52 protein-coding genes and 1 pseudogene (2 of these 53 only partly in view) are annotated in these 57,671 nt (G+C 40.1%); 13 read left to right on the top strand and 40 right to left on the bottom strand.

The genetic code is table 11. The features are described 5' to 3' along the window. Nucleotides 1-371, top strand: partial view of a YfcC family protein gene (locus tag ACYP5M_RS02140; protein WP_434169417.1) — the 3' portion only. The gene continues 1,051 nt to the left of window position 1, outside the view; 371 of the gene's 1,422 nt are visible here — the last part of the coding sequence; the start codon falls outside the window, past its left edge; the stop codon is at nt 369-371. A 35-nt stretch (nt 372-406) separates the two neighbouring features. Then, complete coding sequence (gene iadA, locus ACYP5M_RS02135; RefSeq protein ID WP_459734582.1) at nt 407-1,579, top strand: beta-aspartyl-peptidase; 1,173 nt, start codon at nt 407-409, stop codon at nt 1,577-1,579. 337 nt (nt 1,580-1,916) lie between these two features. Here iadA and ACYP5M_RS02130 read toward each other — a convergent pair whose 3' ends face one another. From ACYP5M_RS02130 to ACYP5M_RS02110, 5 genes are all read right to left on the bottom strand, one after another. Next, the gene (locus ACYP5M_RS02130; protein WP_260357467.1) at nt 1,917-2,909 is read right to left on the bottom strand and encodes an NAD(P)/FAD-dependent oxidoreductase; all 993 of its coding nucleotides are present in this window, start codon (nt 2,907-2,909) and stop codon (nt 1,917-1,919) included. Nucleotides 2,910-3,126: 217 nt separating this feature from the next. Then, a complete protein-coding gene (locus ACYP5M_RS02125) occupies nt 3,127-3,375 on the bottom strand; it encodes a ferredoxin (RefSeq protein ID WP_101221842.1) in 249 nt (82 codons plus the stop codon). 69 nt (nt 3,376-3,444) lie between these two features. Continuing rightward, nucleotides 3,445-4,239: an alpha/beta fold hydrolase gene (locus ACYP5M_RS02120; RefSeq protein WP_434169414.1), complete on the bottom strand. Its 795-nt coding sequence runs from the start codon at nt 4,237-4,239 to the stop codon at nt 3,445-3,447. Nucleotides 4,240-4,456: 217 nt separating this feature from the next. Then, nucleotides 4,457-5,245 carry an SDR family NAD(P)-dependent oxidoreductase gene (locus tag ACYP5M_RS02115; protein ID WP_452445411.1) on the bottom strand — a complete coding sequence of 263 codons (789 nt, stop codon included), beginning with the start codon at nt 5,243-5,245 and terminating at the stop codon, nt 4,457-4,459. Between the two features lie 328 nt (nt 5,246-5,573). Beyond that, entirely contained in the window at nt 5,574-6,854 is a 1,281-nt protein-coding gene (locus tag ACYP5M_RS02110; protein ID WP_137018415.1) for an MFS transporter, read from the bottom strand. A 661-nt stretch (nt 6,855-7,515) separates the two neighbouring features. Here ACYP5M_RS02110 and ACYP5M_RS02105 point away from each other — a divergent pair. Then, nucleotides 7,516-8,538: an NAD(P)H-dependent amine dehydrogenase family protein gene (locus ACYP5M_RS02105; RefSeq protein WP_459734581.1), complete on the top strand. Its 1,023-nt coding sequence runs from the start codon at nt 7,516-7,518 to the stop codon at nt 8,536-8,538. Between the two features lie 224 nt (nt 8,539-8,762). Here ACYP5M_RS02105 and ACYP5M_RS02100 read toward each other — a convergent pair whose 3' ends face one another. The 12 genes from ACYP5M_RS02100 to ACYP5M_RS02045 all read right to left on the bottom strand — a co-directional run bounded on the left by ACYP5M_RS02100 (nt 8,763) and on the right by ACYP5M_RS02045 (nt 20,180). Then, entirely contained in the window at nt 8,763-9,521 is a 759-nt protein-coding gene (locus ACYP5M_RS02100; RefSeq protein WP_101221839.1) for an IclR family transcriptional regulator, read from the bottom strand. A 259-nt stretch (nt 9,522-9,780) separates the two neighbouring features. After that, on the bottom strand, nt 9,781-11,508 hold the full coding sequence (locus ACYP5M_RS02095) for a sensor histidine kinase (protein ID WP_459734580.1): 1,728 nt from the start codon (nt 11,506-11,508) through the stop codon (nt 9,781-9,783). 21 nt (nt 11,509-11,529) lie between these two features. Beyond that, on the bottom strand, nt 11,530-11,991 hold the full coding sequence (locus ACYP5M_RS02090) for a GAF domain-containing protein (protein WP_459734579.1): 462 nt from the start codon (nt 11,989-11,991) through the stop codon (nt 11,530-11,532). Then, nucleotides 11,981-12,634 carry a response regulator transcription factor gene (locus ACYP5M_RS02085; protein WP_452445412.1) on the bottom strand — a complete coding sequence of 218 codons (654 nt, stop codon included), beginning with the start codon at nt 12,632-12,634 and terminating at the stop codon, nt 11,981-11,983. The genes ACYP5M_RS02090 and ACYP5M_RS02085 overlap by 11 nt, the downstream gene beginning before the upstream one ends. Nucleotides 12,635-12,723: 89 nt before the next feature. After that, nucleotides 12,724-13,374: a sensor histidine kinase gene (locus ACYP5M_RS02080; RefSeq protein WP_434169407.1), complete on the bottom strand. Its 651-nt coding sequence runs from the start codon at nt 13,372-13,374 to the stop codon at nt 12,724-12,726. A 198-nt stretch (nt 13,375-13,572) separates the two neighbouring features. Then, nucleotides 13,573-15,078 carry a nitrate/nitrite transporter gene (locus ACYP5M_RS02075; protein WP_106026545.1) on the bottom strand — a complete coding sequence of 502 codons (1,506 nt, stop codon included), beginning with the start codon at nt 15,076-15,078 and terminating at the stop codon, nt 13,573-13,575. Further along, entirely contained in the window at nt 15,071-15,358 is a 288-nt protein-coding gene (locus tag ACYP5M_RS02070; protein ID WP_434169406.1) for a hypothetical protein, read from the bottom strand. Before ACYP5M_RS02070 ends, ACYP5M_RS02075 begins: the two co-directional genes overlap by 8 nt. Then, on the bottom strand, nt 15,345-15,656 hold the full coding sequence (locus ACYP5M_RS02065; protein ID WP_434169405.1) for a hypothetical protein: 312 nt from the start codon (nt 15,654-15,656) through the stop codon (nt 15,345-15,347). The genes ACYP5M_RS02070 and ACYP5M_RS02065 overlap by 14 nt, the downstream gene beginning before the upstream one ends. A gap of 186 nt (nt 15,657-15,842) precedes the next feature. Then, nucleotides 15,843-16,370: a Rieske (2Fe-2S) protein gene (locus ACYP5M_RS02060; RefSeq protein ID WP_434169404.1), complete on the bottom strand. Its 528-nt coding sequence runs from the start codon at nt 16,368-16,370 to the stop codon at nt 15,843-15,845. Between the two features lie 11 nt (nt 16,371-16,381). Further along, complete coding sequence (locus tag ACYP5M_RS02055; RefSeq protein ID WP_096338634.1) at nt 16,382-16,942, bottom strand: 4Fe-4S dicluster domain-containing protein; 561 nt, start codon at nt 16,940-16,942, stop codon at nt 16,382-16,384. Beyond that, nucleotides 16,943-19,111 carry a molybdopterin oxidoreductase family protein gene (locus tag ACYP5M_RS02050; RefSeq protein ID WP_434169403.1) on the bottom strand — a complete coding sequence of 723 codons (2,169 nt, stop codon included), beginning with the start codon at nt 19,109-19,111 and terminating at the stop codon, nt 16,943-16,945. Beyond that, entirely contained in the window at nt 19,098-20,180 is a 1,083-nt protein-coding gene (locus ACYP5M_RS02045) for a hypothetical protein (protein ID WP_434169402.1), read from the bottom strand. The genes ACYP5M_RS02050 and ACYP5M_RS02045 overlap by 14 nt, the downstream gene beginning before the upstream one ends. A 382-nt stretch (nt 20,181-20,562) precedes the next feature. On the opposite strand from ACYP5M_RS02045, the pseudogene ACYP5M_RS02040 reads away from it, so the two are divergent. Continuing rightward, nucleotides 20,563-20,710: pseudogene (locus ACYP5M_RS02040) on the top strand (IS5/IS1182 family transposase); the annotation flags it as partial. Between the two features lie 89 nt (nt 20,711-20,799). Here the strand turns inward: ACYP5M_RS02040 and ACYP5M_RS02035 are convergent. The 13 genes from ACYP5M_RS02035 to ACYP5M_RS01975 all read right to left on the bottom strand — a co-directional run bounded on the left by ACYP5M_RS02035 (nt 20,800) and on the right by ACYP5M_RS01975 (nt 36,866). After that, nucleotides 20,800-21,795, bottom strand: a complete 996-nt coding sequence (locus ACYP5M_RS02035) for a 5-oxoprolinase subunit C family protein (RefSeq protein ID WP_452445414.1) — start codon at nt 21,793-21,795, stop codon at nt 20,800-20,802. After that, complete coding sequence (pxpB, locus tag ACYP5M_RS02030) at nt 21,792-22,550, bottom strand: 5-oxoprolinase subunit PxpB (protein WP_402942336.1); 759 nt, start codon at nt 22,548-22,550, stop codon at nt 21,792-21,794. Before pxpB ends, ACYP5M_RS02035 begins: the two co-directional genes overlap by 4 nt. A 22-nt stretch (nt 22,551-22,572) precedes the next feature. Continuing rightward, on the bottom strand, nt 22,573-23,364 hold the full coding sequence (locus ACYP5M_RS02025) for a putative hydro-lyase (protein WP_402942334.1): 792 nt from the start codon (nt 23,362-23,364) through the stop codon (nt 22,573-22,575). A gap of 90 nt (nt 23,365-23,454) precedes the next feature. Next, entirely contained in the window at nt 23,455-24,594 is a 1,140-nt protein-coding gene (locus ACYP5M_RS02020) for an NRAMP family divalent metal transporter (protein ID WP_402942974.1), read from the bottom strand. A gap of 120 nt (nt 24,595-24,714) precedes the next feature. Further along, a complete protein-coding gene (gene pxpA / locus ACYP5M_RS02015) occupies nt 24,715-25,473 on the bottom strand; it encodes a 5-oxoprolinase subunit PxpA (RefSeq protein WP_459734578.1) in 759 nt (252 codons plus the stop codon). Nucleotides 25,474-25,737: 264 nt separating this feature from the next. Beyond that, a complete protein-coding gene (gene solA / locus ACYP5M_RS02010) occupies nt 25,738-26,877 on the bottom strand; it encodes an N-methyl-L-tryptophan oxidase (RefSeq protein ID WP_452445416.1) in 1,140 nt (379 codons plus the stop codon). 94 nt (nt 26,878-26,971) lie between these two features. Further along, entirely contained in the window at nt 26,972-28,531 is a 1,560-nt protein-coding gene (gene hutH / locus ACYP5M_RS02005) for a histidine ammonia-lyase (protein ID WP_459734577.1), read from the bottom strand. An 83-nt stretch (nt 28,532-28,614) separates the two neighbouring features. Further along, entirely contained in the window at nt 28,615-30,000 is a 1,386-nt protein-coding gene (locus tag ACYP5M_RS02000; protein ID WP_101221824.1) for an MFS transporter, read from the bottom strand. Nucleotides 30,001-30,214: 214 nt separating this feature from the next. Beyond that, complete coding sequence (locus tag ACYP5M_RS01995; protein ID WP_202190547.1) at nt 30,215-30,367, bottom strand: hypothetical protein; 153 nt, start codon at nt 30,365-30,367, stop codon at nt 30,215-30,217. A 227-nt stretch (nt 30,368-30,594) separates the two neighbouring features. After that, nucleotides 30,595-31,893: an imidazolonepropionase gene (gene hutI, locus ACYP5M_RS01990; protein ID WP_459734576.1), complete on the bottom strand. Its 1,299-nt coding sequence runs from the start codon at nt 31,891-31,893 to the stop codon at nt 30,595-30,597. Beyond that, nucleotides 31,890-33,566, bottom strand: a complete 1,677-nt coding sequence (gene hutU, locus ACYP5M_RS01985) for a urocanate hydratase (RefSeq protein ID WP_101221822.1) — start codon at nt 33,564-33,566, stop codon at nt 31,890-31,892. Before hutU ends, hutI begins: the two co-directional genes overlap by 4 nt. A 194-nt stretch (nt 33,567-33,760) precedes the next feature. Then, on the bottom strand, nt 33,761-35,230 hold the full coding sequence (locus ACYP5M_RS01980; RefSeq protein WP_230176448.1) for a helix-turn-helix transcriptional regulator: 1,470 nt from the start codon (nt 35,228-35,230) through the stop codon (nt 33,761-33,763). A gap of 319 nt (nt 35,231-35,549) precedes the next feature. Further along, on the bottom strand, nt 35,550-36,866 hold the full coding sequence (locus tag ACYP5M_RS01975; RefSeq protein ID WP_459734575.1) for an MFS transporter: 1,317 nt from the start codon (nt 36,864-36,866) through the stop codon (nt 35,550-35,552). A 482-nt stretch (nt 36,867-37,348) separates the two neighbouring features. Here ACYP5M_RS01975 and ACYP5M_RS01970 point away from each other — a divergent pair, with 482 nt between their 5' ends. From ACYP5M_RS01970 to ACYP5M_RS01960, 3 genes are all read left to right on the top strand, one after another. Then, complete coding sequence (locus ACYP5M_RS01970) at nt 37,349-37,954, top strand: TetR/AcrR family transcriptional regulator (protein ID WP_459734574.1); 606 nt, start codon at nt 37,349-37,351, stop codon at nt 37,952-37,954. A 159-nt stretch (nt 37,955-38,113) separates the two neighbouring features. Next, nucleotides 38,114-39,544, top strand: a complete 1,431-nt coding sequence (locus ACYP5M_RS01965) for an FAD-binding protein (protein WP_459734573.1) — start codon at nt 38,114-38,116, stop codon at nt 39,542-39,544. After that, the gene (locus ACYP5M_RS01960) at nt 39,541-40,110 is read left to right on the top strand and encodes an MFS transporter (RefSeq protein WP_459734572.1); all 570 of its coding nucleotides are present in this window, start codon (nt 39,541-39,543) and stop codon (nt 40,108-40,110) included. Before ACYP5M_RS01965 ends, ACYP5M_RS01960 begins: the two co-directional genes overlap by 4 nt. 244 nt (nt 40,111-40,354) lie before the next feature. Here ACYP5M_RS01960 and ACYP5M_RS01955 read toward each other — a convergent pair whose 3' ends face one another. Together ACYP5M_RS01955 and ACYP5M_RS01950 are read right to left on the bottom strand one after the other, a co-directional pair. Further along, nucleotides 40,355-41,239, bottom strand: a complete 885-nt coding sequence (locus ACYP5M_RS01955) for a DMT family transporter (RefSeq protein ID WP_459734571.1) — start codon at nt 41,237-41,239, stop codon at nt 40,355-40,357. Beyond that, nucleotides 41,240-42,196: a DMT family transporter gene (locus tag ACYP5M_RS01950; RefSeq protein WP_063233451.1), complete on the bottom strand. Its 957-nt coding sequence runs from the start codon at nt 42,194-42,196 to the stop codon at nt 41,240-41,242. A gap of 117 nt (nt 42,197-42,313) precedes the next feature. On the opposite strand from ACYP5M_RS01950, the gene ACYP5M_RS01945 reads away from it, so the two are divergent. Next, nucleotides 42,314-43,657 carry an aminotransferase-like domain-containing protein gene (locus tag ACYP5M_RS01945; protein ID WP_459734570.1) on the top strand — a complete coding sequence of 448 codons (1,344 nt, stop codon included), beginning with the start codon at nt 42,314-42,316 and terminating at the stop codon, nt 43,655-43,657. 99 nt (nt 43,658-43,756) lie between these two features. Here the strand turns inward: ACYP5M_RS01945 and ACYP5M_RS01940 are convergent, their stop codons facing one another. The 5 genes from ACYP5M_RS01940 to ACYP5M_RS01920 all read right to left on the bottom strand — a co-directional run bounded on the left by ACYP5M_RS01940 (nt 43,757) and on the right by ACYP5M_RS01920 (nt 49,180). Then, nucleotides 43,757-44,356 (bottom strand): nitroreductase family protein, encoded by a 600-nt coding sequence (locus ACYP5M_RS01940; RefSeq protein WP_252269654.1) that lies wholly within the window; start codon nt 44,354-44,356, stop codon nt 43,757-43,759. A gap of 111 nt (nt 44,357-44,467) precedes the next feature. Further along, on the bottom strand, nt 44,468-45,445 hold the full coding sequence (locus ACYP5M_RS01935) for a ring-cleaving dioxygenase (RefSeq protein ID WP_459734569.1): 978 nt from the start codon (nt 45,443-45,445) through the stop codon (nt 44,468-44,470). A 433-nt stretch (nt 45,446-45,878) separates the two neighbouring features. Continuing rightward, the gene (locus tag ACYP5M_RS01930; protein WP_459734568.1) at nt 45,879-46,802 is read right to left on the bottom strand and encodes a DMT family transporter; all 924 of its coding nucleotides are present in this window, start codon (nt 46,800-46,802) and stop codon (nt 45,879-45,881) included. Nucleotides 46,803-47,188: 386 nt separating this feature from the next. After that, nucleotides 47,189-48,172, bottom strand: coding sequence for an alpha-ketoacid dehydrogenase subunit beta (locus ACYP5M_RS01925; protein WP_459734567.1), 984 nt, complete (start codon nt 48,170-48,172; stop codon nt 47,189-47,191). A gap of 12 nt (nt 48,173-48,184) precedes the next feature. After that, on the bottom strand, nt 48,185-49,180 hold the full coding sequence (locus tag ACYP5M_RS01920; protein WP_101221809.1) for a thiamine pyrophosphate-dependent dehydrogenase E1 component subunit alpha: 996 nt from the start codon (nt 49,178-49,180) through the stop codon (nt 48,185-48,187). A gap of 473 nt (nt 49,181-49,653) precedes the next feature. Between ACYP5M_RS01920 and ACYP5M_RS01915 the strand changes: the two genes are divergently transcribed. Genes ACYP5M_RS01915 through ACYP5M_RS01905 form a run of 3 tightly spaced genes read left to right on the top strand, consistent with a single transcriptional unit; the run spans nt 49,654 to nt 53,710 of the window. Beyond that, complete coding sequence (locus tag ACYP5M_RS01915) at nt 49,654-50,133, top strand: MarR family winged helix-turn-helix transcriptional regulator (RefSeq protein WP_459734566.1); 480 nt, start codon at nt 49,654-49,656, stop codon at nt 50,131-50,133. Beyond that, nucleotides 50,130-51,854: an ABC transporter ATP-binding protein gene (locus ACYP5M_RS01910; protein WP_260357446.1), complete on the top strand. Its 1,725-nt coding sequence runs from the start codon at nt 50,130-50,132 to the stop codon at nt 51,852-51,854. The genes ACYP5M_RS01915 and ACYP5M_RS01910 overlap by 4 nt, the downstream gene beginning before the upstream one ends. After that, entirely contained in the window at nt 51,851-53,710 is a 1,860-nt protein-coding gene (locus tag ACYP5M_RS01905; RefSeq protein WP_459734565.1) for an ABC transporter ATP-binding protein, read from the top strand. Before ACYP5M_RS01910 ends, ACYP5M_RS01905 begins: the two co-directional genes overlap by 4 nt. A gap of 101 nt (nt 53,711-53,811) precedes the next feature. Here ACYP5M_RS01905 and ACYP5M_RS01900 read toward each other — a convergent pair whose 3' ends face one another. Beyond that, nucleotides 53,812-54,264: a MarR family winged helix-turn-helix transcriptional regulator gene (locus tag ACYP5M_RS01900; protein ID WP_063233436.1), complete on the bottom strand. Its 453-nt coding sequence runs from the start codon at nt 54,262-54,264 to the stop codon at nt 53,812-53,814. A gap of 123 nt (nt 54,265-54,387) precedes the next feature. Here ACYP5M_RS01900 and ACYP5M_RS01895 point away from each other — a divergent pair, with 123 nt between their 5' ends. Then, nucleotides 54,388-54,825: a GNAT family N-acetyltransferase gene (locus tag ACYP5M_RS01895; protein WP_101221805.1), complete on the top strand. Its 438-nt coding sequence runs from the start codon at nt 54,388-54,390 to the stop codon at nt 54,823-54,825. A gap of 638 nt (nt 54,826-55,463) precedes the next feature. Here ACYP5M_RS01895 and ACYP5M_RS01890 read toward each other — a convergent pair. Beyond that, the gene (locus tag ACYP5M_RS01890) at nt 55,464-56,732 is read right to left on the bottom strand and encodes an erythromycin esterase family protein (RefSeq protein WP_434169385.1); all 1,269 of its coding nucleotides are present in this window, start codon (nt 56,730-56,732) and stop codon (nt 55,464-55,466) included. A gap of 29 nt (nt 56,733-56,761) precedes the next feature. Next, nucleotides 56,762-57,133: a hypothetical protein gene (locus tag ACYP5M_RS01885; RefSeq protein ID WP_397314672.1), complete on the bottom strand. Its 372-nt coding sequence runs from the start codon at nt 57,131-57,133 to the stop codon at nt 56,762-56,764. Nucleotides 57,134-57,393: 260 nt separating this feature from the next. Here ACYP5M_RS01885 and ACYP5M_RS01880 point away from each other — a divergent pair, with 260 nt between their 5' ends. Continuing rightward, nucleotides 57,394-57,671 carry the 5' portion of a divergent PAP2 family protein gene (locus ACYP5M_RS01880; protein ID WP_459734892.1) on the top strand. It continues 247 nt past the right edge of the window, so 278 of the gene's 525 nt are visible here — the first part of the coding sequence; its start codon is at nt 57,394-57,396; the stop codon falls past the right edge of the window.

Here is a 57,671-nt window from a genome sequence, read left to right as displayed (position 1 = left end):
ATCAAGTATCTGAAGCTATCCAGCATATTCCGGCCTATTTAAGTGTTGCCGGCATGTACAGCTTCCAAACTCTTATTCATTTTATTCTAGCATCCGGCACCGGTCATGCAATGTTGACCATGCCAATTATGATTCCGCTCGCAGACTTATTGGATATTACACGCCAAACTGCAGTGTTGACTTTCTCTTTTGCGGACGGAATCGGAAATATGATTTTCCCAACCGCTACCACATTAATGGCGGGCTTGGCAATCGCAGGCATACCTTGGACAAAATGGGCGAGGTGGATTCTGCCGCTGGTACTTATTCAATATCTCATTGGATTAATAGCTGTCATAACGGCCCACTTCATCGGATATGGTCCATTTTGATAAAAATCACGAATTCATTACAGGAGGAGAAACGCATGCTTACTTTAATCAAAAATGGCGAGATATACTCACCCAATTACTTAGGACGGAAAGACGTTTTAATTACAGATGAAAAAATTGCATTCATAGATGACAGAATCGAGATTCCTGACAACTTTGCTCCTATTCATATCATTGATGCGACCAATCTTTTAATTGTTCCAGGTTTCATAGATTCACATGTTCATATTATTGGCGGAGGCGGTGAGGGCGGATTCAAAACCCGCACCCCTGAGCTGATGCTTACGGAAATTACGACTTCAGGTATTACGACACTTGTCGGATTGCTTGGTACGGACGGAACTACGCGGAGAATGGAAAGCCTGCTTGCCAAGGCCCGGGCACTGGAAGAAGAGGGTATTTCCTGTTTCATTCATACGGGTTCCTACCAAGTGCCAGTAAAAACTTTGACAGGAAAAATTGAAGATGACCTTATTTTTATTGACAAAATCATCGGTGTCGGGGAGATTGCCATCTCCGACCATAGATCATCAGAACCCACTTTTGAGGAATTGACCAAAATCGTCGCAGCCGCACGCAACGGCGGGATTCTGTCAGGAAAAGCAGGTATATTAGAAGTTCATGTAGGAGACGGAGATGGCGAGCTCTCGATGTTACATGCAATTGCTGATAAAACCAATATTCCGATTCGGCAGCTCCACCCGACACATATCAACCGAAATGAAGAATTATTCAAAGCGGGAATCGATTACGCTAAACGGGGCGGGTTCGTAGACTTTACAACAAGCACCATTCCTCAGTTTCTGGATGATGGCGAAGTAAAGTGCAGCATTGCCTTGCGCATAATGCTTGAAGAAGGGATTCCAGTAGAACAAATCACCTTCTCTTCAGACGGTCAGGCAAGTCTTCCATTTTTCAACAACCATGGGGAGTATGCAGGCCTTCAAGTAGGAAAAGTATCTTCGCTATATCACGAAGTGCGTGATTCTGTTTTAGAAGAAGGAATCCCACTCGAAACGGCACTGAAGGTCATCACCACGAATCCCGCACAAGTGCTGAAACTATCAACCAAGGGCAGTATCCAAACCGGCAATGATGCTGATATTGTGCTATTGCAAAAGGATACTTTGGCAATTGTCACTGTAATGGCAAAAGGACAAGTTATGGTAGATAAGGGTATTCCGTTGATAAAAGGGACATTTGAATGAGTTTAGACAGTATACCAGTTATCGAAAAATTTTCACGTCTCGCCTTAATATTGTGAAGAATCGCTAAAGGGGCGATACTTAAAAAAGTCGAATTCCTAATTTTGAAGGAATTCGACTTTTATTTTTTACAGTCAGCATAGCCTGTCTCCTTTTTTGAACTATCAACCTGTTAGTTCATTAGGCAACAAAACCTGTAAATCCTCGATATATATCTACTTTAAGTATCATCTCCATTTATCAAGACAATCGAGAAACCTATCAATCACTTTTTATTTTTGAGCCTCGCCTATGTACATACTAATTCATTTCTTCAGAGAGCCTTGAAGCTAGATAGAGGTCAGCCAAATAAGGAAGTACTATGCAACGGCTGAACTTTCGCCTTCGGATCAATATAGGCTTTGGCATTATTGACTGCCGTAGGACCTTCACCAAACCCGGATGCAATTAATTTAACCTTTCCATCATACGTACAAATATCCCCTGCTGCATAAATGCCTGGAATATTCGTTTCTTGTTTGGAATTAACGACAATTGCATTTTTGCTGATGTTTAGTCCCCATTCTTTAATCGCACCAAGGGAAGAGACAAATCCGTAATTAATAATTAAATCATCTATATCAATCACTTCTTTTTGTTGCGTCTTAGTTTGTTCTAAAACAATTTGCGTAATTCTTTCTGCTCCTACCAGTTCGGAGGGAATATAAGGTGTTTTGACCTCAACAGAGGAATTCACTAATTTTTCCACACTATGTTCATGGGCACGGAATTTATCTCTTCTGTGTATCAATGTTACCTTTTCAGCAATCGGCTCTAACATAAGGGCCCAATCAACAGCAGAATCTCCGCCGCCAAGTATCGCCACTTTTCTACCTTTAAAGCGGTTCATATCATTCACGAAATAATGCAAATTCTTATTTTCGAACTGTGTTGAATCTTCCAATTCCAGTTTACGAGGCTGAAAAGCTCCATTTCCAGCAGTAATGATCACTGATTTGGAGAAATGAGTATCGAGGTTTGTAGTGATTTTAAATGTTCCGTCTGCTAGCTTTTCCACCTGTTCAACTGCTTCTTCAAGACAAATTGTTGGTTCGAATACTTTCATTTGTTCTTTTAAATTCTCTATCAATTCCTGGGCCCTTACTTTTGGAAATCCAGCTATATCATAAATGAATTTTTCGGGATAAAGAGCTGATAGCTGTCCTCCCAATTGAGGAAGGCTTTCAAGGATTTTCACCTTTGCTTGCCTCATTCCTCCATAAAACGCCGTAAACAAACCAACTGGGCCGCCGCCAATAATTGTTATGTCATAGACCGTTTTTTCTTCTGTCAATGTAATCACTCCTTATGCTTCCAGGATGGTTGCTCATACTGAATATGATTTATTGGTAGTAAGGCATGTACTGACTACAAGTAATTCTTACTTAATTCTTTGTTCCAAAAATGATGGATAAAATTTGTTGAATATCCACCCTTTAAAAGACAATCTGGATATGTCACAGTTTAAAAATCTATAATTCTGTTATCTGTCACAATCGCACCTAAAATTATTATTCAAATTTATTAGGGTTACCATCAAAGGATAATTGAGCCACTTTTATAGAATCTGTTGGACATCCTTCTGAAGCATCTATCATATCTTCCTCAAGTTCTTCAGGTATAATCGCTGCCCCAACATTATTATCCAATATAACGAACGCAATACCCTCTTCATCGTAATCATAAATATCCGGAGCTGAAGCACCACAAGCTCCGCAAGCAATACAAGTATCTTTATCCACGATTGTATAATTAGCCATTTTTTGTATCCATTCCTCTCTCTAATCTAAGCCCTGGTTTTTTACTATGGTATTTGTAGAAGCCTTTTCCTACTCAATATCGTTCAAAAATGCCAAAATGCTCGAATTAAACTTTTCAGGATTTTCCTGATAACACAAATGCCCGCCTTCTGGAATTATCACGAGCCGGGAGTTCATTAACTCTTCATGAATTGCTTCCGACTCCTTTATAGGAGTTACAGTATCCAACTCACCACAAATTACAAGAACAGGGACATTTATATGAGATAACAAACTCATTTGATTTAGATGATAAAGTGAATTTGCCACCGAACGATATCCTGCCGGTCTTATCTGTGTCATAATCTCTTTTACTCGCTTATAGACTTTTTCTGAAGCATGGGGAGATAGCAATGCTTGTATCCTCTTTTCCGCGATCTCCTCAGTAGAAAGGTTTTCAATTGAAAATAATCGATTTTTCAATTTCGTCTCGTTCTCCTCTGGGGTTAGAGCAGCTGCCCCTCTTGTCGAATCGGCCAATATAAGTTTATTAACCTTATTAGGGTACAGGCTACAGAACTCTATCGCGATTGCCGCTCCCATTGAATGGCCAAGCAGATGGATTTTTTCCAGCTTTAGCTGATCTAGCATGCCGTTCAGAATATGTGCAAACTCTTTAAAATACTTAAATTCTTTTGCTGGATCTGAACTTTTCCCATAACCCGGTGCATCCCATGCAATTACTGTATAATGCTCCTTTAATTCCTGGATTTGCTCCTTCCATGACTGTGAATTATTACTCATGCCGTGTAATAATACTAAAGGTTCTCCATGACCTTCTATTTCATAATGAATGCTTAAATCTTCTACTTTTACGTATGGCATAATATCAATCCCCTTTTAAGGTGAATCTCTGATTCTTAAAACACCTGTACTTTAAATATCTTTCTAAAAAAAGCGAATGATTTACTATATTTATATTTCGCATGGTACTAGCTTTCGTTCCAATTATGAAAGTGCTTCCTATCCTGAAGTTAAGCAGGAAATTCCACTTCCGTTCCCTTCTAATTTAGCTAAAACAGTATTAAAAAACTGTGCCAGCTTAGCCAAGGCCTCGCACTGACAATCCGCCATCGCTGGAAATGACCTCACCGGTGATTGCGCGTGATTCGTCGGAAGCTAACAGTACATACGCCGCAACGTGATCTTCCGGCATCTGGGCAAGTTGAAGGATATTCCGTTTTTTTATGCTGCTTGCTTTCGTATCATTATCGACGATATTCACAAATGGACGCAGCGGCGGGATTACAGTAAGTGCTGTCAATGTCCCCCCTGGGGCTACCGCATTTACCCGGATGGAAGGAGATAGTTCGAACGCAAGCTGGCGCATCAATCCAATTTGGGCGTGTTTGCTCGCTGTATACCAAACACCGCCGCCATCTGGATAAAAACTTGCACCGGACACGGTAAAAATAATATTGCCATTTGTTTTTTTCAGTTCTTCCAGAGCGGCTTTCGCCCCGAAAAAAGAGCCTTTTACGTTAATATCGAGAAGGAAATCATATGCTTCGGAAAGCGCCTCAGGAGTCACATCGGCAAATTTGGCAAATCCATCGAACACGCCGGCATTCGCCACGAAAACATCCAACTTTCCGAATTGCTCAACAGTAGCTTGGACCGCTTGCTCATTGTCCTCGTATTTACTTATATCTCCCTGATATGTAAGGATATTTTCACCAAATTCTTCCTTCATTTTCGCTAACGTGTCTTTAGAGCGGCCGATAATGCTCACTTTTGCTCCTTCTTGTATAAAACGGCGAGTGACAGCCTCTCCAATTCCAGAAGCTCCCCCTGTAATCCATACGACTTTATCTTTTAAGGCCATTCCCATTGTCTCAACCCCTTCTATTATCTTTCAAACGTGATGAACGGTTATACAAAGATCGGTCCTTCAAGTTTACGTCTTGCAAGCTAGCACATTTTTTCATAACATTATGTTTTATACACGAAACAATGTTTTTTATATAAATAATTCTAAAATGTAATCGCTTTATTGTCAATGAAAAAAAATGAAACTATCTTCGGGAATACATTCTGCGGTTACCCTTACTACTGCGGCACTCGTCAATAAGTATGATTTTTTTTGTGGTTTCTCAGTAAGATTCTAGCGCCCATCTTACCGAGAAACCCTACTAAAAAACATATTAACTTTTTAGCGCTTATAGTGTTACTTTGTTTCCTGTCGCATTACTTAGGTGATATTCGGCAACTTCTTGTTTAATCATAAATAAGTACGCCACAAACCCAAGAATGGCTGCTACAATCAGCATGGCAATGGAGGGACCAAAATCACCGCCGGACAAATCGCGGCTCCACCCCATAATGTAGCTTGAAAACCCACCCATAATATTCGTGAATCCCATTAAACCGGCTGCGCGGCCAGCTGTTTCAGGTGTTGAAAATTTGATGATGAAGAAATTGGTCAGGTGAAACATTCCTCCTTGAGTTCCCATTGCGAGCCCCATGGAAACGCCAGCGAAAATAGGATTTGGTGCAATGACGGCAATTGTCAAAAATACAGCTGTTAGTATGAAAAGAATCGTCGCAAGCAAACTCGGACGCTTCGTTTTGTCCGCCAGAAAACCGCCAGCCAGGACAAATCCAAGCGCGAATAGCCACGATAATGAAGTAATACCAGTCATTGCTTCCCTTTCAAACCCTTTGGCCTCAACGAGATATGTAGGCAGCCAAATACTGATTCCAAAGAAAAGAAAGGACGACATCAAATTGCCAAACCAGACAATCCAATAACGATAATCCTTTGCAAAGAATTGCTTCGACTGCACATCATCCGCTTCGTCTTTTTGGCGAATATAGGAGACTTCTTCTTTACTCATGCGCGGATGCTCTTCTGGCGTATTACGTGCCAAAAACAGGAACATTGGAATATTTATAAACAAGTTAAATGCGGCGAGAGCAAAGAACGCTGCCTGCCAATGAAACGTTGAAATAATTAGTATGAGCATAACGGTACCCACCGCCGGGCCAAGGTAGTTTCCAGTGATCCAGAATGACTGTGCCCTGCCAAGCTCTCGTTTATTAAACCAATTCGAAATGAATTTTCCCGATATCGGGATCATCATACCCTCCCCAATTCCGAGGATTACCCTACTGATTAAAAACATTTCGTATGAAGTGGACAGCCCGCCCATTACCATTGTCGCTGTCCATACCAGTAAACCTAAAACTGCTGTTTTCCGTGCCCCTAACTTGTCGATGATAACTCCCCAAAAAATGTTGGAACAGGAGTATGAAATCATGAATATAAAGGAGATCAAGCCAATTTTCGCATTTTTATCCGGGCCAGTTAAACCAAGATCACTTAAAAATCCCGGATCGGTTTGGATAACAGAGATACCTACTTTATCAATCTGTCCGAAAAACCAGAAGAAAAAAATAGGAATCGCAATGTACAACCATCTTTTTTGACCTTGTAACATGTTATTTCCCCCTTTTAGTAGGATCTTTTGAATGCGCTTTCATGATTTCGATAAAGAAAATGTCTTTCAAACAATCAACTTCACCAATTCCCCCTTTCAAAAGATAGCAGCAACAAATGTTTTATATATAAAACAATGTTACCGGTATTTAATGTCATAATGTTATATTTAATTTTCACAATAGTCAATAATATTCAGATTAATATTTTTCCAACAGAAAAAGTCGTTTTATATTCAAAACTAATTAAGGTGTTTCTTCGATTAAAACAAACAGAAACAATACCTTAACCTTATATCTAAAACCGGATTACGTTTCTGCTAGTTCTCGAGCCTTAGATAAATAATGTCCAAAAGATGCTGCGAACTAAAAGTCTGCTAAAGTCTCGTGTCCGTTCAAATAAAATGTTTTAACCGGGAACAGTATGGCGGTTTCTACATACCTGTCCAACATCCCGACTTATGCTGCCGCTTTAGTCCGCCATTTCACAATTTCCGCGATATGTAACCCCAAAATTGAAGTATGATTCACTAATTCACCTCATTCATTATCGTTTTTCCTTTTATAACGATTCATTATAAATTTATAAAAATTAACTATTTTTATTATTTATCACACAATGTTAGCATTTTGTTATAAGTTATTTGAAAGGATGAGAGATGAATGGATATGTACTATTCTGAATTCGCAGTATTCGGGCTGGGCCCCATCGGAATTGAAATTCTACGCAGTGCTTATCAAAAGAATCCGCAATCGATTATCGGGGTTGTCGATATTGCTCCCGATAAGGTAGGAAAGGATATTGGATTACTAATCCATGAAAAGGAAACGAACAAGTGTGTAGTCTCTCATATACGGGATGTAAATACAGAAGCTGACCACCCTATCGCCCTACATGCAACCGGTTCCGACGCACAACAAGTATGGCCTCAAATCAAAGAGCTGCTAGATCACGGCTTTTCAGTGGTTTCCACCTGTGAACAACTTTCCTTCCCTTGGCATCGCTACCCCATACTTGCAAAGGAAATAGATGATTATGCTAAAGCTAAAGGGCTTAGTGTCATTGGGACCGGAATCAATCCAGGTTTCATCATGGATACTATGGCCATTTCATTTACAACAGTATTGACCACGGTTAACCAAATTAAGGTCAATCGTAAAGTAGATGTTTCGAAAAGGCGCCTCCCCTTGCAAAAAAAGGTCGGAATCGGGATGACCAGAGAAGAGTTTGAATTTTTAGCTGAACGGAATAAAATTGGGCATGTAGGTCTTGAGGAGTCTGTCAGGTTGATCGCCTATGGTCTGAATTGGAAACTTTCAAGTGTAACCAATACCATTGAACCAACGATTGCGAGCGAAAATATGACCGTTCCGCTAACTGCCTTAAAACCAGGGGATGTTAATGGGCTTCATCAAATTTCCACTGGCAAGACAGTGGACGGAAAGGAAATTTCCTTGGATTTAACGATGTCTGCAGGTATTAAACAGGAAGATGAAATCGTTATTGAGGGGAACGAAACCCAAAGGTTGATTGTTCCAAACGGCATCTTTGGAGATACCGCAACTGCTGCAATGATTATCAATACCGCTAAGCAAATTGATGCGCTCCGTAAACCAGGTTTACTTACAATGGCTGACATCGGGGTGCCGAGAAATATAAATCAATCACACTTTGTGCGTATGTAACGGCTAACCAACAATCTTGCGATATAGTCTTACGATATTGGAAAAGGTGAACCCCGAATGGTTCACCTTTTCGTTTTGGTTCAGCTGAGCATGCCAGCATGACAAAAAACCACCATAAGCGGTGGCTTTACTTCCTATATGTTAGTATGTAGGAATCGACTATCTTATGTAAGTTATCTTATTTCAGAAAAATATATTCCGAAAATGACATGATTTTTCTATTTTCATTTATATGTTTGAGAACCAAGCTTCACGGAAATGGCTTTGGCAGCTTTCGTTACCTTGTCAATCAATTCAGCCAAGCGATCTTCCTGAAATCTTGCTTCAATCCCAGCGACACTAATACCAGCTACTATTTCACCTTTACCATTGAGTATCGGTGCACTCACTGCTTTTGTATAATCCTCAAGTTCTGATGAAGTTATCGTGTAACCATTCATTCTCGCTTCATCCAAGGCGTGACGGAGTTCAGTTTTATCCGTTATCGTTCCAATGGCGATTGGTTTTAATTGAATGCTTCCCAAATAATTTTCACGCTCTTTTTCTGGCAAATACGCTAAGATGATTCGAGAATCCCCAGCATACAATGGCGAACGCCTTCCAATGGATGTATAAAGTCGAACAGGATGCAGGGTGTCCACCTTTTCAATATACATCGCTTCATCCTTATCCCTCACAATTAAATTCACTGCTTCTTCAACATCATCCCGAAGGTCTTTCATGATCGGATAGGCGATTGACCTGATATCCAAACGCTCCCCTACCAGTTGACCAAACTGCAGGAATATCAGTCCAAGTGAATAGTGGCCATCTTCGTCCTTTGTTAAAAACCCCATTTCTTCCAATGATCCCACCATACGGTGTAACGACGTTTTCGGCAAATTGGAAAGTTCCATCATTTCATTAAAGGTCAGTTTTGGATGATTTATGAAAAGGGTCAGGATTTGCATAGATTTCACGACCGTTTTGTTATGTGCCTGCATACATTGTCTCCTTTCATGATACATGTTTTCCTTAACTATCATTCTATTATAAAACATGGAAGAAAGGATGTAATGAAAATAACCGTATTCATTGTTTTTGCGTGAATGCTCTGAGTTTATTCTCATTTGATTTTCCGGCATTATTTACAATTTGATCGAATCATTTTATCATCCCGTAAGCCCATGGAACGAGTAATAATGGGAAATGGCTGAAGCGTTTAGCGGATTAAGTTACTTGATCATTACTAAAACCCATTCACTACAAAGGCATACTCAAAATTACTTTTGTCCCTTTCCCTTCACGAGAAAGAAGGATAAGGTTTCCGCCGCAAACTCTGGCTCTCTCTTCCATACTGAATAAGCCTACTCCACGGGTAACTTTTTCTATATCAAAGCCCTTTCCTTTATCTTCTATTTCTACACGAACCTCTTCCTCTATTTCCTGGATCATCACTGTAGCTTCTTCGGTTTCAGCATACTTCCTAATATTTGTTAATGCCTCTTGAATAATACGGTAAATGGTAATTTCTTTGTTTGCATTCAAACGGCAATTCAAATAGCATTCAAAATGGACCTTGATATGATGATGCTCTAAAAATTGCGCCACTAAAGAGCGTATGGCAGGGAACAGTCCAAGATCATCAAGTACTGATGGCCTTAATTCCCAGGATAGATGCCGGAGTGATTCGATAATTTCGGTCGCTTCATCTTGCATCTGATCTAACAAGGGATGATCCATTTCTGTCTGCAGTCTGTTAATCGTTATGAGGTGGCTGTATAAGTTTTGTCCGATATCATCATGAAGCTCTCGGGAAATGCGTTTTCTTTCTTCTTCTTGCACATCAATGATTTTCCCGGTCATTTTCTGAATCTCTTCTTCCGCAAGCTTACGCTGGGTCACTTCATAACGAATCGCTAAATATTGGTAAGGTTTCTGGAACTCATCAAGAAATGGAACGATTGTCGTATCCACCCAATAATAAGTATTATCCTTGGCCTTATTTTTAATCTCGCCTTTCCATACTTCCCCTGATGATATTGTTTTCCAAAGATTGTTGAAAAACTCTTTCGAATGAAATCCCGAGTTAATAATTCGATGATCCTGTCCGATCAGCTCTTCTTTTGAAAACTTTGAAATCCTGCAAAATTGATCATTGACATATTTGATCGTCCCGCTTTGATCTGTTATTGCTACAATCGAGGAAGCATCCAAAGCAAATTGGAAATCGGCCATTTTATTTACGAATTTCCCCAATTCCTCTAAAACTCGTTTATATTCGGTAATTTCCTTCCGAATTGCCAGGTATTTATAAGGGTTCCCTTTTTCATTTAAGAAAGGGACAATTGTGGTATCGACCCAATAATAAGTTCCATCCTTCGCTTTGTTCTTGATTTCACCCCGCCAAACACTTCCTGATGAAATTGTTCTCCAAAGCTCTTGCATAAATTCCTTTGAATGATAACCTGAATTGATAATTCGGTGGTCCTTCCCGATAAGCTCAGTTGCTGAATATTTGGATACCTCACAAAATTTCTTATTAAAGTTTATTATCTTGCCCTTTTCATCCGTAAATGCAACAATCGTTGATTCATCAAGTGCGTAAATTAAATCAACCAGTTCATTGATCGGATAGGATTGTTGCTGGTTAATCCGTGATTGGTCTTTCACTTTATGGACTACAATTAAGTAATAAAGCTCTTTCGCAAGCTGAAAGGAGTTCACCCTGAAAAAAAGCGAAAAAGCATGACCATCCCGGTGGATCCCCAACTGGTGGATAATCTCCCCTTCCCCACTGTGTTGCAGGTTTGCCCCTGGTATAAGTTTTAGAAGCTTTATCCCGTTCAATTCATGATGTTCATAACCAAAGTTATCATATACCTGTTGATTCGCAAAAGAGATGACTCCAGATTCATTGACAAGGATTGTCGCATCGCTAGATCCAGGTGTAACCCCTTTTTCCATTTCCAAATGTTTATTCAAGTCCATACATAATCCTCCTTGTTGCCATTAAATTGAGCTGTTCAATTCCTTTTCCAGTTTTTTCGCTGCATCAAGGATCTTATGCTGGTCGCTTTCAGAAATAGGCTGAGCTGTTCGTTTACCTACTAATAATACCCCTTTGGGAACACCTTTAAATTGAATCGGAACTGCGAAGGCGCAACTGAGATTTTCCGCAAGCATGATGGGATAATCTAAAGCATTGCCATGGATATTATTGGGGAAACCTTCAATTTTCATCGGCGCCCCCGTTGATATGACCCTACCTGCTATTCCTTTTCCATATCGAAGAGTTATCCTTTTGTACTTATCATTTCTGTTTCCGGCGGCATAATGCCAGCATATGTCAGGACCTTTTCTGTTTTGTAAGGCAAGGCCTACAAAATCACCGTTCATTTCTTCTAATACATGTTCACACGCTTTTTTAAATGGTTGATCCTCTTTCGATTTACTGTCCAAGTTAAATTCCATACCCTAATAACCCCTTTTTTAAAGCGAATGCAACAAGTTCATGCCTTGTTTTCATCTTGAGCTTTTCCATTAGGTTTCCTTTATGGCTTTCAACCGTTTTCACGCTTATGACAAGCTGTCCGGCAATTTCTTTATTGGAAAACCCTTTCGCAATCAATGTAAGCACCTCTTTTTCACGGTCAGACAACAGATTGATAGAATCAGCGGTTCCCTGCTTCACACTGCCTAAATATTCTTCCATTACCCTTTTTGTTGCAGATGGATGAAGGTAAGCATTTCCGTTTGATAAAGATCGGATGGCTACCAATAGTTCTTCATGGGGTGCACTTTTTAAAATACAGCCTGAAGCCCCGGCTTGAATGGTTCTGAACAAATATTCATCATCATCATGCATGGTTAGTATTAATATGGCTACCTCAGGCATTAGTTTTTTCAGTTCGGAAGTAGCCGATAAGCCATCTTTTCCATGAGGCATGCTTAAATCCATGACTACCACATTAGGTTGAAGCTCTAATGCTCGCTGAATTCCTTCGTTCCCATCTGAAGCTTCCCCTATGACTTCCATATCAGCATGATTGTTTAATAGCATCTTTAAGCCCATTCTTACAACGGCGTGATCATCGCAAAGCAAAATTTTTATCAAAGCAGCTCCCCCTAACTTTGTTCGTGTTTGTATCGTTATATGAAACAACAAGGGGGATTGCACAATTCGCAAACCCCTTGTTTAGCATTTTAATATAATGGCAGAGAAATCTCTATAGAAGTCCCATCATCTATTTTTGAAAAAATGGTACAGTTCCCGCCAATCAAATGCATTCTTTCACACATGGCAGCAAGCCCGCTCAGCTTATTCATGGCGGCTTCAACCTCAAACCCTTTCCCTGAATCTTTTATTATAATCAATAACATGCTTTTTTCCCATTTGAATATTATACTTGCTTTTGTTGTATCAGCATACCTTGCTATATTCACCAATGCTTCTTGGCAGACCCTGAAAAGTGTAATGCTATCTCTATCAGAGATTTGCGATTCAATTCCCAGATTCTCCATCTCAACCTCAATTCCATAGGTTGATGTGTATATTTTTATGTAGCTTTTAATAGCTGAAATAAGCCCAAAAGTCGTAAGGGTAGGAGGATGCAATTCTACAGCCAAAAGCCTGATTTCCTGAATTGCCTTCTCCAATAGCTGTTTCATATCACCTGCATAGATTTTCATGGCAGGCTGTTCGATTGCCGTTTCAATGAGCTGCATTCCGGAAAAGAGACTGGAAAGGGACTGCCCCACACCTTCATGAAGCTCCATCGCAATTCTTTTAATCTCTTCTTCATGTGTTTGTATGATATAAGAACTGATGTTGTTTTTTAGTGGCTGAGTATTCATTCCCACCCTCCTTTTTCAATTGTCGCTGATTATTGGCCATTCAAAATACGACATGCTCCCACAATTACACTTTCGGCAGAGTGGTGAGAACACTGACGTATACCTTCTTTCCCACCTGAAACCTAGCATTTGAACTTGTAGTTCTTGAAAACTCCAATTCAGCCTTCAAATCCAATAATTTCATGTACGCAGTTCATTTTATGCTTTCTTCACTCTATGACTTGAAATGTCACTAAACATACCTGCATATTGAACGACATCCCCCGCATCATTCTTTATCGAACTTATGGTCAGCCATTGCAGATATTGCTGCCCATCCTTTCGGCTATTCCAGATTTCACCCTGCCAAAATCCATTTATCTCAATGGATTTCCACAAATCCTCATAAAAAGTTCGAGACTGTTTACCCGATTTAAGTATACTAGGGTTCTTACCAATTACTTCATTTTCCTGATAACCCGTAATACTGCAAAACGACGGGTTTACTGAAATGATCTTACCGGTGGTATCGGTAATTAGAATCCCTTCTATTGTATGATCGATCACTTCTTTGGCAAGCCCCATTTTGCCTTGGAAATACATCCAAACAACTAAAATCAAACTTGCAAGGGCAACTTCTGACAACGCCATGAACCCGATTGCATAATGTCCTGTGATATTGAATAACAAGGATAAAATTAATGGCGGAAAAAACCCTCCCAAACCGCCCATAGCGGAAACGATACCATTCACAATACCAGCCTGCTTTTGGAAATACATCGGCACCAGTTTAAAAATAACACCATTTCCCATTCCAGCACATAGGGCAATACTCAAGCAGCCAATAGTGTACCAGCCAATTGATGGAGCAAAGGATAGGATCATCGCTGAAACTGTATACACTCCAAAAACGAACATGAGCAGAATGAGAGAATGAAAACGATCTGCAAGCCATCCGCCAATTGGTCTCATAAGGGTAGCAAGAACAATAAAGCCCGCTGTCCTTAAACCGGCATCAACCTTATCCAATCCAAAGTTAGCTACAAGAAAATTTGGCAGATAGATAGTAAATGCAACAAAAGAACCGAATGTTATAAAGTAAAATAAACTTAGCAGCCATAGTTTTTCATTTTTGTAGACACTCTTCACTTGCTCTAAAAGCGGTGTTTTTACTTTCAGCTCTTTTTTATCCCCTAACAGAAAGTTACCTGCAATAAAGACCGCCAAAATCACAAGGTAAAGCTGTACAGTTGTTGACCAGCCAAAATTCTCAGCTACAACGGGTGCTGCAAAAGCCGATACTGCCGTACCAAGGTTTCCAGCACCGTAAATTCCGTTTATAAAGCCATGACGTTCCTTTGGATAATACTTAGGTAAAGAGGTTACTCCAACAGAGAATACGGCTCCTCCAATACCAAGGAAAAGTCCTCCAATCAACAAATCGACAAGGGAATCGGCAATGCTGATATAATAAACAGGAAACAATAGTAACATAAAGCTAATCAGGAAAATTTTCCTGGCTCCGAACTGATTGGCGTAAAAGCCAAGGGGGATACGAAGTACAGATCCCAAAATAACCGGAACGGCTGTCACCAGGGCAAGCTGACTTTCCGGTATAGCAATATCTTCTTTAATAAAGGGCATCAGTGAAGAAATTAATACCCATACCATAAATCCTACTACTAAGTTTAAAGTCTGTAATGGAAGCTGTATTTTCTTAATCATTCTGATCACTCTCTCTTCTAATTACATATTGTAAACCCGTGTTTGCGTCAAAGGCTGACCACTCATTTTTGTTTCGAGCCATATTGCATGTCAAGGGAACAGCGAAAAAATTCAGATGATCAAAATAAATGCGTAGATGGGTCATGTCAGGACAAATCTCCACCTTATCTATCGTTTTAGTAACAAAAGGCGCTTTATCCTGCCCATCATCATCCAAGATTGCCACTCTGGCTTTTTCCGAGACTAATGATTGTAAACCTTCCAAATTAATGTGTTCCACATGTATTGCACCCTCTCTTCGCACTGTATACATTTATTTGATAACCTTGTAAGTATTTCCAGAATCTATCATCTGCATGATTCTCGATAAATTCAATTGTTTCTTCTTCAGATTCCCATCCACTCATTCCCTTTACTTCTGCAACAACAATATCTATCCCGTTCAATGACTTTTCATCCAAATACCAGTTAAGGCGGGAGCCATTAAAAAGGTCTGAAAGCAGCTTATTGATTTCAGAAGCAAAGTTTACGGATGCTACTTTCACAAAACAAAAATCAATGTAAGTTTCGCTGTTCATTCGATTCACGCCTTTTCGTATTTGGTTTTTTTATATGTAAAAAACGCTAAGGGAAACATAACAATGTTCAAGCCACCAAATATTAGTACATTTATATAATTTTCATAATAAAATTGGTGAACCATAAATTGGGTAAATACAATATTCATCATCAAGAAAGCACAAAGCAACGCGACACCGATGTACTTAAACTTCATAACGCTTCACCCTTACAGCGTATACTGCGCCATTTTCAACTTTCACTTGAATTTCAGGCAGGGGCCTCCTTGGCGGTCCGGCAGTTGGAGCACCTGTTTCAACATCAAATTTCCCGTGATGGCAGGGACAGATCATTTCACCTTCTTCTTTCACCCAAAATACCGGGCAACGAAGATGTGTGCATGCATTTTGGTATGCTACGTATTTCGTTTCAGACAATCTGATCAAAATGGCATCATCATGATCCCCTGGAAATTTAAACTCCACTGCGTCACCAATTGCAATTCCGCTTACATCGGTTATTTTTTTGTGAGGATACTCCTTTTCCCCAAGACCCATCAATTCTTTAGCCGCAATCGCTCCCCAAGGAAGGGAGGAAATCGCGAATACTCCTGCAGCTCCCACTAGTGTTTTCATGAACCCTCGTCTGTCGAGCTTTCTTTCATTATCCCGTTCAATATTATGGGTGTAATTATCTTCATTAAAGGGGATTTTATTATTTTTATCCGACGGCATATAAATCCCTCCTAAAATAGCTTTTCAATTCCTTGTAAAATACCAGGCAAATTTACCTTAACGTTCGTTTCACTTTCAAGATAAGGCAGGCTAGTCACCCATTTTCCATTATCTAGATTAAATTGTTTTTTTCTATTTCCAATTTCCTCATCGGTGAGCCACTGAAGTGTATTGGATGGACAAACACTTGCACACATTGGTGGGATACCGTTTTTTGTCCGGTCAATACATAAATCGCATTTGTACATTAAGTTTTGCTCAGTGTCAAATTTTGGTATGCCATATGGACAAGCAATCGTACAGTTTTGGCAGCCAATACATTTTTCAACTAGAGCTGATAAGACGGCCCCTGTCTCATGTATTTGGATTGCCTGGGCAGGACAGCTTCTTGCACAGGCCGGATTCACACAATGGAGGCACATAAGAGGCATCGTCTGCCGATTGACCAGAGGGTTTACATCATAAACGTAGTTCCTGTTCCGCTCTTCATGCCCTCCGCATTGTGTACAAGCAGCAAGGCATGACCGGCATCCTATGCAGTTTTCAAGTTCTAAATAGAGCCTCTTTTTCATTTATTGCACCTTCTTTATTTCGACTTTTTCCAATTGAGCCGCACAGACCTTAAACTCCGGCATACGGGACATTGGGTCAAGCGCTGCAATAGTTAATAGGTTGATAGATTGTTCGTGCCCAAAGTGGTATGGAACAAATACAGTGTCCTCACGAATTGCTTCTGTAATTTTCACTTTATAGATTGCCTCGCCTCTCCGGGTGTACAGGCGGACCTTTTCCTCATGGTCCATATTGTATTTTTTTGCTGTTTCCGGATGTACTTCGACGTATGGCTCCGGGCACATATCACGCAGGAACTGGATTCTTCTCGTCTGGTTTCCAGATAAGTAGTGGTAAACGACACGCCCGGTTGTTAAACGAAGTGGATATTTTTCATCTGGCTCCTCAGCAGGGGGTCGGTAAGGAAGCGCACAAATTTTCGCTTTGCCGTCTGCGTGATAGAATTTCTTATCCAGGAACATATGCGGCGTTCCCATATCATTTTCATCCTTACAAGGCCAAAATACTCCGTCCTGTTTGTCGATTTTATCCCATGTAGCACCATAATAATCGGCATATCCTCCTTTACTAGCCAGTCTGAATTCATCAGCTATATCTTTTGCTGTTTTCAAATGGGAAAAGTATTTTCCTCTTCCAAGACGTTCTGCAAGTTCTACTTGTATTTGCCAATCGGGCTTAGATTCACCGATTGGTTCTTGTGCCTTATTTATCTTAATAATTCTTCCTTCAAGGTTTGTTACTGTTCCTTCATCTTCTGACCACGTTACAGATGGCAGGATCACATCCGCAAACTCTGCTGATTCAGAAAGATAAAAATCCGAACACAACATAAAATCAAGATTTTTCATCGCACTTCTGACGAAATTCAGATTCGGCGCAGATACTGCAGGATTAGAACATAGCAGATACAATCCGCGAATCGTTTTTTGTTCCATCAATTCAAACATTTCATATGCAGAAACACCTGGCAGGGGCATTTCTTCCGGAGTGATTTTCCATACTTTACAAACTTCTGCTACATGTTCAGGGTTTGTAATTTTACGGTATCCTGGCAATAAATCTGCTTTCTGGCCATGCTCCCGTCCCCCTTGTCCGTTTCCTTGACCAGTGAATGTTGCTACACCAGACTTGGGCCGTCCGATTTTACCTGTTACAAGCGCCAAGTTTGTATATCCAGATACATTGTCAACACCCTTATGCTGCTGTTCGATTCCACGGGCAAACATGACAACTGCATTTGGTGATTTCCCATAAATTTCTGCTGCACGAATGATTTTTTTCGGTGCCACACCTGTAAGCTCACTCGTATATTCCGGTGTAAATTCTTTTACAAGCTCTTTTGTTTCTTCAAACCCGTTCGTATGATTATTAATGAAATCTTCTTCAGCATAACCATTTTGAATTAATAGATTTAAGATTCCATTGGCAAGGGCAAGATCCGTTCCCGGTTTCAAGTCAAGATGAACATCTGCTCTTCTTGCAATAGGAGTTTCACGGGGATCTGCCACGATAATGTATCCTCCTCTTTCTTGTACGTTCCAAACACGGAACATAGAAGTTGGATGGCATTCTGCTGTATTGCTTCCTGCTATAAATAAGCAATCTGTTTCATGAATATCAGTCCAAGGTAATGTTGAACCTCTATCAACTCCAAAAGAACGAAGGAACCCCCCGGCTGCACTTGACATGCAAAATCGCCCATTATAATCAATGTAGCGAGTTCCAAGAGCCACACGTGCAAATTTCCCTGTTAAATAGCATTTTTCATTTGTCATTGAAACCCCGCTGAAAACGGATAATGAATCTTTTCCATATTTAGCTTGAAGTTCCCTGAACTTATTTGCGATTAAATCATACGCTTCATTCCAGCTTGCTTCACGGAAGCCTTCCTTTGTTCCCTTTAGTGAAGCATCATCACGAATAAGCGGTTTTAAAATACGATCATCATGATTCGTCTGCTGGTAAGCTGTAACCCCTTTTGGACACATTTTCCCAACGGTTACGGGCCAATCATAACGGGGTTCAACCCCAATGATTTTATTCGTCGCTACATTTACCCTTAAATTCATTCCGCATTGCATTCCGCAATAAGCACAATGGGTTTTGACCAATGTTTCATTCGGGTGTATCACATTACTTTCTGTTTTAAAAAACTTATCCTTTTGCATCCTGGTTTGCCTCCTTAACTTTTACTTCGTGGATGGGGAACCCGGAAAATTGGGCAATCCTGTATTTTCTTCGACAAGGTAGGCACATTTCAGCGAGATGGTGGCCTTCTTTCGCTTGGAATTCTATATCATTCCTGCCGAGAACCTCTATGACATCTTTTGATTGTTCTGTTGAAACAAACTCATTACCGCATACTTTGCATCCTTTCATGGATTGTTCCGCATAATGCTCTCTGTAGTTTCTAGCGAATACACTCATTGGGCGGAAAGGTATGTGCGCAAGTTTTCCGAACGGAAGATAAATCAATGTAATGATGACTGACCATTGGTGTATAAGGGACATGGCTGGCTGTCCTGCACCATGCATAAAAATGTTCATGAAGGTTAGTCCCAGTCCTGTAACACTGACCAATAACAGCATGAATAATGGAAGGAAGTCATACATGAATTGTTGTTCTGCCCTTGCCTGCATATTTTTCAAACGGCGATAAAGGGCCATGCATACACCGGAAATGACCATCACTGCCGTAATGTTCAGTGCGTTATAGGATAACGTCGCAATAAGCCCATCAGCTGGCACTGTCATTACCTGGATCCCCATTGCGATGATGTTGTAGTAACCGTTGTCGTCCATTGTGAAGTACATCCATCCAAATACTAGAGGAAAGGTCACGAAGCAGGAAAGTATGCATCCCCAGCCCATTAAAACGTGCTGAGTCCATCGGTAAATTCCCCTGTTCCAAATGAAATTGTATGTTGCTAAATGTTCAACTGTTGTTTTGGGCGTTGATCTTCTTAAGAGAATTTTGATTCCTTTTTTTATAAAAACCTTTGTTGGCGGCCTTTCTCCCCATGCGATAAATCTGTAAAAGAAACCCCCAATAAAAATAAACGTCCCCACCATATAGCCATAAAGGTTTAAATCCACGTGTGTAAACATTCTCGTACCTATAAACGATAAGAATACAAGTCCGCAAACTGCTAGAAACATAGACTTGGCAAAATGTGATGCAAAAGCATCATTAATTGATTTGCCTGTTTTTTGATTTACGGCGACTTTTGCCTGCATTATTATTCCTCCTCATTACAAACAATTACCATACCCTTATTGTAAGATCTTGCCTGATCGTTCGATATCGGGGAACTTCCCCATCCTATTGGAAAAATCCCCTTAACTTTTGAAAAAAAAAAGCCTTTCTGATGTCAGAACGGCCCAGACTGCAGACAAACTCGATGAAAATCGAGTTTGTCTGCAGCTTTTTTTTGGCTTGTACAAATTTGGACGTTGATTGGAACGTAGGGCACTCGCTTTCCGCGGGCGGTCAGGGAGCTATTCCCGCAGGAGTCCCGCACCTTTCGTTCCAACAATGTTTAAAAATTTATATAGGACTCCTTTTGCCTACAGTCTTTTTTGTTTTAAGATTGATCTATTAAAACTTGAGATGATGAGGATGTTTTCGAAACATAATTCGATTCAGCGAGATGAACTTGAAATGATTGCTTTAGATCAACTGGTTCCGGCGAACCAGTTGGTTCGTAAAATTGAGGCTTCTATTTGACTTCACTTTCATTTATGACTTGGTGAAAGATGACTTCACCCCACTTCCGAATTGTAAGACGGGGTCTATAAAAAAAAGAAAGCACTCTTAAGAGTACTTTCTCATCGTTTGCGTTCTTTGCAGAAGAAACTATATATCCAGCCATTTGTTCAGGGCCAAGGATATCGAAACTTGCAATTCCTTCAATTGCCATTCTTTTTGAAGGAATTGCCGTTCAGCCTCCTTTAAGTTCACCCGTGAGAACTGAATGGATTCCCCTGGTTTAACCTGAGCGATACTTGGTAAATCCGCCGTAATCACCTGAGCTATCTTAGGATATCCCCCCGTTGTTTGGCTATCCGCAAGGAGAATGATCGGGTTTCCATCAGGAGGAACCTGAACGGACCCATTTGTGACCGCTTCAGATAATAACTCCCCATTATCCTTTAATTTCAGTGTAGGGCCTGAAAATCTATATCCCATGCGGTCGGATTGATTGGAAACTTTAAATAAACCCGCTACAAAACTATCTTTACTTGAATCTGTGAAATACTCATATTGGCTTCCATCGATGAAACGGATTAGAGGTTTTCCTCCTGGCATGAACTCCTGCTCATTGACAAACCACTTTGGGAAGGAAAATGGACCTTTGAACGCCCTATCACCAAGATTTTTCGAAGGTTCATTAAACTCCAAGACATCGTCAGCCTTTAATGCCCTCCCCATATAGCCGCCAATCTCAGCCCTTAGATATGTGCTTTTACTGGCCATAACTTCGGGAATAGCGAAGCCACCCGCTACTGTTAAGTAAGCCCTGCAACCTGATTTACACCCTTCAAACCGAAGCACCGATCCACTTTTCACAAGAATGGGCCTCCACATCGGTACAGCATGATTATCGATTGTTGGTGATAAGTTTCCACCCGTTATCGAAATCAGGCAATTTTTCTCGAATTTAATGGTCGGCCCCATTAATGTAATTTCCAAGGCCGCTTCTCCTTCTTCATTGCCAACCAGCATATTGGCAATTCGTAACGAATGTGCATCCATCGCCCCGCTTACAATCACCCCATGTTGCTGGAATCCTTTTCTTCCAAGGTCCTGTATACTAGTCAATAATCCCGGTTTGATTACGCGCAGGCTCACTGTATCTCCTCCTTAAGGATCATTTCTTTATATTCTTGATCCGAAATCGGATGGAACTTCACGATGTCTCCTGCTTGTAATAGACTTGGAGGATTTACATTCGGTAAAAACATTTTGGTTGGCGTCTGTCCGATCAATTGCCATCCACCAGGTGTTGATATAGGATATACACCCGTTTGCATACCGGCGATTCCTACTGCCCCTACTGGAATGGTCATACGGGGAGAGGAACGCCTAGGTGTCGCGATCTTCTCTGACAGTCCGCCAAGAAACGGGAAACCTGGTGCGAACCCAATCATATAGGCCAAATACTCCCCAGTTGAATGAATATGAATGACTTCATCAGTAGTCAAATCATTATAACGGGCAACATATTCCAAATCCGGTCCATATTCCTTCCCATAGCACACAGGAATGGAAACTGTTCGATGTGAGAGTTTCCTATCTTCTTTTAAATCCTGTAATTTCATTTCCAAGATGGAACGGACCACTTCATAGGGAGATATGGTTTCAGTATCATTGCTTTGTTTTCGCTCCTTATAAATAACCAATGGATCATAAAAAACCGTCAAATTAGTATAGGCCGGTACACATTCTATAAACCCTGCAAAAGGTTCATCCTCCAGCAAATCCTTAAACAATTTTATTTTTTTGTGAACGCTGTATTCCATTCCATTCCCGAATGTTATCACGATTGCGGAATCGCCCAATGGAGAAAGTGTACATGCAGTTTTTTTCAAAAGCTTTTCCGGCATAGGAATCATCTCTTTCTGTTCGTTATAAAACTCCTAATTTTTCATCACGAATGTCCGTTATGAACATATGTCCAGGTGCATGCGTGATCATGATCTCCGGTTTAGTCTCCATAGCAATGGATTGAGGAGTTACACCACATGCCCAAAAGACCGGGACTTCCCCTTCACGAATCGTTACTGGATCACCAAAATCCGGATGCTGAATGCTGGAAACACCGATCGCCTCAGGGTCACCAATATGGATTGGAGCCCCATGAACTGCAGGAAACCGCGATGTCACTTGAGCTGCCCTCACCACATCCTTTTGTGGAATCGGCCTCATACTAGCCACCATTTTCCCATGAAAAATCCCTGCTTCGATACACGGGATATTGGTTTTATACATTGGTACATTACATCCCTCTTCAATATGACGAATCGATATATCATTATTCAAAAGGGCGTGCTCGAAAGTAAAGCTGCACCCGATTAAAAATCCAACCATATCGTCTTCCCAGTAGTTTGATATATCCGTTACTTCTTCCACTAATTCTCCATATTTATATACCCTATATTTAGGAATATCGGTGCGTATATCCCCAGAATTTGCTGCAAATGCGGGAATGGGTGAACCAATTTCCGTAACGTCCAGCAATGGACAGGATTTAGGGTTACGCTGACAGAATAATAAAAAATCAAAAGCATGCTCTTTTTTTAAGATGGCTAAGTTCGCTTGTGCATAACCGTTAGCCATGCCAGCTGTCGGTTTTATCAATTCGTTGTTTCGAATCATTGAACGCAACTCAGCCGGGGTAGCTTGAGAAAGGTCGATCATTAGTATTCATCTCCTATTACGAAGTGGCAGAAAGTGACAAACTGGCACGCCACTTCCACCTTTATTTATTGGATTTTCATTCATTAATCATTAAAAAAGTGCCGGCAGTTGTTTCATTAATGTATATACGCCCATTAACGCCATGATGACAACCACGAATACACCGGAAATCGTTAACCATAAAGGATGCTTATAATCACCCACGATGTTTTTCTTATATGCGGCAATTAGCAATGTTCCAAGAGCAATTGGTAAGATGAGTCCATTAATTGCCCCAACTACAAGCAGTACTTTAACCGGTTGACCAATTAATAGAAAGCAAATGGTCGATACGGCTATAAAGCCAATGATTATCCAGTTTGCCTTATTATTTATCTTTTCGCTGAAAGTTCTGATAAATGAAACCGAAGTATATGCCGCTCCAACAACTGACGTAATCGCTGCAGCCCACATGACGACACCAAAGATTTTATATCCTATATCACCGGCAGCGAGCTGAAAAACGGATGCTGCAGGGTTATCCGGATTAATTTGTAAACCTTTCGATACAACACCAAGTACTGCTAAAAATAACGCAACACGCATGACTGTCGTGATCAATATCCCCATTACAGAGCTCTTCGTGACCTGAGGTAATGAGTCAACGCCCTTCACGCCTGCATCCAATAGACGATGGCCTCCCGCAAAAGTAATGTAGCCTCCTACAGATCCACCCACTAATGTAACGATTGCGATAATATCGATTTTATCAGGTGCAAAGGTCCTCACTACTGCTTCCCCGACTGGAGGAGAGGTTGTCCAAGCGACATAAATCATCAAACAAATCATGAAAAATCCGGCAATTTGCGTAAAACGGTCCATGGCTTTCCCTGCTTCTTTCACTACAAAAATCAGTACGGCGATGACTGCGCTTATTGCCGCACCGGCTGTTGGGGATATTCCCGTCATTGCATTAAGACCTAATCCAGCTCCTGCTATATTTCCAATATTAAAAGCCAGCCCCCCCATAACGATCAGAGCTGCCAGTACATAACCCAGCCCAGGAAGGACCATGTTTGCAATTTCCTGACCGCGTTTTTCGGATACAGCAATAATGCGCCATACATTTGTTTGGGCAAATATATCAAGAATGACCGAAATAAGAATAACGAATCCGAAACTTGCCGCAAGACTTTGGGTATAAACGGTTGTTTGCATTAAAAAACCAGGCCCTATTGCCGATGTTGCCATTAGGAATGCCGCACCTAACAATAAAGTGCGGTTCGTTTTTGGCTTAGTCGGATTCTTTTTCTGTGCTGTTGTATTTTTGATTGGCTCCAATGGAATCTGCCTCCTGATTGTTTATTTTCTTCAAGAAAAGGACTTGACTGTTATTTCAGATAATTTCAAAGATTCCTTAACATGCCGAGCAAAGGATAAAGCATGTGCCCCGTCCCCGTGAATACAAATGGTATCTGCTTTTAAAGCCACATCCGAGCCTTGCTGAGACAGGACCTTACCTTCCTTCACCATGCGAATGACCTGGGCAACGGCATCATCATCGTTTTCGATCAATGCGTCCTTTTCCAATCGGGAAGTCAATGAACCATCATGTTGGTAGGTACGGTCGGCAAATACTTCACTCCCTGTTTGCAATCCGATAGCCTGTCCGGCACGTATCAATTCACTGCCCGACAAACCAAATAGGATAAGCTCAGGATTCACTTTATATACCGCTTCGGCAATTGCCACGGATAACTCTTTGTTCTTTGCGGCCATATTGTATAAAGCCCCATGCGGTTTCACATGCTGCATACTTCCGCCTTCGGATTGCAGAAAGCCATTCAATGCACCAATTTGATAGACGACAATATCATAAGCCTCCTGTGGTGAAATATTCATATTGCGTCTGCCAAATCCTATTAAATCCTGTAAACCTGGGTGGGCTCCGATTTTGACATCTTTCCCTAAAGCAAGCTGGACCGTTTTTCTCATGACTGTCGGATCACCAGCGTGGAATCCACAAGCTATATTGACAGATGTTACATAGTCCAAAATTTCTTGATCATTACCAATCCGGTAGGCTCCAAAACTTTCTCCTAAATCACAATTCAAATCAACCGTGTTCATACTACCCTCTCCTTTACTAACGGAAATTTCAGTAAAAAAATTATGTAATTACTCTTTCAATCACTCAAATGCATCAGTTCCGAAATTCGGAATTACAGTTTCGTATTTCGGAATATTCTCATTCTAGCATATTTTAATTATTCCGACAATACCTTGTTAGATAACCTAACATTATAGTTGGATATAATTAATAATAATAAAAAGCCGTTGTTTCCTTTGAAAGGAAGCAACGGCCATGATTACAGCACTAAAATTAGGAGTATATTATGACAATGAATTTTTAAATCGATTAATAGAAAACAATGAAATATCTTCCTTGCTCGTACCGGAGATAATCAAGTCGCTCAAAATTTCCCCCATGACACTGCTGAATTTAAAACCATGTCCTGAGAAACCTGCTGCTATGGCAATGTGTGGATAATAAGGATGTTTATCCACTATAAAATGCTCATCAGGGGTCATGGTGTAGATGCAAGTTTTCCCATATTTCAATTTTTGATCAGCAGGCATATATTTCCGCAAAAACTTCACCAAATCTCCCTCATCTTCATTCAATTCACCAAAACCTTCAATAAAGCCATCAGGATTTATACGGGTTCCCCCATCATGTCTCCCTACTTTCATTCCAGAACCATTTATACTAGGAAAGCCATAGTATGTACCAACTGAAGTATCAAAAGAAAAAGCCGGAAACTCATTATGATTATATAATCTTTCATTTGCATGAAACCATGCAAATGTTTTTCTGATTGGTTCCAGCGGCAAATTCAAATCTAACATCGCCAAGATTTTCGGTGCCCACGCCCCAACTGCAACCACTAAAGATTCTGAGTGGAATGTCTGTTCATCCGTTTTAATCGTGACCCCATCCCCATGAACAACTATCTTCTTAACTTCACTGTTTACCCTGATGTCGGCACCATGATATTTCGCAAGTTGTTGATACGCTCTTAAGCACTCTTCACTTTTCAATACGCCCGAAGTCGATTCATAGCATCCAATGTAGTCTTCCGGCAGAGTTATTCCAGGCCATCTATCATGAATTTCATGTGAATCCAAGATTTTCATAGGTAACCCATATTCGTTTGAACCCGCTATCACTTGCTTAATGAAAGTGGAATTTTCGCTACCAGCATTCAGGACCCCCGTTGGAAGAAATAATTGTTTCCCCGAATTTCTTTCCAACTCACCCCATAGCTCTTGGGATTTAAGTGCCAAAGAAATATACTCCCTGCCTTCACCATAAGCATGTCTAATAATTCTTGTTTCCCCGTGATGGCTGCCCTTATTATGAGGAGGAGCAAAGGAATCCAATACTAATACTTTTTGTCCATTTTTTGATAGATAATAACCTGAAGACATTCCCATAGATCCAGCTCCAATTACAATTACATCATAATGCATCTTTCATCCCTCCTCCTTTAAATATGATCCTTCATTTTAAAAAAGGGAAGCCATTTTACCTTATTTAATAAAGTAAAACAGCTTCCACATAGTTTTAGAACTCTATTTCCCCGATTGCCGTTTCAACGAACTTCACTATTTCCCCTTCATGAATTTGCCTATATATCGCTTCAATGTCAGGATGGAAAAAGCGGTCTTCTTCAACCATCGGGACTTCGCTCCGAACTAAATGATATACCCCCTCCGTGACCGATGACGGTTTCAAGGGCAGATGAAAATCCATTGCTTGGGTTGCCGTCATCAGTTCGATTGCTAAAATATATTCAAGTTTCTTCGAAATCCGATAGGCTTTCTTCGCAGCGAAATAGGCAAAACTTATCACGTCTTCTTGATTTGCGCAGGTAGGGATATTATCTATTGTGGCTGGATGCGAGAGCACCCTGATTTCATTCAATAGCCCGGCGGCTGTATATTGCGGAATCATGTAGCCACTATTTAAACCTGGATTAACCACTAAGAAATTAGGTAATTCACTAAGTTGATGGTTTACAAGCCGATCTATTCTGCGTTCTGTTATTTTTGCTAGGTTTGCTAACGCGATGGAAATCGCATCCGTATAAATCCCAACAAATGAACCATCAAAATTCCCCGCCATCAGGGCAATTCCATCTTCCTCTTCCGGAAAAATCAGAGGATTGTCACTTACAGAGTTCATTTCATTCTCGATCGAAACAGCAGCGTCCTTCAAAACTTTTTTTATGGCTCCATGGACTTGTGGAATGCATCGTAAGCTAAGTGCATCTTGTAATCTATGTTCCTTGTAAGTTTCAATGATTTGGCTGCCTTCAAGAATCCTTGTAACATTCCTGGCTGTCTTAGCCTGTTCCTCATGTTTTTTCAATGCGTGGGGACGGGGATCAAATGCTTTTATTGTACCTTTTAGCACTTCTAAAGACATTGCTCCCGTAATGTCGGCGGTTTTCGCGGCTTGCATGCTATTGTATAAAGCCAGGACAGCAATCGCAGTAACGGAAGTAGTCCCGCTTGTAAGTGCCAATCCTTCTTTAGCACCCAATGTAACAGGTGCTAATCCAGCTTTCTCTAAAGCTTCCATGCCAGGTATGAGCTCACCTTTATACCATGCCTTCCCCTCACCAATCACCACTAAGGCCATGTGGGCTTCAGGAGAAAGATACCCCACTGACCCATCACCTGGAACATAGGGAAGTATATCGTGATTTAACATTGAAGCGATAAGGTTTAAAACTTGTAAACGGACCCCTGAATAACCTTGGCCTAAATTCACGAGGATCATCAATTGAATGGCTCTTACGACTTCTTTTTCAAGAGTTTCCCCAACAGATACGGCATGTGAACGAACAATATTCCGTTGAAGGGTTTCGGCGTCAAGTGGAGAAATCACCTCCGTCATATTACTGCCAAAACCTGTCGTTACACCGTAAATCAATCTATTATCATCTAGAAACTTGTCTATTAAGCTTCGTGATTTATCCACCCTTTCACGATAGGCCTCAGTGAAAGTAACTTTTGCACCATATCTTGCAACCGCAATTACCTCTTGGATTGAGATGGCATCATCTCCTAGTACAACCTCTTTAATATCCATAGGATGTAAACAATCGGTAGTTGTCATCTTATACATCACCTCTCATATGACTCATCAAGAAGGAGAAAAAAGTTTTGTCCTTCTCATCATTTATTTGCTGGAAGCTAATCTTATGTTATTTTTTCATTTTCTGTAAAGGGAATTGCGGTTCCCTTCGGAGAACTCTCCGCTTCAAGCAAAGGGTCGCTTGCTTCATGTAATGAGAGATTCTTCGTTTCAGGTGCCCAGGCGATCGATACGATCAAGCCGACCAGTAGGATGGCTGCCATTCCTGCCATTGAGGCACTTAATCCAAAAGAACTTAAAGAAACAGGCAGCAGAAATGTTCCAATTGCAGAACCAATCCGACTAATTGCCGTAACCATACCTATTCCCGAGCCACGGATCTCAGTTGGAAAAAGCTCTGCCGGGTATACTAATGTAAGGTTCGATGCCGCTGACATGAAAAAAGTAAAGATCAAGAAGGCTAACAACATTAAGAATTGAGAACCATTGTGCAAGAAGCTGAGTGAAAACAATGATACGGAAAGGATCGTGAAAGCCCCGATGGTAAATCCTCTGCGAGAAAATTTTGCAAGCAGCCAAAGACCAACAATTGCCCCAACAAGCAAGAATAGATTTAACATTGTATCCGCAAAAAAGTTCTGTTCAAAACCCATTGTACTAAGTATGGAAGGCAGGAAAGTGTAAATTGCAAAGTACGGAATAACAAGAGTCAATTTGAATATTCCACCAAAAGCCAAACGCTTACGAAGCCTTTTACTGAAAAGTCCACGAAACCCCAGAGTCTTTTGATTTTCTATGCCAGTCGTCGTTTCTCCCATTTCAACGTTCGATCCAAGGTGTTTTTTTACAATCTGGCGAGCTTCTTCGACACGCCCCATGCTTACAAGCCATCTTGGTGATTCAGGCGTTCCTATTCTTAAGATTAAAACCACAATAGCCGGAATGGCAGCGCTGACAAGCATCCAACGCCATGAGTCTGAACCAACCTGTCCCAGGTAATGACCAACAAAGTTTGATGCTACATATCCTAGCGTCCATACTACGTTTATAGACGCTAGGAGCGAGGAGCGATACTTTTTTGGTGAAAACTCGGCAAGCAAAGTCGTACCGACAGCGTAATCTCCTCCAAGTCCGAATCCAATCAGCAACCGTAAAATAAAAAGCTGTTCTGGGCTGCTAACAAAAAATTGTAAAATAGTAGCTACCGTGATAAGTAAAAAGTTTACGAGAAAGATTTTCTGTCTGCCAACACGGTCAGAAAGTCTTCCAAGTATTAAAGATCCCGCAAACAGACCGATTAAAGCAGAGCTGCCGATCAGCCCTGTCCACATTGAATTCATATTCATTTGAGGCCCGAATACTGTCAGGGCCATCGCAATGATCCCTAAAGAATAGCCATCACAAAAGCTGGAACCGAATGTAAGTCCTGCAATTCGAAAATGAAACCTATTAAATGGGGCATCGTCAATAGTGAATTTTTGTTCGTTCAAAGAATCCCCTCCATTTTTTGGTTTATAAGATATATAGAATCAAAAAAAACACTCTTCCTGTAAAACTCCAGTAGTGACCCTGTCTTTGAATGGATCGATTAATCTTAATACTATAAAAAAATTCAGCGAAGAATATTATGAAATAATACTCTTTTTATAAACTATATCAAATCATTCTGCCTTTTAATTTCTATTTAATATATGAAAATATAGTTTAAGATTCGATCAATTGTTTATCATTGAAATAAATGACTTCACTAAGTATTTTACAGCCTTCCATTACCTCGAATTTTTCCCTAGCTTCCTTTTCTTTGGTAAACTCAAACATTTTTATGCCATTTTTCGAATGGATAGTGATTATCCACATAAAATTCCCTCCACATGGAAGATTCATTTCCACGAATTCCTTAAAACACTTTCATTTAATTTCACTGTAAAGTGGTAAAGTGTTTAATGCTGAAATTGGGTAGGATGATAGATCATCATCCTACTATTCAGCACCAATACATTTGTTGAATACTTCTAAAAGCCCATTCCATCCCCTGAATTTTTCAGTGGATGGAATGGGAAGACATATATTGAGAATAGTGATTTTTAAAGGCCCGTCAGGCTTTTGGAATCAGTATTCACTTTATCATTCACAACTTGCACACCATTTTTCCATACAGACTTAATGTGATTGACACCAAATAGATATTGCAACTCCTGATAGTTTTCAACATTCCATAGAACGACATCCGCTTGTTTTCCGACTTCAAGGGATCCGACCCTTTCTTGTCTGTTGATTGCACAAGCAGCATTGTATGTCGCCGCCGTCAGAGCTTCTGCAGGGGTAAGCCGCATCGAAATACATGCCAGATTCATGACAAGCGGCATGGATGTCGTCGGTGAAGATCCGGGATTGCAATCGGTTGAAATGGCAACAGCCACACCTTCATCAACCATTCGTCGTCCAGGGGCCGCTTCTTCTCGTAAATACAAGGCAGTGGCTGGAAGCAAGCAGGCAATGGTGCCTGACTTCGCCATGGCAGTTATCCCCTCATCGGAAGCTTTTAACAAATGCTCAGCTGAAATGGCTCCGATCTTCGCAGCTAATTCAGCTCCACCGTAAGGCTCAATTTCATCAGCATGAATTTTAGGGATCAAGCCGTACTTTTTCCCCGCCTTTAAAATCCGCTCTGATTGTTCAGGGGTAAAAACCCCCTTTTCACAAAAGACATCATTGAATTCTGCAAGCTTTTCTTCAGAGACGATTGGAAGCATATCATTAATCAGATGATCGACAAATTCATCCTCGCGGCCTTTATAATCCTTTGGAACCGCATGGGCTCCCATAAAAGTAGGGACTAGATCAATCGGATGCTCTTCCTGTAGCTTCTTCATCACCCGCAACTGCTTTAATTCGGTTTCCAAATTCATTCCATAGCCGCTTTTACCTTCTACTGTAGTCACGCCATGAGCGAGAAACGAATCAAGTCGTCGCATGGTTTGCTCCATCAATTCTTCTTCACTTGCTTCTCTTGTCATTCGGGTGGTAGCATGAATGCCCCCACCTGCGTTCATAATGTCCATATATGTTGCGCCTTCAAGACGCATTTCAAATTCACGTTCCCGACTCCCGCCATATACAACATGCGTATGTGGATCAACTAACCCAGGTGTCACCAAATGTCCAGTTGCATCAAAGACTTCAGCTTCATGCATTCTATCTGCATAGAGTTCTTCCAATTCTTTGGTCGTACCGATCGCTTGGATCAAACCAGATTCCATCCATATACTTCCATCTTCAATCAACCCAAGCTCTGACATTGCCTCTTTGGAACGAGGACCTTTCTTATCAGAGGTAAGCGTTGCAAGTTGAGCGGCATGTTTTATCCAAATTGGTTTTGTCATTGTTTATCAATTCCTTTATCAAGCATCGGGATATTAATACCTCTTTCACGGGCTGTTTCCTCTGCCAGTTCATACCCTGCGTCAACATGACGCACTACACCCATCCCAGGGTCCGTTGTCAAAACTCTCTCAATCCTTGCCGCTGCTTCTTTTGTTCCGTCTGCCACAATTACAACGCCTGCATGCATGGAGTAACCCATTCCTACGCCACCGCCATGATGTACGGAAACCCAGGTTGCACCGCCCACTGCATTCACCATTGCATTTAAGATCGGCCAGTCGGCCACTACATCGGAACCATCCTTCATGGCTTCCGTTTCACGATTCGGCGAAGCGACAGAGCCAGAATCCAAATGGTCACGGCCAATAACGATCGGGGCCTTCAATTCACCGCTTGCAACCATATCATTGAGAATTTTACCAAAACGGGCGCGCTCCCCATAACCAAGCCAGCAGATGCGGGAAGGCAGACCTTGGAACTGAATTTTTTCCTGAGCCATTCTAATCCAGTTACATAAATGTTCATTATCAGCGAATTCACGTAAAATGGCTTGATCTGTTTTATAAATATCTTCTGGATCACCAGATAAAGCCACCCAGCGGAAAGGACCTTTACCTTCACAGAATTGTGGACGGATATAAGCTGGAACGAAGCCCGGGAAGTCAAAAGCATTCTCTACCCCTTCATCTTTCGCAACTTGACGGATATTGTTGCCATAATCAAACGTCACAGCTCCTTTTTCCATCATTTCAAGCATCGCTCTTACATGTTTGGCCATTGAAGCTTTAGAGAGTTTAATATACTCTTCTGGATTTGCATTCCGTAATTCTGCAGCCTCCACCATTGACAGGCCTGAAGGAGTATATCCATTTAGCGGATCATGGGCCGAAGTCTGATCCGTCAAGACATCAGGAATGAAGTTCCTTGCGATCATTTCCGGAAGAATATCTGAAGCATTCCCAATCAAACCAATCGATAATGCTTTACCTGCAAGTTTAGCTTCATTGGCTAAACGAATGGCTTCATCCAATGAATCCGTTTTCACATCCGTATAACGAGTCTCGATCCTCCTGTCAATTCTTGTCTCATCTACATCGATCCCGATACAGACACCACCGTTCATCGTAACTGCTAGCGGCTGTGCCCCTCCCATTCCGCCTAAACCTGCCGTTAAAGTTATGGTGCCTTTTAACGAGTTATTGAAATGTTGTTTTGCAAGCTCGGCAAAGGTCTCGTATGTACCTTGTACGATTCCTTGAGATCCGATATATATCCAGCTGCCTGCTGTCATTTGCCCATACATCATCAATCCCTTTTTATCAAGTTCATGGAATGTTTCCCAGTTCGCGTATGCAGGGACGATATTTGAATTTGCAAGCAGGACACGTGGTGCATCAGAATGCGTTTTAAAAATTGCCACCGGTTTCCCTGATTGGACAAGTAAAGTTTCATCTTCTTCAAGCTCTTTTAGTGATTTGACGATTGCATCAAAGCATTCCCAGTTACGAGCTGCTTTCCCAATCCCTCCGTATACCACCAAATCTTCTGGACGTTCAGCAACTTCAGGATCCAAATTATTCATCAGCATTCTAAGCACTGCTTCTTGTTGCCATCCTTTAGTATGCAATTCTGTTCCTGTATAACGGATAACCTTGTTTGTAATCGTGTTCATTTTCATTTCCCCCTTGTTTTGTTATATATTCATTCTATAAGAAAAATTCAGAATAATTAATTATAGTTTGATGATTATTTTATAATTTATTTTAAGTATTTGTCGTTAACTTTATTTTTTTATGAATAATTTCAATAATTACATTGTTATGAAATAAATAAAAAAGGACGATTCATTTATTGAATCGTCCTTTTTTATAATCCAGACCGATATGCTGATGGTGTACAAGATTCAAGCAATTTGAATTTGGCATTAAAATAAGTTTGATGTGAATAGCCAGCCAATTGTGAGATTTCCTCCAATGATATATCCGTTTCCTTTAATAAACGTTTAGCTTCCCTAATTCGAACTTGATGGAGCGTAGTTCGAAAAGACTCGCCTGATTCAGCCGCAAAACGTCGGCTGAGTGTGCTTTTATTGATACGCAGAGTCTCTGCACAACTCGCTAGATTCCACTGGGCGTCCCAATAGTTGGACTCGATCAGCTCTCTTGCCTTTTCACTAATTGTGCGTGCCCCTTCCTGTAACTGTCCATGATCCTGCATAAGCATATGCGTCGTGAACGCATGCAGCTCTTTTACTATTTGATGAATGACGGGTTTATGTACAATTTGCTGAAATACATCATAGTAAATTGCTTCTAGGGAAGCATTTTGCAAGTTGTATGATTTCATATGCCTACGAATCTGCGCGAGTACGCTTGTAAGGCGGATACGAACGATTTCCGGGTCGGGGTATGGTCGTTCAAAGGTAAGGAATTCACGTTCAATCCAGTTCCTGATGGCTTTTGCATCCCGTCGTTCGAGCATTTCTATCCAAAGTCTTTGTTCAAGAGGCGTGAGGAATGGATCCATCTCTTGAGGTGAAGTTTGTTGACTTTCGGCTAAAATGATATCATATCCATCAAAAAAGATTTGTCTCGTAAACTCACGTGTTTGCTGATACATCCTTTTTAAAGACTCATCTGAAGATGCCGCTTTTATAATGATAGCAAGGGGCTCATCCATTCTTTCTTTCCAGTGGGCAAGAAAAGCTTGATACTCTTCCTTATAAACTTCAACTTCCTTTGTTTCCTGGACACATAAAATAAAATCCGATAAAGCGAAGATTTGATTTTTTCCAGTAAAAGAATATCGTTGCAATTCATCATAAACTAATGGCAGGGTCTTGTTATCAGGTGTCAAAAAAGCGACCATGGTTATTCGACTTTCATGCCTCCGGTCCGTCAAGAAGAAATCAGGATACCCAATATCCAGAGCATTCTCATCATCCATGGTGTTTGACGAGAGAAGATTTGGACCATTTCTCAATTGAAAACGCAATTGTTGGATATGTTTTACCAAATCCGCCGAAGAAAAAGGACGGAATAATACATCTTCAGCACGGAAACGTAAGGCTCGATAAGCCGTTTGAAAAATTCGCTCAGATGAAATCCCTAACCATCGAATTCCCCTTCGCTTTAATGAAACACCCATCGCCTCACTTTCATCCGTCCAAATATCCATATCCAAAATAACGAATTCCGGTTGCTGATTGCGGATGCCCTTTTCAAATTCTTCAATCGTTTTCCATAAGATCAGTCTAACTCCCGTTAGGTGGGACTCGACTATCCAACGAATTCCTTGAGCCTCAATCTCATCTTTTGCCACCAAATGAATTTCCACATCATCACCTCATTTCTGCTGATATTCGTGTAATGAAAATAAATATAAAGGCACAACTTGAAGAGAAAAGGAATGCCTGGTCTTTTCGAATGGACTTGTATCTAATCTCCATTCTAATCCCGCCGAAAACTACAAACAAGTCTTATTGGACAGAACCTGCGATTAAGATTAAATTTTTGATATGCTCAACCGTTATTTTTATCTACTCGGGAAGTAGCCATATGAAAAATATAAAAAGAAACATCATAGGAACTTTTAAGATTTCCAATGATGTTTCTTTTTTAGTCACTTTTAATCTTCAATACATATAGAACCTTTATTATCGATTAATATTGACTTCAACTTCTTTTACGATGTTTTCCGCTGAAGCATCTGTCAATTTTAATGATAATAGGGTGATGACTCCTATTACAAGTAATCCAGATAAAATAAACATACCTTGAGTAAATGCAACAGTTCCGAGAATCATCGGTCCTACAAAACCACCTAAAGCCGCAAATGAATTGACGATGGCTATTCCAACTGGTGCAGTGGACTCAGAGAAGAAAAATGTCATATAGGCGAAGAAACATCCACTAAACCCGTATAAACCGAATGATGTAATCGTTAACATAAGCACCATCATAAAAACACTATCTGAAAAGCCGCACCCGATAAAACCGACAACTGCTATCATGAGGCAAACGAGCAAGTGTGATTTATGTTCATTGGTCCGATCTGAATTCCAGCCCACAAACATAATGGCAGGTATGCCTACTAACGATGGAATCATCGCTAACCAGCCTATTTCTAAATTGGTTGTTGCATTTTCCGATAAAGATTTAATGATGGTGGGCATCCAGAATGACAATCCATAGATGGATGTGTACCCCGCGAAATAAAATAGGGCCAGCTTCCAAATTTTCGCATCTTTCAGCATGGCAAGCTTTGTGACCTTATTTACTTTCGAGCTAACTTTTCTTTCCGCACTCAATTCCCCTTCTAACCAATCACTTTCTTCCTTAGATAACCATTTAGCGTTAGTCGGTCTATTAGTTAAATAGAAAACAACAACAACACCGATAATAATGGCCGGAATGCCTTCAAGGATGAACATCCACCTCCAGCCGGCCATACCGAACCAGGAAATATTGTCAAGTATCCACGTCGACACAGGCGCACCTATCAATCCGCCAATCGGTAAGGCTAAAAGCAGGGCTGCTGTTGCCCGTCCCCTCTCGCGGGCCCTGAACCAATAAGTTAAATACAAAATTATACCAGGAAAAAAACCAGCTTCGGCAACACCTAATAAAAAACGGAGAATATATAAATGCATCGTTGTTTGCGCAAAACCTGTTAATATTACCACGAGTCCCCACGAAATCATGATGCGGGCAATCCATATCCGAGCTCCCACTTTATGCATGATCATATTGCTAGGAACTTCAAAGAAGAAATAGCCTATAAAAAAAATGCCGGAAAGCAATCCAAAAACTTCAGCGGATAAAGCTAATTCTGCGTTCATTTGTAAAGCAGCATAGCCTAAATTGACCCTGTCCAAGTAAGCAATGATATAAAGGAGCAAGATAAATGGAAGAATGCGTTTCATCGTTTTACTGATCGTTCTTTTCTCTATCTCACTACTGGAATGATTCATGATAATTCCCTCCCTTTTCTTGCTACTATTTCCCAAAAAATAATCCGTTTAACGCACATCACTTTCCTGCATCCCAATACTATGGTACATTCCTAGGCTTTAAGTTTATTCTGATACCCCCTCCATTTACATATACTGCATCCAAATTTTATAAACATAATCCATATGCTCATGGCTAAGGAGTACTAAGTCTTTCTACATGACAGTAACCAATAGTATAAGAATCTTCAGAAAATCCAACCAACCTTTTCACCTGATTCTTCCACTTGTAAAACCTCCTAATTTAAACTGAACTAACCTCCTCCATACTTGATCTCAAAACTTTGTAAGCGCTTTCTAAAAATGCAAAATGTGATTAAGAAAGCGTTGTGATTATTGATGATCTACGTTAGATTAAATAGACCACCAATCAATTAACTAGACTGTAGTCTGATATTAAACTATATAGGAATATTCTGTCAATTATCATTTGGAGGTTTTTTATGATTGAGCCTAGAAAGAAACAGCTTAGGGGAGAAAAGACTCGTGAAAAAATATTAAAAATATCTTTAAAGCTATTTAGCGAAAAAGGTTATGATAAAGTCACCGTTGAAGAAATCGTGAAAAAAAGCGGCACATCAAAAGGGTCATTTTACCAACACTTTTCAGCGAAATCGGATATTTTTTTAGTGAGATTCATAGAAGTTGATGATTACTATCGTGAAGTCTTCCGTTCGTTCCCAGTCGATATGGACGCTACCGAGAAATTATTTATTTTCATACGCAAATTGATGCGTTTTCTGGAAGAAGAAATGGGCAAAGATTTAATGAAAGTGATTTACAGTTCCGCTTTAGATTCGAAAGAACATACTTACTTTTCAAATTCAAATCGCTCACTTTTCCTAATTATTCGTTCATTAATTGAAGAGGCGAAAGAACAAAACGACATTGGCACTGACCAATCAGTTAACGAAGTTTCACAACTAATCACCCAAAGCCTAATGGGAATCATCTATCATTGGGGATTAAACAACTCAGAACAAAGCTTGGAATCACTATCCATACCGCTAACCAAAACAATCATTAACGGGCTGAAAACTAAGATCTAATACCTTAAATCAAAAGATTCATTTTCAAAAAATCTGACATTAATTCAATATTATCTCACTGAATGGTCAGGGTAACTCCATTAATCTATAAAGTTCACTTTTTCATTACTTTCAATTGAGTGTCAGACATATTAAACAAGGAGTCGAAAGCCAGATATCATGAAACGATTTTTATTTATCATCCTATATGCACTATTATTTGGATTATCGCTGCAGGCTTTTAATTTCAGGCTTGACCACCCTATTGCCAAAGATATCAGCCGGCTGATGCCGGTTAAAATGAAAACGATTAAGGCGGAAGATAGTGAAGAAGAAATCAAAAAGGTCGTTATGGATGCCGAAAAAAACGATGATCCCATTTCCATTGCCGGAATGCAGCATAGCCAAGGAGGGCAGACATTATATCCAAATGGGATCCTGCTCGATATGAAGCACTATGATAAAATACTTGATTTGGACGTAAAAGAAAAACGCATCACGGTCCAAAGCGGGGCAACCTGGGCTGCTCTCCAGGAATATATCAACCCATATGGACTTGCACTGAAGGTCAGTCAATCTCAAAATATTTTTACCATCGGCGGTTCTTTGAGCGTTAATGTCCATGGCCGCGATATCCGTCACCATGCCTTGATAGAAACCGTGGATTCTTTTAGATTGCTTAACGCAAAAGGACAAATCCTAACAGTGAGCCGCGAAGAAAATTCGGAGCTCTTCCATTCGGTTATTGGCGGGTATGGTTTGTTTGGCGTAATACTCGATGTAACACTCCAACTTACCGATGACGAACTTTATAACATTAAAACTAAATCACTCCATTATGATGAATATACGTCGTACTTTAAAAGAGAAGTTCTCAATAACGATGATGTTAAAATGCATCTTGCGAGAATATCGGTTGCTCCTGGCTCCTATTTGGATGAAATGTATGTAACGGACTATTATAAGGCAAATGACCAAACAAGGCTATCTGACTACAATACTCTCAAACGGGAAACGATCATTGCCGTGCCTAAATTCTTTCTTGGCCTATCACGATTTAATGACTGGGGTAAAAAAAGGTTTTGGGAAACTCAAAAAGCCTACACGGCCAATATTGCTGGCAACTTGGTTTCGAGGAATAATGTGATGCGGTCGGACTCAGCCTTTATGGATTACAGCAACCCCACCAAAACTGAAGTGCTGCAAGAATACTTCGTTCCGATTGATCAATTTGGAGATTATATCGATGATTTAAGAAATACCTTATCTGATGAGAAAGATTTTAATTTATTAAATATTACAATTCGTTATGTGGAACATAATGATGAATCACTCATGTCCTATGCCAAGGATGATATGTTCGCTCTTGTGATGCTCATCAATCAAGGGACAGATAACGATAGTAAGGAAAATACGGGAAGGGTCATCCGTAATATGATTAATGTGACGCTTGACCATAACGGAAGCTACTATTTGCCCTATTATGGGTATCCAACCAAGACCCAATTATATGAAGCTTATCCGCATACTGAGGAATTCTTTCGATTAAAGAAGAAGTATGATCCTGATAATCGCTTCATGAATCTTTTCTATGAGGAGTATCATCCATGAATTATAAACGGTTTGTTTTTTACCAAGGCACTGTTGGAATGGCTGCCAGCATGATTTTCCCTTTTTATATTTTGCTGATCAAAAATGTAGGTACAAGTTATTCACAATTCGGGTGGGCATATGGAATATTCTCACTGACTGCAGCAGTTAGTTATCCTTTAATCGGAAAATTCACTGACAAAGCCGGTGACAAAGCATTTCTCCTTATCTATTCATGGGGGATGGCATTAATCCTTCTTGCCTTTCCTCTCGCATATGAAATTTGGCATGTCTATCTCCTGCAAATCATTATGGGGGTACTTGGGGCAGTGCAAAAAAACACTGAAAAAACCGTACTTGCAAGATATGTTACGAAGAAAACAGCAGGTGAGGAAATTGGAAACTACCATGTTTGGACATCCATCGGTGCTGCAGCAGCGGTGATTGCAACCGGATATTTAGTCGACTTTTTAACGATTGGCAGCATCTTTTACATTGCCTCCTTAATGTTTGCCTGGAGTGGATTTATTATAATGAAGATGGAGCAAAATACTTCACTATCTAATGCAGAAAATATAAAAATATAAGCATTTATTACGCCTATAATTCAGTTAGCCCTTTTAGTGGAAGAAGCATCTGCATTAACCTCAGCAGATGCTTCTTCTACTATATAAATCATTTGCGGATCAAAAAACAAAAAATGATCTTACAAAGATATATTAAACCCGCTCCCCTTTTCTCAATTTGGTTTCGTTAAATATACGAATTCTAAACTTACTGCGTTTATTAGTACAATTAAAGATAACGGACCAGAGCACATATAATAAAATACTACGTTCTTATCAACTTGGTTATTATTTTTCCGTCTAAAAAAACTAATGACATCATAATTATACCCATTCCAATCAACTGATGAATAGACAACGCTTCATGTAAAAAGAAAAAGCCTAAAATCATTCCGATGACAGGCACTATATAATTACTATATGAGGTAAATAATGCGCCTTCTTGCCGAATCAGCCTATTAAATAATGCATAAACAACACCTGCATGGAAAATGCCTAAAATCGCTAAGTAGATAGATTGAGATCGTGCTAAATCCAATTTGAAAGATTGCTCAAAAAAAAGGGACATGGGAATGAGCAATGCACTGGCAATTAGTAATACATTTCTCATATGAATAACGGAAGATCCCTCGTTTAATTTCTCCATGAAAATCAATGATAATCCAAAACTCATGGCAGCCAATATCAATAGGATGTTACCCTGAATACTGTTAGAAAGGTCTTGGAATCCTTGTGTTGGCCAGGAAAGGAAGACAATACCTGCAAATCCGAATAGGATACTTGTAATCTCCGGCCTTGTGCTTTTTCTTTTGAAAAATGCTAGTAATAAGAGGATGGTAAAGATGGGAACCATCCCAATCAGCACCGCTGCGATACTGCTAGGCACCGATTTCTGACCTTGTGCAATAAACACGAATGGTAGTACAACCTCGAAAAAAGCAATGATTATATACCATTTATAATAACTCCTAGGTACTCTTCGCTCTTCTTTTGATAAAAAAAAACCAATTAAGAGTAAACAGATACCGCCGATACATGCTTTGATGGCTGACAATGTAATAACCCCAACATTTTCAATAACTAATTCAATAAAGAAGAATTGAGATCCCCATATACCACTAATCAAGAGTAACACCACATATTTATTCATTCACTTTACCTCCCTTTTCAGCAATGGATCGGCAATAGTCTTACTTATATGCTTTGATTGAATTCCACCAAAATAATTCGTGCCAATTACCCCAACAAGAATAATCATTGCACCTATAATATGATAATAATGAATCGATTCATGTAAGAAAAGCACCCCTGCTATAATCGTAATCAATGTCGCTAAATTACTAAAAACGCTCATTTTAGATGCTGGTAATATAGATAATGCATAGTTTGATAAAAAAGCGGTAAGCAGTGACGATAATACCCCAAGATATACGATTGAAATGAGGAATGCACTACTTGTGAAGGGTAATAAAAAGCTACTAATAGATTGGTTAATTATATGGTTGATGATGGCCATACTATTAAAAGTCACAAAACCAAAGAATGTCATCACATAAGTTAACGTAAATAGTGAATATTTCTTTGTTACCTTCCTCGCTACCACATTATAGAGAGCGGCAGCAATCGAGGATAATAAGATTAGGATCGTTCCTTTCAAACTGTGAGCCGCAAGTTGCAAGTCATTCATGACAAAGATAAAGATAACCCCCATCACAGAAAAATAAAGGGAAATTTTTTGACCTTTACCTGCGTATTCTTTCAAAAATAATGAAGCTGATAATAACGTGAAAATTGGTATGGTCGCTTGGATAATACCCGCTTCTGAAGATGAGGTATATACGAGACCAAACACTTGAAATGTAAAGAAAAAAATTGGATAAAGCAACACTAACGGAAGAATCTTCAAAGTATCGGTTGCGCTCATTTTCACTGATGTCCTCCGATACAGCTTAAAAATTATCGCGATCAAAAAAGCCATCGTAAATCGATGTGCCAATGTATCTAGCGGACTCGCTTCCATTAATGATATTTTTGTAAAAATAAATGAAAATCCAATAATAAAGGCATATAGTATCGCCGCAATATAGGCTTTTTTATGTTCTGGCATATTTAGTAACTCCTCCTTTTCAACACCCGGCCGGTTGTTAGTATCGTATTAAAAGTTCCACTACGATACAATACAAATTAGAAGCATCTGTAACGGTACAGTTTTTAGGAGGTATTCATGTTAAAATACGTAGCTTTGTGTAATGAATTTGAATCTCTCATCCAGAATGGACAGCTCAAAGCGGGCTTTAAACTCCCATCGATTCGTCAATTAAGCGAACAACATCAATGTAGTAAAAGTACAGTTTTGAAAGCTCTGCAAGAATTGGAAAAGAAGCATTTAATCTACGCGGTTCCTAAAAGTGGATATTATGTCGTTCAAAAAGAATTTGATGGTAAAAGAAAACCAACAGCGGAAATCGACTTTGTTACTTCCGCTCCCGCTTGGCATCAATTTCCGTATCATGACTTTCAACATTGCATCAACAAAGCCATCGATACCTATCAGCAAGAATTGTTTATCTATGGCACTCCAAAAGGGCTACCTTCTTTAATTAAAGTGATACAAAAACAATTAGAGCAGTATCAGGTTTTCGCCAAAGAAGAACAGATTTTCATTACTTCAGGCGTGCAACAAGCACTTTCCTTATTAACGTTCATCCCTTTTCCAAATGAACGTACCCATATACTAGTTGAACAGCCTAGTTATCATCTATTTGTGGAGCAATTAAAAGCGTACAAGATTTCCGTGCTAGGAATCCAACGAACTGCAGAAGGTATTGATTTAGAGGAATTAGAGCGGATTTTTAGCAGTCAGGAAATTAAATTCTTTTATACGATGCCTCGTTTCCATAATCCGTTAGGGACATCTTACTCTAAAATGGAAAGAGAGGAGATACTAAAACTTGCAGTAAAGTATGGTGTCTATATTGTAGAAGATGATTATTTAGCAGATTTCGAAGAAAATATGAAGGTGGACCCTATTTTTTCCGAGGATACCCATAACATGGTCATTTATTTAAAAAGCTTCTCTAAAATAATGTTTCCAGGATTACGCATAGGTGTTGCCGTATTGCCTAAACCATTAACGGACAGCTTCCAACTATATAAAAGAACAGCTGATATTGATAGTTCCATGATTTCACAAGCAGCCTTGGAAATCTACATAAAAAGCGGTATGTTTAAACACCATAGAAACAAAGTGCGTCTTTCCTATTTATTGCGAGCAAACTTGCTATATGATGCTCTAGAAAAGCACTCTGCTTCAGGCTTTTATCGCCCACCATCCATATGTATGAACGCTCATATCGTACTGCCTCATCGTTTAAATAGTACTCACCTCATCAAAAACTTACAGAATCAACAAGTACTGGTAGAGACGATGGGTCAAAATTATTTAGATGGCTTTCACCAGGAAAAAATATTAAAATTAAACGTGTCCAATACAAATATACAAAAACTGGACCAAGGAATAGCTATCATTTTTAAAGAATTGAATAACAAGCAGAACTATTACTTATAAAGCTTTTACATAAGGTATAGTCACTTTCCACACAGGGCAATAAACAAAAAAGAGCCAATTAGAATTGGCTCTTTACAAGGTTGCTCTTATCAGTCCACTTTATTTATAAAATTTTATACGATCCTCAAGTGGTTTGAATTCTTTATCACCCGGTTGAGCTGTTGGATTTCCAAATGGCATTTGCGCAATCAATTTCCAATTGCTTGGAACATTCCATTCTTTTTTCACTTCATCATCAATTAGAGGATTATAATGCTGTAAAGTTGCTCCCAATCCTTCTGCTTCTAGTGCCGTCCAAACAACTAATTGATGCATGCCTGATGTTTGTTGTGACCAGATTGGGAAGTTATCGGCATACGTTGCAAATTGTTCTTGAAGTGATTTCACAACAGATTCATCTTCAAAGAATAATATTGACCCATATCCCGCTTTAAATGAATCCATTTTTTGTTGAGTGCCAGAGAAATCTCCCTCACCAACCGCTTTCTTTAATGCCTGCGTCGTAATATCCCATAATTTATCATGTGCCGATCCTGTCAAAACAACAAGGCGTGAGGATTGGGAATTAAAAGCCGATGGCGTATGTTTTACCGCAAATTCTACTATTTCTTTAATTTTCTCATCGGATACTCCGACCTCTTTATTGATTCCATAAAATGAACGTCTCTCTTTAATGGCCGTGTAAAAATCTTTTGTCATAAGTCATTCCTCCAGAGCATTTTTTCTATTTCAAATGATTATTCCATTTTTTATTTTCTACCTGATTTAGTATGGGCATAAACCAACATATCATTCGCTAAAGATTGTCAATTATTCTTTAATGAATTCTTTGGTGCTTCTTACTGTATCAATGGGACGGACCAACTTTTCGATTTGCTCCCTCTTTGATTCTAAGAACGGTGGTAAAGATAATTTTTCCCCAAGCGTTTCATACGGCTCATCCCCCATAAATCCAGGACCATCCGTGGCAAACTCGAATAAAATTTGCGGCGCCACTCTTACGTAAAGCGACTCAAAGAAGTGACGATCAACATAACCGGACGTATGAAATTGGAAGCTTTCCATTCGTTTGATCCATTCTTCCAGAACTGAACGGTCTTCAACACGGAAGGCTGTATGGTGAACAGTCCCAAAACCCTGCCGTGCCTGAGGGAGGATCGAATTATGCTCGACGATAACTTGAGCACCATTCCCCCCTTCCCCTACCTCAAATAGGTGAAATGATCCTTCCTTGTCTATTTCTTTGAATAATAGGACTTTTTCCATCATTTCTTTAAAGTAATCGAAATTGGCGATCCGAATGAAAATTGGTCCTAATCCTGTAATAGCGTATTCCAGAGGAATCGGCCCTTTTTGCCAAGGGATTCCAGCTGCAACCCCTTCATTATTTTCATCTGAAATCAATTGATATTGCTGATCATCAAAATCCACAAAAGAAATGATCTTTTTGCCAAACTGTTCTTGGATTCCTGTATTCTTTACCTCTAAACGGTCAAAGCGTTTAACCCAATACTCCAATGCCGCATCAGTCGGTACACGGAAGGATGTTTTGGAAATCTCATTAGTCCCATGCTCTCCTTTGGAAATACCAGGAAAATCGAAGAATGTCATGTCAGTACCCGCACCGCCAACATCGTCGGCAAAAAACAGGTGATAAGTTTGGATATCATCTTGGTTGACTGTTTTCTTGACTAAACGCATGCCTAATATATTTGTGAAAAATTCATAATTCTTTTCTGCACTACTTGTTATGGCCGTTACGTGGTGTATACCTTTTAATCCATTCATAAACTATTCCTCCCATTAAAACGAATCAATTTTTGGATGTTTAGCTTTTTCATTAATCCCCTATATTTTTCCTTCAATAAGAGTGGCTATTCATTAAAGGGGTTTGATAAGGTTTTACATGCTACTTTTTATCTTGAATTAATATATCTTAACTTAAAGATAATTTATCATGAATGCCATTCACTGTCAACAATATTATCTCAAATTAATATATCTTGAAATCAAAATAATTTCAGACGAAAAAACACCACTTTCAATTTTCCTTAAGTAAAGACCATTCAGTATTTGTGTTAATGTCTATAGCTATAAATAGCGGCAAAGAAAATCAAGCAATTCTTTGGCAAAAATGAAGTGAAAATTTTAATGTGTTACCATACGAAAGCCCCCACCATAAAACAAAATCTTTAGGTGAGGGCTATTTCGTTTTGGTTACTTATTTTACGTGATGCAAATCCGCTTGTTTTCCGGATGAAGAGTTTGTGCCATCATTTTCTTTTGACTTCTTAGAGGAAAGATAAACTCCTGCGAAAATAATCAGCAGGCCAATAATTACATTGGGATTAATCGCTTCTCCCAGCAGGACATAACCCCAAACCATAGCGGTTGCAGGAATAAGGTATGTAACAGATGCGGCTAACTCAGGGCTGCCATTTTTATTGATGTAGAAATAGATCAGCTGGCCGACCCCAGAGCCAAGGCACCCAAGACCGACTATGGCGAAAATCGTCAGCGGTTCCATCAACATCACTGGCTTTATCGGCTCTGTTATTAGCATCCCGATCAAACCGATAACGGCACCCGTGAGAAGCGTAAACGTCGTAATGACCAATATGCTGGTACTGGAAAGAAATCTTTTCGTAAAATGACCGGCAAAACCATAACAGATGGACGCTAGCAGCATTGTCCCAATCCCGATGAATTCCTTTCCGAAAAGCTGACCGATTTGAAAATCCATCAATACTAGAATTCCGAAGAAGCCAATTAAAATGCCCATCCATTGTCGGGCTGTTAGTACGTATGAAAAAATGATAAATCCGATGATCCCCGTCCAGATCGGAGTGGTTGCATTTAGAATCGATGCCGTGCTGCTGTTAATCTCTGTTTCACTTAAAGGTATTAATCCCCATGCTAATCCGCAATTGAAGGTTCCGACAACGACCAGTGCTTTCCACGGCAATTTCCAGTTGATTTCCCTGCGCTTCCACCATAAAATGGGAAGCAGAACAACAGCACCCGCCAAACAGCGGAGAAATACAATCCCCCAAATGCCCGCAGGCGATAGCAGCCACTTCATAAAAACAAACGATAAACCCCATATCAAACTAAGGCCGATTAAAGCCCCGTATAATCGAAGCATGATGTTCCCCCTTGCTACTTTCAATGTTTGCCAATCACTGTATTGCGTTCAACATTTAAAAATTCACAATCTTTATTGCTAATATATTGAATTTTTACGTGACAATCGACATTTCCCCTTTACCTAGAACACTTTACCATATAATACCACGCAATTTATTCAATATATATTTACAATTGAAAATTCCCTGAAAATCACTGAGTTTTATATGCCCTCTCTATCATAATCCAACGGGTTTTTTTTTCACTATAAATGATTTATTTAGCGCAAAAAAAAGCCTGGCAACCTTTTTTATAGTTGCTAGACTTAAGTTTATTTTAAGATCACTCCCAATATAAACAACAATTTAAACGGATGCGCAAGGTTCGTTCCTCCATGCCGATCATTTAATAGGCAGCCAGGTCACGCAGTGCCTTTTCCACTTTTTCTGGATTCACCATGAATGATTTCTCTAATGATGGTGAATATGGCATTGCTGGAACATCCGGACCCGCGAGTCTCATGATTGGGGCATCAAGATCGAAAAGGCAGTTTTCTGCAATGATCGCCGATACTTCACTAATGATGCTCCCTTCCTTATTATCTTCAGTAATCAATAGGACTTTTCCCGTTTTAGATGCAGCTTCCATAATGGCTTCTTGATCTAATGGATAAACGGTTCGTAAATCAAGTATATGAACAGATATGCCATCACTGGCCAGCTTTTCAGCTGCCTGAAGCGCAAAATGAACACAAAGGCCGTAAGTAATCACTGTAACGTCCTCGCCTTCACGTTTTATATCCGCTTTACCAATGGGTAAAACATAATCATCATTCGGCACTTCTTCTTTAATTAGGCGATAGGCTCGCTTATGTTCAAAGAAGAGGACCGGGTCATCATCACGAATGGCTGCTTTCAATAAACCTTTCACGTCATAGGGTGTAGAGGGCATGACAATTTTAAGTCCCGGTTGATTGGCAAAAATGGCTTCAACGGATTGTGAATGGTATAACGCCCCATGTACGCCCCCACCATATGGAGCTCTGATGACGATGGGGCAATGCCAGTCATTATTGGAGCGATAACGGATTTTTGCAGCTTCTGAAATGATTTGGTTGATTGCAGGCATGATAAAATCAGCGAACTGCATTTCCGCAATCGGCCTCATTCCATACATGGCCGCGCCGATGCCAACTCCTGCGATTGCGGATTCAGCAAGCGGTGTATCAATGACACGCTGTTCACCGAATTGTTCGTATAACCCTGAGGTCGCTTTAAAAACGCCGCCTTTTATCCCTACGTCCTCACCTAATACAAATACACGGGTATCACGTTCCATTTCTTCCCGCATCGCCATTATCACCGCATCTATATAAGATATCACTGCCATTTTCTTTCCTCCTTACCTTTCTGCGTAAACATATTTTGAGAGCGTGTCTTCATTTGCAAATGGAGCATTTTCCGCATAATCCGTCGCTTCGTTCACAACTTTCATTATTTCCTCATTCATTTGTTTCTCCATGAGATCATCCATTATTCCTGTTGCTTTTAAATAGGCGCCAAAAGTAATGATCGAATCTATTTTTTTTGCCTCCGATACTTCATCAGGCGACCTGTATTGACTATCATCATCATCGCTTGAGTGTGGTGTAAGCCTGTATGAAACCGTTTCGATTAAGCTTGGGCCTTCACCGCGCCTTCCTCTCTCAGCCGCTTCTTTCACCACCCGGTATACTTCGATCGGATCATTTCCATCAACCGTCACCCCTGGCATTCCATAACCAATGGCCCTGTCGGACACTTTTCCGCAAGCCAATTGCTTTTCAATAGGGACGGAAATGGCATACTGATTATTCTCGCACATCAAGATAACCGGAAGTTTATGTACACCTGCAAAATTCGCTCCTTCATGGAAGTCACCTTGGTTTGATGAACCCTCTCCGAATGTAACGAATGAAACAATATCTTTTCCTTCCATTTTGGCAGCGAGCGCAATCCCCACTGCATGTGGCACTTGAGTGGTAACTGGCGAAGATCCCGTCACGATGCGATTCTTTTTTTGCCCAAAATGTCCAGGCATTTGACGCCCGCCTGAATTAGGATCTTCTGCTTTGGCAAAACTGGATAACATTAAATCCCTTGCGGTCATCCCAAACGCGAGCACCACTCCGAGATCCCGATAATAAGGAAGTACATAATCCTTTTCACGATTCAATGCAAATGCAGCCCCCACTTGAGCTGCTTCTTGCCCTTGACAAGAAACGACAAATGGAATTTTTCCAGATCTGTTCAACAGCCACATACGTTCATCAATTCGTCTTGCCAACAACATAACTCTATACATCTCAAGCACCTGCTCATCACTCAGACCTGCCTTTAGATGACGATTTTTATCCATATCTCATCATCCCTCCCAATACCTAATAATTAATACATTTCCCTGTTTTAATGGGGCCCTGTATCACAAATACCAATCTTTCTAATTAGCTGTTTGTTTGTCTCGCAAACTTAAATCCTGTTATGTATCTACGGAAGAAAAATTCTTATATGTATACATGCGCTTTCCACTTAACACCCGTACATTCTCATTTGCGTTATCATCTAGTATTATTACCTGGTACTAACTCAATATTATCCTAACACTTTTCATCTCACATTTTCAAGTTAATTTCACTTTGTATGGGTTGTTTTCACGCGAAAGCCTTACCTGACTTGAAAACTCATTTCAATACATGCACCAAAGACTAAACACTGGGGAGTTGAAGTTATTTTTTTGTTGACTAAGACGATATATAGCTGTAAATTAAATTGATTCATAAAATTAAATGTTCGTAATGGAACAGTTCAAAACAGAAAGAATGGTGAAGCTGAATGGAGAATGAAAAACAATTAATGCGTTCCGTACAACTATTGCGTTCATTTTGGAACGTGCAGAAAAATATAATGCGATTCGTTCAAAAGACTGCCGCAGAAAATGGATTAACAGTTCCTCAATATTCCATTTTGATGACCATTACCCTTTACAAAGAGACCACTCAAAAAAATGTCGGGGAGAAAACATTTCTTCCAAAAAGCACCTTGAGCCAAGCGGTCGATGGTCTCGTTCGCACAGGCATGCTCCATCGAGAGCATGTGGAGGGCAATCGGCGTGAGATTCAGTTGTCAATCACAGATCAGGGAAAAGATTTATTAAAAACGATTCATTTTCACGAAGGAAGCATTCACCAAGTCTTTCAAATGGCCATTGAAATGCTTTCTGAAGAACAGTTTGAAGAGTTGCTCGAAACACATCTTCAAATTACAAACTTTTTAGAAGCACAAGCAACCGAACAGGGAGAGTGTACAAAATGATAAAAATACTGAAAAATTTATCCGTTTATAAGTGGATTATTTCAGCAGTTATCGGTCTGGTTTTTATTCAGTCCATGTCCGACCTCTTTCTGCCTACACTAATGGCCGATATTATTGACAAAGGCGTCGTTCGAGGAGACACTCCTTATATTTGGAAAATCGGTGGTTTGATGCTGTTGGTTTCCGCACTTGGCGCTTGTGCATCCATAATCGCAAGCTATTATTCGTCCAAAGCGGCAATGGGGATGGGACGCGATCTCCGCCTGAGAGTCTTTAATCATGTTGAAAAATTTTCGTTACAAGAATTTGATGAAGTCGGTACGGCGTCATTGATTACAAGGACGACCAATGATATAACACAAGTCCAGCAAGTGGTTATCATGATGCTTCGTATGGTTATCAGTGCACCCATCATGTTAATCGGCGGAGTGATCATGGCTGTATCCATGGATGCAAAACTATCCCTTGTCATTGTTGTCACAATGCCTTTGTTGATTGGCTCGATCTTGCTTATTCTATATAAAGGTGTCCCTCTCTTTCAAACGGTGCAAAAACGATTAGACCGGTTGAACCTTGTATTACGAGAAAATTTAACTGGTATTCGCGTCATTCGTGCCTTCAATCGTGAAACACAAGAGAAAGAACGTCTAAAGAAAGCGAATAAAGAATTGACGGATGTCTCAATCAAAGTCAATAAAATCATGGCCTTCATGATGCCTGTAATGATGCTTGTAATGAATTTGACGGTTGTTGGTATCATTTGGTTTGGTGGAGTTCGTATTGATAACGGTGGTATGCAGATCGGGGACTTAATGGCATTTATCCAATATGTTATGCAAATTATGTTCGCTCTCGTTATGGCATCCATGATGTTCGTTATGGTCCCACGAGCGGCCGTGTCGGCAACAAGGATAAACGAAGTCCTTGACATGAAACCATCATTCCTGGATGAGGGTACAGAAAAGGCAGATCGTGTACACGGTACTCTTGAATTTGAACATGTGACGTTCAGTTACCCAGGAGCAGAAGAACCTGCATTATCGGATATTAGTTTTACTGCAAGTCCAGGTGAAATCACCGCAATAATTGGTGGAACAGGTTCAGGGAAAACGACGCTCGTCAATTTGATCCCTCGCTTCTATGATATTTCAAGTGGAACGATTCGCGTCAATGGTGTTGATATTCGTAAGTCATCACAAGATGAAGTTCGTTCAAAAATTGGCTTTGTACCACAAAAGGCCTTCCTCTTTACAGGTACTATCGCTGAAAACATTCGCTTTGGAAAACAAACAGCCACACAAGATGAAGTTGAGCATGCGGCTCGGATCGCGCAAGCGGAGGATTTTATCAGCAACATGAAAGGCGGCTATGAGGCAGAAATCGATCAAGGCGGTTCAAACTTATCAGGAGGGCAAAAACAACGGCTTTCGATTGCACGGGCACTAATTCGAAAACCGGATATATATATATTCGACGATAGTTTTTCTGCACTTGACTACAAGACGGATGCCAACCTTCGCGCAGCCCTGAAAGATGAAACGAAAAATTCGACGGTACTACTCGTTGCACAGCGTGTCAGTACGGTCGTGGACGCTGACCGAATCATCGTGTTGGACGAAGGCCGCATTGTAGGTATGGGAACACACCAAGATTTGCTTAGTACAAACGACATTTACCGTGAAATCGCCTTATCACAGCTCACAGAGGAGGAAATTGCATGAGTAATCAAAAAAAACCTCAAGGCGGCGGTCAGGTTGGGCATGGTCCTGGTGGCGGTAACATGATGATGATGGGTCAAAAAGCAAAAGATTTTAAAGGAACTCTAAAACGTCTATTAACCTATTTAAAACCGCGGCGCAACAAATTGATTTCCGTGTTTTTCGCTGCAATCATGAGTACGATTTTTATGATTGTTGGACCAAAGATCATGGGAAATGCAATTACAGAATTATTCGAAGGAGCTTACGGGAAATTCCAGGGAATACCAGGAGCAGCTATTAACTTTGATAAAATTGGCCAGATCCTTCTACTCCTTGCCGGACTTTATGCTTTAAGCAGCCTTTTCAGCTATGTACAACAATACATTATGTCAAGTGTTGCTCAAGAAACGGTATATGATCTTCGACAAGATGTGAACGAAAAGCTCGAGAAACTTCCACTCAAATATTTTGAAGGACGTCCAAACGGAGAAACACTTAGCCGAATGACAAATGATATTGATACAATCGGTAGCACCCTTCAGCAAAGCTTAACGCAGTTCATCACATCAATTGTAACGATTTTGGGGATTATCATCATGATGCTTTCGATAAGCCCGTTATTGACATTAATCTCGATAGTCAGCTTACCTTTGTCAATATTTGCAATCCGGCCTATTTTAAAAAGATCCCAAAAATATTTTGCCGATCAACAGCGTAAACTCGGACAATTAAATGGTCACATTGAAGAGATATATACCGGCCATCAGGTCGTTAAAGCATTCGGATATGAAAAAAAGGCGAGTGCCCAGTTTACTGCGGTTAATGAAGAATTATATAAAGCGGGAAGCAAAGCCCAGTTTATATCGGGTATCATCATGCCCATAATGTTCTTTATCGGAAATTTGAGCTATGTCCTCATCAGCGTTGTCGGGGGAATATTAGTAACGCAACGTTCGATTTCAATTGGTGACATTCAAGCATTCATCACATATTCAAAGCAGTTCACCCAGCCAATCACACAAACGGCTAACATCGCTAACATTATTCAGTCGACGGTGGCAGCAGCTGAGCGTGTTTTTGAACTACTAGATGAAGAAGAGGAAATGAAAGAACAAACCACAGCTAATATTAAAAGGGCAAATGGTGCTGTCTCTTTCGAACATGTGGACTTTGGATATGGGGAAGAAATGTTAATTGAAGATATGAACATCGATGTCTTGCCTGGACAAACGGTCGCAATTGTTGGACCGACTGGTGCTGGAAAAACAACTATGATAAATCTATTGATGAGATTTTATGAACTCAATGGCGGAAAAATTAATATTGATGGTCTTGATACACGGAATATGTCACGGAATGACCTTCGAAAGAATTTTGGAATGGTACTTCAAGATACCTGGCTCTTTAATGGTACGATTAAAGAAAATATCGCTTATGGCAAAAACGGAGCAACTGATGAAGAAATTTTTGCAGCTGCTCGAACGGCACAAGCCGACCATTTCATTCGGACACTGCCAGATGGTTATGAGACAATCTTAAACGAAGAAGCTTCGAACATCTCACAAGGCCAAAAGCAGCTTTTGACAATCGCCCGAGCGGTTCTAGCAGATCCACCAATCATGATATTGGATGAAGCGACGTCTAGTGTGGACACTCGGACAGAAGTCTTTATCCAAAAGGCCATGAACCGACTCATGGAAGGACGAACTAGCTTTGTCATTGCCCATCGCCTCTCAACAATTAAGGATGCAGATTTGATTCTTGTTATGGATCAAGGGAAAGTGATAGAGAAGGGAACGCATTCAGACCTTTTAAGGGAGAATGGTTTCTATGCAGAGCTATACAATAGTCAGTTCACTGAAAATGTAGCTGGATAATTAGAAAGAGGCTCATTTCCCAATCGGAATCGAGCCTCTCTTTATAAAATTCTTATCCAATACCATTCCATTCATGAATCTGTACTAACTTATAAGCCGTATCAATACCCCCTTTTATTGCCCTTTTTCACAAATTCCCAATCTACCTCAATATTTTTTCTGACCCTTTGAAGAAGATGAAACATCGTTTCCGTCTCTTCCAAAGAAAATCCCGATAATGCAACCTTGTCGGTGTACTCTCCTTCTTTTTTCAAAAAGGGATAAACCTTCTCACCTTTATCGGTAGCATATAACTTTTTAATTTTTTTGTTTTCCTCATCATTTTTCTTTTCAATAAACCCTTGAATTTCAAGTTTTTTAATGGCCCGAGCTGCTGTCGTCCGGTCAACCTTAATCATCTCTGCTAACTTTTCCTGAATGATTCCAGGATTTTCACATATTCGAACAAGATACAAATACTGCCCTTTTGTTAGGTCAAATTCTTTAAATTCGATATTACTTATAGAGTCCAATGCCCTTGCTATCATTCCAATTTCACGGAGTATTTCCTTCATTCAAAAAGCCCCTGACTTTTTTGTTGTATTTACAACAAAATTAATTTCGTATATACTATAAAAAAGTTATACATATATTATGACTTGTCTTACTGAATAAATCTAGAAAAGGGATGAAGAACATTGGATTCAAAGAGAATAACTACAGAAAGTGATTTAAAAGTAGCCTTTCAAATCAGAAAAGAGGTATTTGTTGAGGAACAAGGCTTCGCTTTAGAAAGTGAATTTGATGAATACGATACACTTAATGCTTTATCTGAACACATATTAGTCTATTATAATGAAAAACCAGTCGGAACTGGTAGGTTAAGAGTTGTTGATGGTTTAGGAAAATTGGAGAGAATTTGCATCTTAGAGCCCTACCGTAAGTTTGGTCTTGGAAAAATAATAATTAAAACGTTGGAAGAAATCGCAAAGAAAAAGGAAATATCCCAGGTGAAATTACATGGGCAAACACAGGCAGAGGGTTTTTATAAAAAACTCGGCTATCAGACTTCATCCGATGTCTTTATGGAAGATGGCGGTCCACATCTTTTAATGATAAAAAGAATTAATGAATGAAAAGTGTGCTAAATGTGGGTAAAACAAACATTAACCTAATTTGATGGGGATCATACTATTTTACACTTGGCTTTTCTTTAACCATAAAATATACTTACGTTGAACAATTTGTAAATATAAAAAAAGACTATTTTTAGTCTTCTCAAACTGTAGACAAACTCGATGAAAATCAAGTTTGTCTACAGTTTTATGTGTTTGTAAAACCGGGGCCTCCTCGGCGCCTTTGCGCCTGCTGGGTCTCCCCTTTGACGCGCTTTTCCCGCAGGAGTCTGGCACACCTGCTCCATTTAATATGGTCTAGGTCAATTGTTTTCTACATAATTGGTACTAGTTAATTTTTAAACAAAGAAAAAAAGCTGATGTATCAGTCTTTTCAGGTGTAGTCATCTCGCACTGTCTTTGTCATTTTACCTCTTTCTATATTACACCGTCTGTTTAGGATGCCCTTCTGCAAATAGATATCAAGTTAAAAACCTTCCTTAAAAGAATGGTTTTTAATTTAAATATTAAATCGCTTTGCACGCAACGATTTCATTAGCTTTTCATAAGTCTTAAAATAAAAGGCAGCGTTGTTAAGAATAAGCACGAACAAAAGACAAAGCCATTTATAACACGAAAGTTATATGGCTTTGTCTTTTTTACATAACGGGTGCTTTTTCATGAACAAGCGGGTGAAGGGCCTGCGTTTCATCAATGTAAACAAACGCATCATATCTATCTGACATTACAGAAGGTACATAGTTTCCGTATTGTTCATATTCCGGTCGGTATACAACCCCGATAGCCCGATGTCCAATTCTATCTTGGAATAGCTGACGATTTTCATCGGTGAAAATGAGCAACTTATCATACGCGCCTGAAAGGTGCATAGCCTCCTCCCAACTTCCATTCATAGCCGGTGGTACTGTTTTTATTTCAAAATCCTTGCCCCATTCATCTGCTGCAATAACGGTTCCCCTATAGGTTCCGAAACCTGTGATAAATACATCTTCAGTTGAGTTTTGTTCACGAATGACCTGGCCGACGTTAATCATCCCGGAATCTCTCATATCTGTAGCGCTGGCATCGCCAACATGGGTATTATGTTCCCATACAATCGCCTTGCCTTCAGAACCGTAAAAATCCATAATTTCATTAAGCGCATCCACCATATGCATATCTCGAATATTCCATGATTTATCATCATGAACCACCATCGTCCTGTAATAATTTTCTGCATTATACGCTACCAATGCATTCACTTGAAGGTTCAAATTCAATTCTTCATGATGAGGGTATTTTTCTTTTTTTCGTTGAATAGTCGTCAGCAATTTGGCAACCTCATCTATACAGTCTTCTGAAAAAATGCCTGCGGAAACTGCGTACTCCTCATTATTCCGATTGAATGGCTCAAAACATGTGAACGCCTGTCTGGCAGCCTCGAGGTCAGGTGAATCAATTTGTTTTAAGTAATGGATAACTTCATCCATGGATTCCCAAAGACTATAGATATCTATCCCATAAAATCCAACTTTCGTTTGATTTTGTCCGGACTCATTGTATTCTTTCATCCATTCAATCAGGTCGATCATTTCCTCGTTTGCCCACATCCATGTCGGCCAGCGGTTAAAACTTTTAAGCACATCACTTGCCGATTTAGTCACTAGGTCATAGCCTTTAACATACCTATTGATTGCCTGGCATGCGGGCCAATCGCCTTCAACTGCTACAAAGGTGAACCCTTTTTCTTGAATCAGTTTTTTTGTAATTTCAACTCGGGCCGTGTAAAACTCGGATGTTCCATGTGATGCCTCACCCAGCAAAACAAATTTGGATTTATTGACTTGTTCAACGAGTTTATCCCAATCCGCTTCACTTTTAAGCATGACTGATTGTTCGATTATTGACTGAACCAGATTATGATGCACTGTTTTTCCTCCTTGTTCTCTTACGAACATTATCGTTTATACTCAGCATTGTAAGAATTTGAACCTGCGTGAACGGAAAGTAAAGTATCAGCGTATCCCACCAGACGATTTATAAGTTCATCACAAATAGAGTAAACCAGCTGAAAGTTTTTCACCTCAAATAAAACAGGGTCATCCAGAATGACCGTCGTGTTAATGAACATATCTTTGTTTCCATATAGATTGTAGTGAACTATAGCCTTTCCAGCAGCTCCTCCAGTAACTGGATCATTAAAGCCGGGAATGAAAACAAACCATTCTTCAGCAGTAGCAGACCTGAAGTTTTTTGTGAAAGACATTCGCTCGGTTACCGTCATGATCTTTTTTAACTCTTCCGGATTCATATCCTTGATCTTGTTCATCCCATTGCCACCTTAACACCTGTTAATAATCTTCCGTTATATATTTTCCTTAAGTGACCCATCCTATAAATATTATTATAAAATGGTGACCTTCTCCGAAAAAAGCAAGTCAGAACCCCCTAGGTCGGAAATTAAGCAGGCTCTTATTAAATGCCGATAATCATGGAACTGCTGCATATAAAAATTATTATTGGGGTATCAAAAGAGGGAAGATAAAATCCTGGATTGGGTTGGACTGGTCTGGAGTGGAGGAGTTGCTCATGGAAAAGATGAATCGGGGAATTTTAACGGCGCTTTCGGCGATCGGCATTGCGCAAGGACTGAAAATTTTAACGCATTATAAGCTGACGGGAAAGTGGGACTTGAAGCAGGCTTTCACAACAGGTGGCATGCCTAGTTCGCACTCTGCCGGTGTGGCCGCACTGGCATCCTATGTGGCAGCGAATAAAGGCTGGATGCATACGGAAACAGCGCTTGCGACAGTGTTTGGCGTGATTGTGATGTATGATGCTCAGGGGATTCGGCGCCATACAGGCGA

The sequence above is a fragment of the Peribacillus sp. N1 genome (genome assembly GCF_054600815.1).
This window is presented reverse-complemented; position numbering and strand designations above follow the sequence as displayed.

Bases quoted from the DNA above. Each gene is read 5' to 3' on its own strand.
- iadA (WP_459734582.1), top strand. From the start codon at position 407: ATGCTTACTTTAATCAAAAATGGCGAGATATACTCACCCAATTACTTA.
- ACYP5M_RS02125 (WP_101221842.1), bottom strand. From the start codon at position 3,375: ATGGCTAATTATACAATCGTGGATAAAGATACTTGTATTGCTTGCGGA.
- ACYP5M_RS02120 (WP_434169414.1), bottom strand. From the start codon at position 4,239: ATGCCATACGTAAAAGTAGAAGATTTAAGCATTCATTATGAAATAGAA.
- ACYP5M_RS02115 (WP_452445411.1), bottom strand. From the start codon at position 5,245: ATGGGAATGGCCTTAAAAGATAAAGTCGTATGGATTACAGGGGGAGCT.
- ACYP5M_RS02110 (WP_137018415.1), bottom strand. From the start codon at position 6,854: ATGTTACAAGGTCAAAAAAGATGGTTGTACATTGCGATTCCTATTTTT.
- ACYP5M_RS02105 (WP_459734581.1), top strand. From the start codon at position 7,516: ATGGATATGTACTATTCTGAATTCGCAGTATTCGGGCTGGGCCCCATC.
- ACYP5M_RS02100 (WP_101221839.1), bottom strand. From the start codon at position 9,521: ATGCAGGCACATAACAAAACGGTCGTGAAATCTATGCAAATCCTGACC.
- ACYP5M_RS02095 (WP_459734580.1), bottom strand. From the start codon at position 11,508: ATGGACTTGAATAAACATTTGGAAATGGAAAAAGGGGTTACACCTGGA.
- ACYP5M_RS02090 (WP_459734579.1), bottom strand. From the start codon at position 11,991: ATGGAATTTAACTTGGACAGTAAATCGAAAGAGGATCAACCATTTAAA.
- ACYP5M_RS02080 (WP_434169407.1), bottom strand. From the start codon at position 13,374: ATGAATACTCAGCCACTAAAAAACAACATCAGTTCTTATATCATACAA.
- ACYP5M_RS02075 (WP_106026545.1), bottom strand. From the start codon at position 15,078: ATGATTAAGAAAATACAGCTTCCATTACAGACTTTAAACTTAGTAGTA.
- ACYP5M_RS02065 (WP_434169405.1), bottom strand. From the start codon at position 15,656: ATGAACAGCGAAACTTACATTGATTTTTGTTTTGTGAAAGTAGCATCC.
- ACYP5M_RS02060 (WP_434169404.1), bottom strand. From the start codon at position 16,370: ATGCCGTCGGATAAAAATAATAAAATCCCCTTTAATGAAGATAATTAC.
- ACYP5M_RS02055 (WP_096338634.1), bottom strand. From the start codon at position 16,942: ATGAAAAAGAGGCTCTATTTAGAACTTGAAAACTGCATAGGATGCCGG.
- ACYP5M_RS02050 (WP_434169403.1), bottom strand. From the start codon at position 19,111: ATGCAAAAGGATAAGTTTTTTAAAACAGAAAGTAATGTGATACACCCG.
- ACYP5M_RS02045 (WP_434169402.1), bottom strand. From the start codon at position 20,180: ATGCAGGCAAAAGTCGCCGTAAATCAAAAAACAGGCAAATCAATTAAT.
- pxpB (WP_402942336.1), bottom strand. From the start codon at position 22,550: ATGCCGGAAAAGCTTTTGAAAAAAACTGCATGTACACTTTCTCCATTG.
- ACYP5M_RS02025 (WP_402942334.1), bottom strand. From the start codon at position 23,364: ATGATCGACCTTTCTCAAGCTACCCCGGCTGAGTTGCGTTCAATGATT.
- ACYP5M_RS02020 (WP_402942974.1), bottom strand. From the start codon at position 24,594: ATGGCAACATCGGCAATAGGGCCTGGTTTTTTAATGCAAACAACCGTT.
- pxpA (WP_459734578.1), bottom strand. From the start codon at position 25,473: ATGAACACGGTTGATTTGAATTGTGATTTAGGAGAAAGTTTTGGAGCC.
- solA (WP_452445416.1), bottom strand. From the start codon at position 26,877: ATGCATTATGATGTAATTGTAATTGGAGCTGGATCTATGGGAATGTCT.
- hutH (WP_459734577.1), bottom strand. From the start codon at position 28,531: ATGACAACTACCGATTGTTTACATCCTATGGATATTAAAGAGGTTGTA.
- ACYP5M_RS01995 (WP_202190547.1), bottom strand. From the start codon at position 30,367: ATGTGGATAATCACTATCCATTCGAAAAATGGCATAAAAATGTTTGAG.
- hutI (WP_459734576.1), bottom strand. From the start codon at position 31,893: ATGACAAAACCAATTTGGATAAAACATGCCGCTCAACTTGCAACGCTT.
- hutU (WP_101221822.1), bottom strand. From the start codon at position 33,566: ATGAACACGATTACAAACAAGGTTATCCGTTATACAGGAACAGAATTG.
- ACYP5M_RS01975 (WP_459734575.1), bottom strand. From the start codon at position 36,866: ATGAATCATTCCAGTAGTGAGATAGAGAAAAGAACGATCAGTAAAACG.
- ACYP5M_RS01970 (WP_459734574.1), top strand. From the start codon at position 37,349: ATGATTGAGCCTAGAAAGAAACAGCTTAGGGGAGAAAAGACTCGTGAA.
- ACYP5M_RS01965 (WP_459734573.1), top strand. From the start codon at position 38,114: ATGAAACGATTTTTATTTATCATCCTATATGCACTATTATTTGGATTA.
- ACYP5M_RS01960 (WP_459734572.1), top strand. From the start codon at position 39,541: ATGAATTATAAACGGTTTGTTTTTTACCAAGGCACTGTTGGAATGGCT.
- ACYP5M_RS01955 (WP_459734571.1), bottom strand. From the start codon at position 41,239: ATGAATAAATATGTGGTGTTACTCTTGATTAGTGGTATATGGGGATCT.
- ACYP5M_RS01950 (WP_063233451.1), bottom strand. From the start codon at position 42,196: ATGCCAGAACATAAAAAAGCCTATATTGCGGCGATACTATATGCCTTT.
- ACYP5M_RS01945 (WP_459734570.1), top strand. From the start codon at position 42,314: ATGTTAAAATACGTAGCTTTGTGTAATGAATTTGAATCTCTCATCCAG.
- ACYP5M_RS01940 (WP_252269654.1), bottom strand. From the start codon at position 44,356: ATGACAAAAGATTTTTACACGGCCATTAAAGAGAGACGTTCATTTTAT.
- ACYP5M_RS01935 (WP_459734569.1), bottom strand. From the start codon at position 45,445: ATGAATGGATTAAAAGGTATACACCACGTAACGGCCATAACAAGTAGT.
- ACYP5M_RS01930 (WP_459734568.1), bottom strand. From the start codon at position 46,802: ATGCTTCGATTATACGGGGCTTTAATCGGCCTTAGTTTGATATGGGGT.
- ACYP5M_RS01925 (WP_459734567.1), bottom strand. From the start codon at position 48,172: ATGGCAGTGATATCTTATATAGATGCGGTGATAATGGCGATGCGGGAA.
- ACYP5M_RS01920 (WP_101221809.1), bottom strand. From the start codon at position 49,180: ATGGATAAAAATCGTCATCTAAAGGCAGGTCTGAGTGATGAGCAGGTG.
- ACYP5M_RS01915 (WP_459734566.1), top strand. From the start codon at position 49,654: ATGGAGAATGAAAAACAATTAATGCGTTCCGTACAACTATTGCGTTCA.
- ACYP5M_RS01910 (WP_260357446.1), top strand. From the start codon at position 50,130: ATGATAAAAATACTGAAAAATTTATCCGTTTATAAGTGGATTATTTCA.
- ACYP5M_RS01905 (WP_459734565.1), top strand. From the start codon at position 51,851: ATGAGTAATCAAAAAAAACCTCAAGGCGGCGGTCAGGTTGGGCATGGT.
- ACYP5M_RS01900 (WP_063233436.1), bottom strand. From the start codon at position 54,264: ATGAAGGAAATACTCCGTGAAATTGGAATGATAGCAAGGGCATTGGAC.
- ACYP5M_RS01885 (WP_397314672.1), bottom strand. From the start codon at position 57,133: ATGAACAAGATCAAGGATATGAATCCGGAAGAGTTAAAAAAGATCATG.